Raw genomic sequence first — 57671 nt, forward strand, 5'->3', positions numbered from 1 at the left:
GCGCCGCCCCCGCGCGCCGCCTCGCAGCGCAAGATCGCGCAACATCCTGGATGTAGTGGCATCCCGGCTCGTCGTGGCCACTACATCCTGGATCGAGCGTGACCTTGACGGTCGAGAGCGTCCCAAAAGCCGCTCCCGGTCAATCGGCACAGTGTTCGTCGTCAAGATCCGCGCAATATCAGGGATGTTGCTGTCTCTCCTCAGCCGGAGGCAGCAACATTCGGGAAGTTGCGCAGATCTTGGCCTGTGGCCTGTGGCCTGTGCCGTGGGGCGTGGGGCCTGTGCCGGGGGGCGTGGAGGTCGGGCGTGGGCGTGGGGCGTGGAGGTCGCAGAACGTGCGGCCGCAGGCGCGAGGTCGCGGCTGCAGGGCGTGAGGCATGGGCGTGAGGCCGCACGGCGCGAGGGTCGGGGCGCGAGGGGTGGGTGCGGGGACCGGGGGATGGGCCTGGGGTGTGGGGCCTGGGCCACGGCGAGGGGCGAGGGGCGGGGTGCGGGGTGCGGAGGGCGTGTCCCGTGGGGCTGGTGGGAAGGGCGCCGGTTAGGGTGTCGAACACACGTACTGCTGACGGCTGGGGAGGGGGCGGCGTGCGCGTGCTCGGTGTGGACCCGGGGTTGACCCGGTGTGGGGTGGGCGTGGTCGAGGGTGTGCCCGGCCGGCCCTGCACCCTGGTCGCCTACTACGTGGTCTACACCGACCCGGCCGACGACCTGGCGCTGCGCCTGTTGCACCTGGACCGGTCGCTGAACAAGCTGGTCGCCGAGCATCAACCGGAGAGCGTTGCTGTCGAGCGGGTGTTCAGCCAGCACAACGTTCGTACCGTGATGGGCACCGCGCAGGCCAGCGGCATCGCCGTGCTGGCCGGGGCGCGGGCCGGGCTGCCGGTGCAGACGTACACCCCGAGCGAGGTGAAGGCCGCCGTGACCGGGTCCGGTCAGGCCGACAAGGCGCAGATGACCGCCATGGTGACCCGGCTGTTGCGGCTGGCCGAGCCGCCGAAGCCGGCGGACGCCGCCGACGCGCTGGCCCTGGCCATCTGCCACGTGTGGCGCGGCGGGACCCGCTCCAAGCTGGCCGCCGCGGCTGACCGGGCACGACGAGGAGGAGCACGATGATCGCCAGCGTGCGCGGCACGGTGACCGCGACGGGTCCGGACCAGGCCGTGATCGAGGTCGGCGGGGTCGGGCTCGCCGTGCACTGCGCCCCGGGGACCCTCGCGGAGCTGCGGGTCGGCCAGGTCGCCCGGCTCGCCACCAGCTTGATCGTGCGGGAAGACTCGCTGACCCTCTACGGCTTCGCCGACGACGACGCCAAGTCGCTGTTCGAGCTGCTCCAGACCGCCAGTGGGGTCGGCCCGCGGCTGGCCCAGGCGGTGCTGGCGGTGCACACCCCGGACGCGGTTCGCAAGGCGATCGCCAACGCCGACACGGCCGCCCTGACCCGCGTACCCGGGATCGGCAAGAAGGGCGCGGAACGTCTGGTGCTGGAGCTACGTGACCGGATCGGCCCGGTGCCGATCGGCGCCGACGGGGTGGCCGGGGTGACCCGCGGCAGCTGGCCCGACCAGGTCCGCCAGGCGCTGGTGGGGCTGGGCTGGACGGCCGGGCAGGCCGATCAGGCGGTGGCCGCGGTGGCGGAGTCGATCGAGGGTGAGACCCCGCCGGTGCCGGTCCTGCTCAAGCAGGCAATCCGACTGCTCGGTCGTACCCGATGACCGCCCGGCCGCAACGGGCGGCGGCACGATGAGCGCGAATAGTGAGCCGGGTTTGCGAGCCCCGCAGTCGCGAATGAAGAGGGCACGATGAGCGAGACCGAGGGGCTCGTCTCGGCGTACGTCAGTGACGCCGATCGGGACGCGGAGGCCACGGTACGGCCGAGGCGGCTGGCCGAGTTCATCGCCCAGGACCGGGTACGCGACCAGCTCGACCTGTTGTTGCAGGGCGCCATGCGGCGGGGGTCGCCGCCGGATCACATCCTGCTCTCCGGCCCACCCGGGTTGGGTAAGACGAGTCTGGCCAACATCGTCGCCGCCGAGCTGGGCGCGGGCATCCGGGTGACCAGCGGCCCGGCGATCGAGCGTTCCGGTGATCTGGCGGCGATCCTGACCAGCCTCGCCGAGGGCGACGTGCTCTTCATCGACGAGATCCATCGGATCGCGCGGCCGGCCGAGGAGCTGCTCTACAGCGCGATGGAGGACTTCCGGGTCGACGTGGTGGTGGGCAAGGGGCCGGGGGCGACGGCGATCCCGCTGGACGTCGAGCCGTTCACCCTGGTTGGCGCGACGACCCGCTCGGGCCTGTTGACCGGGCCGATGCGGGACCGGTTCGGCTTCGTCGCGCACCTCGACTTCTACGCCCCTGCGGATCTGGAGACGTTGCTGCACCGTTCGGCGCGGATCCTGGGGGTGCCGATCACGCCGGAGGGCGCGACCGAGATCGCCGGTCGGTCCCGGGGCACGCCGCGGATCGCCAACCGGCTGCTGCGCCGGGTCCGCGACTACGCCGAGGTCCGGGCGGACGGGGTGGTCGATCTCGACACCGCCCGTGCGGCCCTGATCGTGTACGACGTGGACGCGCTCGGCCTGGACCGGCTGGACCGGGCGGTGTTGACCGCGTTGGTCGACTCGTTCCGGGGCGGCCCGGTCGGGTTGTCCACCCTCGCCGTGGCGGTGGGGGAGCAGCCGGACACGGTCGAGGAGGTCTGCGAGCCGTTCCTGGTGCGGGCTGGACTCTTGGCCCGTACGCCCAGGGGGCGGGTGGCGACCGAGGCCGCCTGGCGGCATCTGGGGCGCACACCGCCGAATGGTACATTTGGTATGGATAGTCCACCTGTGCCCGACTTGTTCTCCTTGGATGTCGATCAGCCGTGATGTGAACGTGATCTGTGCCGCATTCGGCGTTCTCAGGTGCAGGGTTTAGACTTCGCCGCGGTCTGTACAGGACGTGAGAATCCGCCTCCGCTCCGGCACCCACGGTGCCGGGGAGGTGGCCAATGGGAAGGTCAGTAACCGTGCATTTGGCAGCACCGGGTGGCGGGGCCGGCAGTTTCACGCCGATCCTGATGATCGCCCTGCTCTTTGGCGTCATGTACTTCATGATGATCCGGCCCCAGCAGAAGCGCCGCAAAGAGGCGGAGGCGATGCAGTCCAACCTCGGCCCCGGCGACGAGGTCGTGACCATCGGTGGGCTCTACGGCACGGTCACCGGCATCGAGGACGACACCGTCCTGATCGAGGTCGCCCCCGGCGTGCAGACCCGCTACGCCCGCCCGGCCATCGCGCGGGTGGTCACTCGCGCGGAGCTGCCGAGCGAGCCGGTCACCGAGGACGCGGACACCGTCAAGGAGTGACCCCCCGGGGAGCGGCGAGTCCGGCGTACGGCCGGTCGGCCGGCTTCCGGGTCGTCGCGCCCGAACGGGGCAGCGGGCGAGACGTGAAAACTGGATAGTTGGGTCGACGCCGGGCGTCGGCACGTTCCCGTGACCGTCGGCGTTTCGCGCCGGGGTGCCCGGTCCTCGTGTCGGCACTCCGTCGGCTCAAGGCAGACCCGTCGGGCGGGACCCCCGGCCCGACACCGCCGCCGCTGTGACAGCGGCGCGACCGTACAGGGAGACAGGACAGCCGTGGCACCACCTCAGGGACAGATGCGCCCCGGGCGGCAGCTCGCCGTGCTCGGGTTCATCTTCGTGGTCCTCTATCTTTTGGTGTTCTTCGCCGGCGCCAGCGGCAGCTGGAAGGACCGGCTCGAGCCCAAGCTCGGCCTGGACCTCATCGGCGGCACGCGGGTGACGCTGGAGGCGACCAACAGCGTCGACGGCAAGCCCCCGACGGCGGAGAACCTCGAGGAGGCCCGCGAGATCATCGAGAGCCGGGTCAACGCGTTCGGCGTGGCCGAGGCCGAGGTGGTCACCGAGGGCAACCGCAACATCGTCATCTCCCTGCCCGGTGAGAACCGGAACCTCGACGACGTGGGCGAAGCGGCTGAGCTGCGCTTCCGCAAGGTGCTCAAGGCCGCCTCCGGCAGCGGGGTGGCCGAGGCGCCGCCCGCCGCCACGCCGGCCCCGTCCGGTAGCGCCGCCCCGACCGGCAGCGCGACCCCGACCGGCGCCGCGACCCCGACCGGCAGCGCCTCGCCGAAGGTGACCTCGTCGCCCAGCGGCGGTCAGGGCGGAATGGCCCCGGCGTCGCCCAGCGCCACGCCGACTCCCTCCGCGTCCGCCACGGCCTCGCCGAGCGCCGCCGCGCCCAGCGCCAGCGCCGAGCCGGTGCCGGCCAATGTCGAGCAGCAGCGCAAGGTCGTCGAGCAGAAGGTCGGTGCCGCCGCGTGGCAGGCCGCCAACGGGTTGCAGGCCCCGGCCGATCTGACCGCCGACCCGTCGCTGGCCGAGAAGCTCAAGCCGTTCGGCACGCTGTCTCCGCAGGAGGTAGCGGTGCTGCCGGCGCAGATGCAGTTCAACGTGCCGACGATCAGCTGCGCGCAGCTCGACCAGCGCCCCCCGGCGTCGATCTCCGACCCGAAGCAGCAGGTGGTCTCCTGCGAGGACGGCGCGTCGAAGTACCTGCTCGACCAGGCCAAGGTCGAGGGCACCGACGTGTCCGACGCCGACGCGGTGCTCGACCAGACCAACGCCTGGGTGGTCAGCCTGGACTTCACCGGCGACGGCCAGGGCAAGTGGACCTCGCTGACCCGTGAGGCGTTCAACAACGAGGGCCAGGCCTGCGACGCGACTGCGCTGGGCCAGGACGGCAAGTGCCGGGTGGCCGTCGTGCTGGACAACAAGATCGTCTCCTCCCCGGAGATCCAGGGCGTGCTGACCGGCAACTCCCAGATCACCGGCACCTTCACCCAGAAGGACGCCAGCACCCTCGCCGGTCAGCTCCGCTACGGTGCGCTGCCGGTTACCTTCGAGCAGCAGGAGGCGCAGAACGTCACCGCCACGCTGGGCGCCAGCCACCTGCGCGCCGGTCTGCTCGCGGCGGGCATCGGCATGCTGCTGGTCATCATCTACGCGTTCTTCTACTACCGGCTGCTCGGCTCGGTGATCTTCCTGAGCCTCATCCTCTCCGCGCTGCTGGTCTTCGGCGCGCTGGTGGTGCTCGGCCGGCAGATCGGCTTCACGCTCACCCTCGCCGGCATCGCCGGAATGATCGTCTCGCTCGGTGTGGCGGCGGACTCGTTCGTCATTTATTTCGAACGACTGAAGGACGAGATCCGGGAGGGGCGCAGCCCGCGTAGCGCGGTGCCCCGCGCCTGGATCCGGGCCCGTCGGACGATCATCTCGGCCAACGCGATCACCCTGCTCTCCGCAGTGGTGCTCTACGTGGTCTCGGTCGGCACGGTCAAGGGCTTCGCGTTCGCGCTCGGCCTGGCCACGGTGCTGGACCTGGTCGTGGTGTTCCTCTTCCGGCACCCGATCATGACGATGTTCGCCCGGACCCGGGCGTTCCTGTCCCCGCGGGTCAGCGGTCTGGGCCGGGCACTCCCGGCCCGCAACCAGCCGACTCAGCCCCGCAACCCGCGCGCCAAGGAGGCCTGAGATGGCTGAAAACGGTCTGGCGAGCCGCCTCTACAACGGCGAGGCCGGTCTCAACATCGTCGGCCGGCGCAGGCTCTGGTTCGGCGTCGCCGGGGTCCTGGTCCTGATCGCGATCCTCAGCTTCTCGATCCGTGGGTTCAGCCTGGGCATCGAGTTCGCCGGCGGTAACTCGTTCCAGGTGCCGGCCAGCGTCGGCACCCTGGAAGACGCCGAGCGGGAGGTCAACTCGGCCCTCGCCGCCGAGAACACCGGCGTCACGGTGGCCACCACGCAGAAGGTCGGCGGTCCGGGGGGCGACTCCTACGAGCTGCGCACGCCGCAGCTCACCGCCGAGCAGGCGACCGCGGTCAAGGCCCAGATCGCCGAGGACCTCGGCATCAACGTCGACCAGATCAGCGACAACCAGGTCAGTGAGGCCTGGGGCAGCCAGGTGACCGAGCGGGCCCTGCTCGGTCTGGTCATCTTCATCGCGCTGGTGATGGTCTACCTGATCCTGCGCTTCGAGTGGCGGATGGCCGTCGCCGCGGTCGCCTCGCTGATCACGAACCTGATCCTCACCGCCGGCATCTACTCGCTGGTCGGCTTCGAGGTCACCCCGTCGACGATCATCGGCTTCCTCACCATTCTGGGCTTCGCGCTCTACGACGTGGTGGTGGTCTTCGACAAGGTCCAGGAGAACACCCGGGGCATCACGGCCAACAACAACCAGACGTACGCCGAGGCGTCCAACCTGGCCATCAACCAGAGCCTGATGCGGTCGTTGAACACCTCGGTGGTCGCCCTGCTGCCGGTCGGCGGTCTGCTCTTCATCGGTGCCGGCCTGCTCGGCGCCGGCACGCTGAAGGACCTCGGTCTGGTGCTGTTCGTCGGTATGGCGGTGGCGTTCCTGACCTCCATCCTGGTGGCCACCCCGCTGCTGGCGCTGTTGAAGAACTACGACCCGCGGATCCAGGCGCACAACAAGCGCGTCCTGACCCGGCGGGGCGCGGTCGGCCGCGGCGAGGTCACCGGTAAGGGTGCTGCCGCGAGCCCGGTGACCCAGGCCGACGCGACCGACGAGCCGGTCGACCCGGACGCCGCCGCGCTGGCCGGTGCCGCCCCCAAGGTGGGCGCTCGGCCGGCGGGCAAGCGGCCCACCGGTGCCCGGGGCGGTCGCCCGGGTGGCGGCGGCAACCGGCCGGGTGGCGCCAAGCGGCGCTGACCCGACAGGAAACACCCGAACGGCGTCCGGCATGCTGTTGCCGGACGCCGTTCGTCGTTGAAGGAGAGCGAAACAGCCGTGACGGAGACCCACAGCACCGCAGCGCGCGGGGACAGTGGCCCGGAGGTCGCCCGACTGGTCGCCAGTCGGGTGCTGGACGTGCCCGACTTTCCCAAGCCCGGCGTCATGTTCAAGGACCTGATGCCACTGTTCGCCGACGGCAAGGTCTTCCGTGAGGTGATCGACGGGATCGTCGAGTACCACGGGCGGGACGCCTTCGACGTGGTGGTCGGCATCGAGGCGCGCGGGTTCGTCGTCGCGGCGGCCATCGCGTACGCGACCGGCGTGGGTGTGGTGCCGGTGCGCAAGGCCGGCAAGCTGCCCCGCCCGGCGCACTCGGTGTCCTACGAGTTGGAGTACGGCGAGGCCACCCTCGAAGTGCACGAGGACGCCTTCACCGCCGGGCACCGGGTGCTGGTGGTCGACGACGTGCTGGCCACCGGTGGCACCGCCGAGGCGACGCTGGACCTGGTCGAGCGGGCCGGCGGCACCGTCACCGGCTTCACCGTGCTGCTGGAGCTCGGCTTCCTGGGTGGGCGTGAGCGACTGACGCCGCGTCCCGTCCACGCCCTGTTGACTGTTTGAACCGGTCCATACTCCGCTGACCGTTTGATCCCAGACCTGTCGGATGGACCCGGCGCCGACCGTCCGGCGGAGCGGCAGGGGACCGTCCGTGCGGGTAGCATTGCCCTTTGCTGACGCCGGCGGTACCCCGTCCGGCGAGCGAGACCAGGTCGGCCGATCTTCGGCCGGCGTGTTTCCGGCGAGCGGTGAGGAGGCCGGTGTCCCACGATGTCGTCCCTCCGGCGGAGGGCACGGTGCACCCGACAGGCGACGCTGACGGCTCGGTGACCGACCGGACAGGCGACGCGCCGGCCCGGGTGACGGGCACCGGCAACGGCTCCGGCAGGGCTCCCGGCGAGAGCGCGGTGCGTCCGACCAGCGGCCCGCCGAGCGCCGAGGCGCCTCCCGGCGCCGATGGTGTCGTGGTGCCGTTCCCGACCGACGCCGGCAACGACCCGTCGCCCAGTGGTGGCTTCGGGTTGTCCAACGCGCCCACCGGCCGGCGGGTCCGGGCCCGGCTGGCCCGGTTCAACGCGCCCTGGCAGACCTCTCAGGTCAGCGAGGTGCTGGAGCCGCTCATCGCCAGCCACCGGGACAACCACCCCAAGGCGGACGCCCGGCTGCTCCAGCGCGCCTTCGACACGGCCGCGCGGTGGCACTCCGGGCAGTACCGCAAGTCCGGTGACCCCTACATCACCCACCCGCTCGCGGTGGCGACGATCCTCGGCAACCTGGGGATGGACACCACCACGCTGGTCGCCGCGCTGCTGCACGACACCATCGAGGACACCGAGTACACCCTCGACCAGATGCGCGCCGACTTCGGTGGCGAGGTCGCCCTGCTGGTCGACGGCGTCACCAAGCTCGACAAGGTCAAGCTGGGCGACGCGGCCAAGGCCGAGACGATCCGCAAGATGGTCGTGGCCATGGCCAAGGACCCGCGGGTGCTGGTGATCAAGCTGGCCGACCGGCTGCACAACATGCGGACCCTGACCTTCCTGCCCCGCCCCAAGCAGGAGCAGAAGGCCAAGGAGACGCTGGAGATCCTGGCGCCGCTGGCGCACCGGCTCGGTATGAACACGATCAAGTGGGAGCTGGAGGATCTGTCCTTCGGCACTCTCTTCCCGAAGCGCTACGAGGAGATCAACCGGCTGATCGGGGAGCACCAGCCGCAGCGCGAGGCGCTGCTGCGGCAGGTGACGCAGAAGGTGCAGACCGACCTGAAGGCCGCCAAGATCAAGGCGGAGACCACCGGGCGGCCGAAGCACCTCTACTCGATCTACCAGAAGATGATCGTGCGGGGTCGTGACTTCAACGACATCTACGACCTGGTGGGTGTGCGGATCCTGGTCGACACGGTTCGGGACTGCTACGCGGCGCTGGGGGTCATCCACGCCAACTGGCAGCCGGTGCCGGGCCGGTTCAAGGACTACATCGCAATGCCCAAGTTCAACATGTACCAGTCGTTGCACACGACGGTCATCGGGCCCACCGGCAAGCCGGTGGAGATGCAGATCCGCACGTACGCGATGCACCGCACCGCGGAGTTCGGCATCGCCGCGCACTGGAAGTACAAGGAGCACAAGGGCACTCAGATCGTCGGCCCGCCGGCGCACATCGACGAGATGACCTGGCTGCGGCAGTTGCTCGACTGGCAGCGTGAGGCGGCCGACCCGAGCGAGTTCCTGGACGCGCTGCGCTTCGACCTGTCCAGCCAGGAGGTGTACGTCTTCACCCCGAAGGGTGACGTCATCCCGCTGCCGACCGGGTCGACACCTGTGGACTTCGCGTACGCGGTGCACACCGAGGTGGGGCACAAGTGCATCGGGGCGCGGGTCAACGGCAAGCTGGTGCCGCTGGAGTCGACGCTGTCCAACGGCGACGTGATCGAGATCTTCACGTCGAAGTCCGAGACGGCCGGCCCGACGCAGGACTGGCTGGGCTTCGTCAAGAGCCCGCGCGCCCGCACGAAGATCCGGCAGTACTTCAACAAGGAGCGGCGCGAGGAGGCGATCGAGGCCGGCAAGGACGCGATCGTCAAGGCGATGCGCAAGCAGGGCATGCCCCTGCAGCGGATGCTCACCTCCGACGCGCTCATGTCGATCGCCCGGGACCTGCACCTGGCCGACGTGGCCTCGCTCTACGCGGCGGTCGGCGACAGCCAGGTCTCCGCGCAGTCGGTGGTGCAGAAACTGATGGCCGCGTACGGCGGCGAGGAGGGCGCGGCGGAGGACATCGCCGAGACCGCCGTCGCCACCCGGCCTCCGCGCAGCCGGCAGAGCAGTAGCGACCCGGGCGTGGTGGTCCGGGGCGTCAGCGACGTCTGGATCAAGCTGGCCCGCTGCTGCACACCGGTCCCACCGGACTCGGTGTTCGGCTTCGTCACCCGCTCCGGCGGGGTGAGCGTGCACCGCGACGACTGCGCCAACGCCGAGGACCTGCGCGCGCAGAGCGAGCGGGTCGTCGAGGTGAGCTGGAAGCTCACCTCCGCGTCGACGTTCCTGGTCGCCATACAGGTCGAGGCTCTGGACCGGCACAAGCTGCTGGCCGACGTCACCCGGGTGCTCTCCGACGAGCGGGTCAACATCCTCTCCGCCACCGTCACCACCACCCGCGACCGGGTGGCGGTGAGCCGGTTCAGCTTCGAGATGGCCGACCCGAAGCACCTGGGCCACCTGCTGGCAACGGTCCGCAAGGTCGACGGCGTCTTCGACGCCTACCGGGTCACCTCCGGGGCCTGACGCCCACCGGCTCGGTTCCGCGGCTCGACGCGTACCCCGAGAACACGACAGCGCCCGCCGGCTCAGCCGGCGGGCGCTTCGTCGTGCGCGCGGGGGTCAGCCCTGCGGGTTGCTCATCGTGAGGTCCTTGATGATGAGCTCCTTCTTCGGGTGCCCACCACCGGGCTGCGGGGCGAAGGCACCGTCGTCGCCGGCCTTGGCCACGTCCTTGACGATGTCCAGACCGCCGGTGACGGTGCCGAGCACCGTGTACGTCGCGTCCAGCGGCGAGTCGCCGTAGACGATGAAGAACTGGCTGCCGGTGCTGCCCGGCTGGCCGGAGTTGGCCATCGCGATGACACCCTCCGGGTACGGCGGGCGCTTGTCGGTGGGCAGGTTCTCCTCGGGCAGGCGGTAGCTCGGGCCGCCCTGGCCGTCGGTGGGGCGCCAGCCGTTGCCGGTGGCGCTGGGGTCACCGCACTGCAACACCTTGATGCCCTCGGTCACCATCCGGTGGCACTTGGTGTTGTCGAAGAAGTTCTTCTCCGCGAGGTGGGTGAAGCTGCCCGCCGTGCACGGCACCAGCGACCGGTCAACCTTCGCGGTGATCGGGCCGAGGTTGGTGTCGAGCGTCATGGTCTGGACGCCCTTGGCGGACTGCTGGTTGCTCGGCACCCCCACGTCCTTGATCTGCGGGGGCCGCTGCTCGGTGGGCAGCGCGGTGTACGCGCACTCGGCCGCGCCCGCCGCCGGCGCGGCGGTGTCGCTCTTGTTGTCGTCGTCGCCGCCGAGGCTCACCGCCAGCCAGACGGTGCCGGCGACCACGAGCACCAGCGCGGCAGCCGCGCTGACGATCGCCGTCGTCTGCCGGCGCTTGCGGGCCTTGGCCGCGCGCTCGGCCATCTCCTTCTCGAGCCGGGCGCGTGCCGCCGCGCGCTGCCGCTCTCTGGTGGACGTCACGCCTGGATCCTCCTGGCTGTCTGCTGCTGGGTGCCGCTTGGGTGGGTGGTGGCGCCCGGTCAGCCGGCGCTCGGGCTGCTGGCCGGGGTGCCGGAGGCCGAGGGAGCCGGTGCCGCACCGGTGACCGGCTCACCGACCGTGAGGCTCTGGATCGTCACATCGGTGCTGGGCTTGACCTTCGCCCCGGTCCCATTGTCCACGGTCGGGAGGGCGCCGATCTTCTCCACCACGTCCAGCCCGCCGGTCACCCGGCCGATGACCGGGTACTTCGGGTCGGCGGTGGTGAAGTCCTTGAAGAAGATCAGGAACTGGCTGCCGTTGCTGCCCGGCGGGTTGGAGACCATGGTCACCGTGCCCTTCGGGTACGTCGGCGGCTGGCCGGGGGCCGGACTGGCCGACGGCGACGCCGACGGCACGGTCGGCAACTCCTCGTCGTAGAACGAGTAGGTCGGCCCACCAAGACCCGTGCCGCTGGGGTCGCCGCAGCGCAGCGCGCCCTCGGCGGTGATCTCGTGGCACTTGGTGTTGTCGTAGAACGACCGGCTCGCCAGGTGGGCGATGCTCGCGGCCGCGCACGGGGAGTTGGTCAGGTTCAGTTCCGCGGTGATCGGCGCGCCCTGGTTGGTGGTCACGGTCATCGCCCGGGTGCCGTCGGTGGGCAGATCCTTGGTGGCCGGCGTGCCGACGTCCTTGAGGTTGGTGTTGGCCGTCGCGTCCTGCGGCGTCCAGAGGCAGGTCTCCTCCGCGGCCGTGTTCTGCTTCGGGTCGGAGTCGAACGCCCCGAGCGCCCAGGCTGAGCCGGCCACGACCAACACGAGGATCAGAGCGGCGCCAACTCCGGCCTGGATCTGCCGTCGGCGCCGCGTCGAGGCGGCCCGGCGAGCCAACTGCCGGTCGAGCTTGGCCCGCGCCAGTTTGCGCTGCCGGTCCCTGCTGGAAGCCACCCGTGCTCCCCTTTCCTCTACCTGGTCGTCGCCGGCGGCCGGTCGCCCCGGCCCGTCCGGGCGTCACGTGTGCCGCGCCACACGCCCGCCAGAGTGTACGGCTAGTGACTGGGAATGTGGTGTACGAGGTCCACCCCGTGCCGAGCAGCGCTTATCGGAGGTTGTCACTGTGCCCTACGGGGCGCGTGGGACGGACGCGGCAAACTCGCTCGGCCCGCCCGATAGGCTGCTGTGCAGGACGACAGCTGCTCGACGGAAAGGACAGTGCCCGTGCTCGTGGCCGGCTTTCCCGCGGACGCCTTCGGCACCAACTGCTACGTGGTTGCCACCGCGCCGGGGGAGCAGTGCGTGGTGGTCGACCCCGGCATCGGGGTGCTCGACCAGCTCGACGCGCTGCTCGCCGAGCACCGCCTGCATCCGGCCGCCGTGCTGCTCACCCACGGACACCTCGACCACACCTTCTCGGTCGCGCCGGTCTGCGGCGCGCGCGGCATCACCGCGTACGTGCACCCCGGTGACCGGGAGATGCTGGCCGACCCGTCCAAGGGCCTCTCGACCGACCTGACGTCGCTCTTCGGCGGCCGGCTGAGCTACACCGAGCCGGACGACGTGGCGGAGTTGACCGACGGCGCCACCCTCACGCTCGCCGGCCTGGAGATCGCCGTCGACCATGCCCCGGGCCATACCGGCGGGTCGGTGCTGTTCCGGCTGCCGGGCGCCGGGTCGAGTTGGGAGGCTGACGAGCTGTGCCTCTCCGGTGACGTCCTCTTCGCCGGGTCGATCGGCCGCACCGACCTGCCGGGCGGGAGCATGCCAGCCATGCTCACCAGCCTGCGCGACAAGATTCTTCCGCTGGCCGACGACACCGTCGTGCTGCCCGGTCACGGCCCCAGCACCACCATCGGCCGCGAGCGCGCCAGCAACCCGTACCTCATCGAGGTGGCTGGCACGTCGCCGGCCGCCCCCACCCGGGGCCTCTAGATCTTCTGTCCGCGCCGCGCGCGGACCCACGACACCACCGCGCCACCGGTGCGGAACCGCAAGGAGTACGCCGATGAGCAAGCCCACGCCCATCTCCGGCTTCCCGGAGTGGACCCCCGGCCAGCGGATGATCGAGCAGTTCGTGCTCGACAAGATCCGGGCCACCTTCGAGCTGTACGGCTTCGCGCCGCTGGAGACCCGCGCCGTGGAGCCGCTGGACCAGCTGCTGCGCAAGGGCGAGACCTCGAAGGAGGTCTACGTGATCCGGCGGCTGCACGCCGACGCCGAGGGTGCCGGTGGTGACGACCAGCTCGGCCTGCACTTCGACCTGACCGTGCCGTTCGCCCGGTACGTGCTGGAGAACGCCGGCAAGCTGAGCTTCCCGTTCCGCCGCTACCAGATCCAGAAGGTGTGGCGGGGCGAGCGGCCGCAGGAGGGCCGCTACCGGGAGTTCGTCCAGGCCGACATCGACATCGTCGACCGGGACACCCTCGCCGCGCACCACGAGGCGGAGATGCCGCTGGTCATCGGGGACGCGCTGCGCTCGTTGCCGATCCCACCGGTGACGATCCAGGTCAACAACCGCAAGATCTGCGAGGGTTTCTACCGGGGCATCGGGCTGACCGACCCGGAGGCGGCGCTGCGCGCCGTGGACAAGCTCGACAAGATCGGCCCGGCGAAGGTGGCCGAGCTGCTGGCCCAGACCGCCGGGGCGAGCGAGGCGCAGGCCAAGGCGTGCCTGGCGTTGGCCGAGATCTCCGCCCCGGACGCCTCGTTCGCCGACGCCGTCCGGGCGCTCGGGGTGAGTGACCCGCTGCTCGACGAGGGCATCGAGGAGCTGGTCCGGGTGGTGGACACCGCCGCCGAGCACTCGCCCGGCCTCTGCGTGGCGGACCTGCGCATCGCCCGTGGACTGGATTACTACACGGGCACCGTCTACGAGACCCAGCTGCGCGGCTACGAGCGCTTCGGTTCGATCTGCTCCGGCGGCCGGTACGACAACCTGGCCAGCGCCGGCACCGTCTCGTACCCGGGGGTGGGGATCTCGATCGGGGTGACCCGGCTGCTCGGTCTGCTCTTCGGCGCGGGGGAGCTGTCGGTCTCGCGGGAGGTGCCGACAGCTGTGCTCGTCGCGGTGACCAGCGAGGAGCAACGTACGGCCAGCAACCGGGTGGCCGAGGCGCTGCGGCGGCGCGGGGTGCCGACCGAGGTGTCGCCGAGCGCGGCGAAGTTCGGCAAGCAGATCCGCTACGCCGAGCGGCGGGGCATCCCGTACGTCTGGTTCCCCGGTGCCGAGGGAGCGCCGGACGAGGTGAAGGACATCCGCTCGGGTGAGCAGGTCACGGCCGGTGCGGGGGAGTGGATGCCACCCCTGGCGGACGTCAAGCCCACTGTCGGTTGAGTGTCCCCACTGGCGCTGACGGCCGCGGGGACCTACGGTAGCGTAAGTTACGCCACCGTAGGGAGTTTCTCGTGACCGTCAGCACCACAGTGAGCCAGACCGCGCTGCTCGTCGAGTTGGAGCCGGTTGTCGCACGCAACCTGGACCGCCACCTCTCGCTCGCCAAGGAGTGGTTCCCGCACGAGTACGTGCCGTGGAGCGAAGGGCGGACCTTCGACGGGCCGCTCGGCGGCGAGGCGTGGTCACCGACCGACTCCACCATCCCGGACGTGGCCCGCACGGCGCTGATCGTGAACCTGTTGACCGAGGACAACCTGCCCTCGTACCACCACGAGATCGCCACCCTGTTCGGTCGCGACGGCGCGTGGGGCACCTGGGTGCACCGGTGGACCGCCGAGGAGGGGCGGCACGGCGTCGCGATCCGCGACTACCTGACCGTCAGCCGGGCGGTCGACCCGGTGGCGTTGGAGCGGGCCCGGATGACGCACATGTCGGAGGGCTACACCAACGCCCACGGCGACGAGGTGCTGCACTCGCTGGCGTACGTCTCGTTCCAGGAGCTGGCCACCCGGATCTCGCACCGCAACACCGGCAAGGCCACCGGCGACCCCACCTGCGAGGCGCTGCTGGCCCGGGTGGCCGCCGACGAGAACCTGCACATGGTCTTCTACCGCAACCTGCTCGCGGCCGCGTTCGAGCTGGCTCCGAGTCAGGCCATGCGGGCCGTCGCCGACGTGGTGGCCGACTTCCAGATGCCGGGCAGCGGCATCGACGGATTCGCCCGCAAGTCGGTGGCGATCGCCCTGGCCGGCATCTACGACCTGCGCCAGCACCGCGACGAGGTGCTGCAGCCGGTCCTGCGTCAGTGGGACGTTTTCAACGTGACCGGCCTCAACGCCGACGGCGAGGCCGCCCGCGAGCAGCTCGCCGCCCAGCTGGAGAACCTGGACCGCGCCGCGAGCCGCTTCGAGGAGAAGCGCGACGCCCGAGCCGCCCGCCTAGCCCTCCGCTAGAACCCCCCCACCCCCCACCCCACCCCCCTTGCTCGCGTTGATCAAGAGGTTTCGGTCACCGGAGGCCGGTTTCCTGACGCAAACCCCTTGATCACCGCAGCGAGGGCGGGGGTGGGGGAGGAAGTGGAGTCGGGGTTAGGGGAGGGGGAGGATCAGGCAGGTGCTGGTGGCGTGGGCTATCAGGCGGTCGGTGGCGTCGGTGATGCGGGCCTCGGCCAGGGCCGTACGGCGGCCGCGTTGCAGCACCGTCCCCTCGCACCGCAGGGTGCCGCTGTCGACGGTGACCGGGCGGAGGAACTTCACGTTGAGATCCAGCGAGGTGTAGCCAACGCCGGCGGGCAGCGTGGTGTGCACGGCGCACCCGGCGGCCGTGTCCAGCAGGGTCGAGAGCACGCCACCGTGGACGCTGCCGAGCGGGTTGTAGTGGAACTCCTGTGGAGTCAGTTCGACGACGACCCGGCCCTCGTCGGCTTCCATCCGGGTCATGTCGAGAAGGTGCATCACCGGCGGCGCGGCCAACTCGCCGGCGATCATCGCCCGGAGCATGTCCAGGCCGCTGCGTCGACCGACCTGGGCGGCGTTGACCGACGGGTCCGCCCAGGTGAAGGTACGGCTGCGCACTGGTTCCTGCGTCTGCGTCATGGACGCAGCCTGGCAGCAGGTTGCTGAGTCTGTCAACGAGATCTAGCCTAACCGGATGCGACCCGCGGCTCTAAACTGGTCAGTGGAGAACTGCACCATCGCCCGCGCGATGGAGGTCCTCGGTGAGCGGTGGACCCTGGTGGTGCTCCGCGAGGTGTTCACCGGCGTACGCCGCTTCGACGACATGCGGGTACGCACCGGCATTCCGCGTCAGGTGCTGACCAACCGGCTCGCCAGCCTGGTGGAACAGGGCGTGCTGAGTCGCGAGCCGTACCGGGAGCCCGGCAGTCGGCTGCGCCACGAGTACCGGCTCACGGAGAAGGGCCTGGATCTGTGGCCGGTGCTGGTCGCCGTCCTCGGTTGGGGCGACCGGTACCTCGCCGACGCGGAGGGCCCACCGCTCAGTGTCACGCACCGCGACTGTGGCGCCGAGGTGCGCGCCGAACTGCGCTGCGCCGACGGACACGACGTGGGTCGGCCCCGCGACGTGGTGCCCAGCCCGGGCCCCGGCGCCCGTCGCCGTACCCCCTGACCCGAGCCCGCCGCACCCCCGGACGTCCGTTGCCCGCCGCACCCTGACGCCCCGTCGCCCGCCCGACGCCCGGCGCGGGAAGGCATCGATGATCGTGCACGCCGAATGTGGATTGGATGTCGGTTGGGTGTGACGCTGGCTGTTCACCAGCGTGTCAGGGGTGTTGCGGCCATGTGGCCAACCGAGATCGGTGAATCCGGGCGAATTCAAGCCTTGTTAATGATCTTAAGTATGTGAATACTTCAGTCTCAGCCGGCCGGTTTCCCCAGATCGGCCGCGTTGCCCTCGGGTCAGCCGCCCCCGGCAGACCCGCTCCCCCGCCCAGGAGGTTTGTTACATGCGACCCACGAGGTCCTCATTCCGCGTTGCGGCCACAGTCGCCGTTTCCGGAACCCTGGTCGTCGGCTCGCTCATCGGCGCGCCCGCCCAGGCCGCTCCTGCCGCGTCGCCCGACGCCGCCGCCGCGATCTCCGCGGAACTCGGCGACCGCTCCGCCGGCTCGTACATCGACGCCAGCGGCAAATCCGTCGTCACGGTGACCGACGCGGCCGCCGCCAGCAAGGCGAGCAAGGCCGGCGCCGTCGTCCGCTACGTCACCCGCGGCGCCGCCGAGCTCAACCGGGCCACGGCCGAGCTGGAGCGCTCCGCCAAGATCCCGGGCACCGCCTGGTGGAGTGACCCGGTCACCAACCAGGTCGTCGTCTCCGTCGACAGCACCGTCACCGGGGCCAAGCTGGAGCGGGTCAAGGCCGCCGCCGCGCGGGCCAACGGCGCGGTCCGGGTCGAGGCCGAGGCGGGCGTGCTGAGCACCCGGATCTCCGGCGGCCAGGCCATCTACGCCGGCGGGGGCGGGCGCTGCTCGCTCGGCTTCAACGTGCGCAGTGGCAGCACCTACTACTTCCTGACGGCCGGGCACTGCACGAACATCTCGGCCAGCTGGTACTCGAACTCCGCCCAGACCTCGCTGCTCGGTTCCCGTACCGGCACCAGCTTCCCGGGCAACGACTACGGCATCGTGCGGCACAACAACTCGGCCAACGCCGCCGGCAACGTCTCCCTCTACAACGGCAGCTTCCGGGACATCACCGGTGCCGGCAACGCCTCCGTCGGCCAGTCGGTGCAGCGCTCCGGCAGCACCACCGGCCTGCGCAGCGGCTCGGTGAACGCGACCAACGCCACTGTGAACTACGCCGAGGGCTCGGTCTCCGGTCTGATCCGCACCAACGTCTGCGCCGAGCCGGGCGACAGCGGCGGCTCGCTGTTCGCCGGCGGCACCGCCCTGGGTCTGACCTCCGGTGGTAGCGGCAACTGCCGCACCGGTGGCACGACCTTCTTCCAGCCGGTCACCGAGGCGCTCAGCCGCTACGGCGTCAGCGTCTTCTGATCCACGCACCGCTCGCGGGCCGCCGGAACCTTCCGGCGGCCCGCGTCGCGTTGACGGCCACCGGACCCGCCGTCACCGGGCGACGACTCACGGCAGTCGGTCGGGGCGCCCGGGAGTGGGCCCGCTCGGTGGTCCGAGGGGATCCGGGGGTACGACTCCGATCGTCGGCAGGTCAGGGCCGACGCGTACGGTGCCGCCGGTCGACCAGGCGAGGTGCGCCCGCCGGGCGGAGAGGACCGCCAGCAGCGGCCAGAGGGAGACCGCCACCGCCGTCACCCGCTCGGCCAGCCCGGTGCGGGACCCACTGGTCACCTCGAACGCGCACCAGCCGAAGAGCGCGAGCAGCACGAGCGTGGTGCTCAGCCCCACCGCCCGGCGGAACGCCCAGGGCGGCTCCGGTCGAGTGGGGTGCTCGGTGTCGTGACCGCGCGGCAGCCGCAGTGCCGAGCCGGCCGGCCAGAGCACCAGGGCGAGGACGGCCACCGTCGCCGCGACCCCGTGGCTGAGCGAACCGCCGACCGGCGGCCGGGGAAAGGCGACCAGCGCGATGGTGGCCACACCACCGATCGCGAGCAGGAAGCGGCTGGGCAGCCCGGCCGCGTGCAGGACGGCGGCGACCGACAGGTAACAGCAGCCGAGCAGCACCAGGGCCACCACCATGATCCAGGCGTCGGTGGCGTCCTGTCCGGCCAGCTCGCTGATGGTGTCCCGGACCGGGTCGTACCCGACGGGCTGTCGGGCCTGCGCCACCGTCCAACCGGCCACCAGCAGCACGGGCGCCGCCGCCGCCGTGGCGACGGCCCAGTTCGGTACGGGCCGCATTTCGCCACGTTAACCGGTGCGGCTGCCGGGGGAGTCGGGTTCGCCGGTCCACCCCACCAGCGAATCGTGCCGGCCTGCCGGGTGCCCGGAGGCGGGGCTGCCACCCCTGACAGAATGCGGGTGAGGACTGTTCCACGATGAGGAGTTGCCAGCCGTGATCCGTACCCACAATGCCGGAAGCCTGCGCGCCGCGGACGCCGGCTCGACGGTGACGCTCGCCGGCTGGGTGGCCCGCCGCCGCGACCACGGCGGGGTCATCTTCGTCGACCTGCGCGATGGTTCCGGTGTTGTCCAGGTGGTGTTCCGCGAGGAAGATGCGCACGCGCTGCGCAACGAGTTCTGCGTGAAGGTCGTCGGCGAGGTGACCCGCCGCCCAGCCGGCAACGAGAACCCGGAGCTGCCCACCGGCGAGGTCGAGGTGACCGTCGTCGAGCTGGAGGTGCTCTCCGAGGCGGCGCCGCTGCCGCTGCCGGTGGACGACCAGATCGAGGCCGGCGACGACATTCGACTCCGGTACCGCTACCTGGACCTGCGCCGCAGCGGCCCGGCGAACGCGCTGCGGCTGCGCTCGCGCGCCAGCCAGCTCGCCCGGGGTGTGCTGCACGAGCGGGACTTCCTGGAGATCGAGACGCCGACGCTGACCCGCTCGACGCCGGAGGGCGCCCGCGACTTCCTGGTGCCGGTGCGGCTCCAGCCCGGCAGCTGGTACGCGCTGCCGCAGTCGCCGCAGCTGTTCAAGCAGCTGCTGATGGTCGGTGGCATGGAGCGGTACTACCAGATCGCCCGCTGCTACCGCGATGAGGACTTCCGCGCCGACCGGCAGCCGGAGTTCACCCAGCTCGACATCGAGATGTCGTTCGTCACCGAGGACGACGTGATCGACCTCGGCGAGGCGATCGTCTCGACGCTGTGGAAGAACCTGGCCGGGCATGAGATCACCGGACCGATCCCGCGGATCACCTGGCACGACGCGATGGCCCGGTACGGCTCGGACAAGCCGGACCTGCGCTACGGCGTCGAGCTGACCGAGCTGACCGAGTACCTGCGCGGCACCGAGTTCCGGGTCTTCGCCGGGGCGATCGACGCGGGCGGCTACGTCGGCGCGGTCGTGATGCCGGGAGGCGCGGCGCAGAGCCGCAAGGAGCTGGACGGCTGGCAGGACTGGGCGAAGGCGCGTGGCGCGCGCGGCCTGGCGTACGTGGTGCTGGACGCCGAGACCGGCGACGCGCGCGGCCCGGTGGCGAAGAACCTCTCCGCCGAGCACCTGGGCGGGCTCGCCGACGCGGTCGGCGCCAAGCCGGGTGACGCGGTCTTCTTCGCCGCGAGCGCCACCACCCGGGAGGCGCAGGAGCTGCTCGGGGCGGCCCGGGTCGAGATCGCCAAGCGGTCCGGCCTGATCGACGAGAGCGCCTGGGCGTTCTGCTGGGTGGTCGACGCGCCGATGTTCGAGCGCACGGACGAGGGTGGTTGGACGGCAGTGCACCACCCGTTCACCTCGCCGAACGCGGAGTGGGTCGACCGGTTCGAGGAGGCTCCGGACCGGGCCCTGGCGTACGCGTACGACATCGTCTGCAACGGCAACGAGATCGGCGGCGGGTCGATCCGTATCCACCGGGGTGACGTGCAGAAGCGGGTTTTCGACCTGCTCGGCATCACTCCCGAGGAGGCGCAGGACAAGTTCGGCTTCCTGCTGGAGGCGTTCAAGTACGGCGCGCCGCCGCACGGCGGTATCGCCTTCGGCTGGGACCGGGTCTGCATGCTGCTCGCCGGCGCGGACTCCATCCGTGAGGTCATCGCCTTCCCGAAGACCCGGGGTGGTTTCGACCCGCTGACCAGTGCACCCACCCCGATCACCGCCCAGCAGCGCACCGAGGCCGGCATCGACGCCAAGCCCAAGCCCGCCGCAACGGCCCACACCGGAACGGCCGGCCCCGCAGCCCCGGTAGCAGACCCGGTCTGACCCCCCCGCTCCTGCTTGGTTGATCAAGAGGTTTGCGTCATCATCGCCCCGCGAGATGACGCAAACCTCTTGATCGTCAGTGGGGGAGTGGGCTGGGATGCGGGTGCTTGTTGTCGGGGGTAGTGGGTTACTCGGGCGGTCGGTCTGTCGGCGGGGCGTCAGCGCCGGGTGGTCGATGGTCGGGACGTTTCACTCCGGTGAGATCGATGTGCCGGGAGTCGCGGCACGGCGGCTGGACGTGACCGACCGGTCCGCCGTGCGTGCGCTGGTCGCCGAGGTGCGGCCGGACGCCGTGGTCGGGACCCCCTATCGGTACGGGGACTGGGCGGTCACCGCCGACGGGGCAGCGCACGTGGCGCTCGCCGCCGCCGAGGTGGGTGCCCGGCTGGTGCACGTGTCCAGCGACGCGCTGCACGCCGGACGACCCGTGCCGTACACCGACGACGAACCACCCACGCCGGTGCACGCGTACGGTGCCGCGAAGGCGGCGGCCGAGACCGCCGTACGGGCGATCGACCCGGGCGCTGCACTGGTGCGGACCTCCCTGATCGTGGGGGAGGGGAGTAAGCAGATCCAGCTCTGCCGGGACGCGCTCGCCGGCCGGGCCACCCTGTTCAGCGACGAACTGCGCTGCCCGATCGACGTGACTGACCTGGCCGACGCCGTGCTGGAGTTGGCCGCCTCGACGTACTCCGGTCTGCTCAACGTGGCGGGCCCGGACGCGGTCAGCCGGGCCGAGCTGGGCCTGCTGGTCGCCGAGCGGTACGGCCTGGCCGCGGCGGGGTTGAGGACCACCACCAGCGCAACCAGCGGCCTGGTCCGTCCCCTGGACGTACGCCTCGACTCCGCGCGCGCCGCCGCCCTGCTACGCACCCGGCTGCGCGGGGTACGCGAACTCCTCGCCAGCTGAGCGGCACATGCACACTTCCCATGCATAACTCTTGTGCATAGGAAGTGTGCAGAGATAGTGTGCAGTCATGGAGACCCCCCCGCCCGACGGCCGCACCGAGCCACGGCGCGTCGATCTGGACGGCCGGCAGGTTCGCGTGCTGGCCCACCCACTGCGGATGCGGCTGCTCGGCTCGCTGCGCATCGACGGTCCGGCGACCGCGACGGCCCTCGCCGAGAAGTTGGGCACCAACACCGGCGCGACCAGCTACCACCTGCGGCAACTCGCCGAGGTGGGGCTCGTGGCCGAGGACCCCGACCGGGGCACCAGTCGGCAGCGCTGGTGGCAGGCAGCGCACGACATGAGTCACTTCGACCCCACCGACTTCGACGAAGACCCGGATACCCGCGCCGCCGTGCAGTGGATCCAAGCCGACCAGGTGCGGCTGATGGGTGAGCTGGCCGAGCGCTGGATGGCCGTCGAGCACCACCAGTCTCCGGCCTGGCGCGACGCCGCCGGGATGAGTGACCTGGTGCTGCCGCTCGACCCGGACCGGCTACGTGCTCTCAGCGACGACCTCTGGGCGGTGTTGATGCGTTACCGCGACGAAGCCGTGACCGACGCCCCGGACGTCAAACCCGTGCACGTGTTCCTGGCCGGTTTCCCGCGTCTGGACGAGCGCTGGTGAGCGCGAGGAGTGAGCCGGGTTTGCGAGCCCCGCAGTCGCGAACGGAGGTGTCGTCGTGAGCGCGCTGACCGTACGCCAGGTTCGGCGTCGTTACCTCACGCTCTACGGTCTGCGCTGGCTGCCCACGGGTCTGATGATCCCGGTGATGATCCTGCTGATGCAGGAGCGCGGCCTGTCGCTGCCGCAGATCGGCCTGGTCTCCACGGCGCAGGGGCTGCTGGTGCTGGCGCTGGAGTTGCCCACCGGCGGGTTCGCCGACGCCCTCGGCCGTCGACCGGTGCTGCTCGCCGCCGGGGTGCTGAACCTCGCCTCGCTGGCGCTGTTCGCGGTGGCCGACTCGTTCGTGCTGTTCTTCGTGGTCTGGGCTCTGCAGGGCATCTACCGGGCGTTGGACAGCGGCCCGTTGGAGTCCTGGTACGTCGACGCCACCCTGGCCGCCGACCCGGAGGCCGAGTACGAGCGCGGTCTCGGCTACGCCGGCACCGTCATCGGTGGGGCCATCGCCGGTGGCGCGCTGCTCAGCGGTGGTCTCATCGCGCTCGGTCCGATCGGGCCGGTCAGCGCGCTGACGGTGCCCGTGTTGGCCGCCATCGTCGCGCAGGCGTCGGCGCTCGTCGCGCTGGTCGTGCTGCTGGTCGAGGAGCGTCCGGCCACGGGGTTCGCGGCGCTCCGGGCCTCGGTGGTCCAGGCGCCCCGGATGATCGGCCAGGCCGTCGGCCTGCTGCGTCGTTCCCGGGTGCTGCTGGCGTTGGTGGCCGTCGAGCTGTTCTGGGGCTTCGGCATGGTCACCTTCGAGTCGCTGCTGCCGGTACGGCTCGCCGAGGTGATCGGCGACCCGGAACGCGCCGCGGCGCTGCTCGGGCCGGCGAACTCGGCCGCCTGGCTCGCCTCGGCCGCCGGCGCGGCACTGACCCCACTGCTGCTGCGCTGGTTCGGCGCCGCGCCGGGTGCGGCCCTGCTGCGCATCCTCCAGGGCGTGACGGTGGTCGGGATGGGGTTGTTCGCCGGGCCGGTCGGCGTGCTGGTGGCCTACCTGGCCTGCTACGCCGTGCACGGCGCGTCCAACCCGTTGCACAGTGGGCTGCTGCACCGGCAGGTCGACGGCCCGTACCGGACCAGCGTGCTTTCGCTGAACTCGATGATGGCGCAGCCGGCCGGCGCGCTCGGCGGGGTGGTGCTCACCGCGCTCGCCGCCGCCACCAGCGTCAGCACCGCGATGGTGGTCGGTGCTGTGGTGTTGGCCGTCGCCGCCCCGCTCTACCTGCCCGCCTGGCTGGCCGGGCGTCGGGCCGCCCCGGCCGTCGGGCCGACAGCGGTTCCGGTTTCCGCCGCGGACCGTTGAGGAGGGGGCCCCTTGTCCGCGAGGGGCCCCTTACTGCCGGTCAGGCGAGGCGGATCGAGCTGAGCGGGAGGGTGTTGGTGTAGCCGAGCCGACGGTAGAGCCGCCCCGCGGCGACATTGTGCGTGTAGACGCCGAGCCCAACCATGTCGTGGCGCGCCAGTAGCGCCCGGGTCATCCCCGCGGTCAGGGACGCGCCCAGCCCTCGACCTCGTTGGTCGGGGGCGACGGTCAGGCCGGCGAGGAAGCCGATGTCACCCTGGCTGCGGTCCGCGCCGCACGCCACCAACCGGTCGCCGGCCCGGATGCCGTACCAGTCGACCACCCGTGGGTCGCCCGGTCGGGAGGTACTGCTGGGGAACGACTCTTCGACCAGCGCCGCCAGCGCCGGCTGGTCGGCGTCGGTGAGGCGTACCACCGGCTGCTCGTCCGACTGCGCCGGCGGCACCGTGTCGGTCCAGTGGAAGTCCCAGTCGCTGTGCTCGGCCACCGCCAGCCGGTCGACCAGCCGACCGCGATCGTGTCGAGGCAGGTGCAGCCGCTGTCCGGGCTGGAGCATTCCGTCGGCGGCGAGCGCGACACAGATCTCCAGCGCCGGTTCGGCCGGGCCGATCGCGCAGCCAGCCGGTCCGTACTCCGGCGGCACCAACCACAGCACGGCGCCATCACGCTGGTACGCGCGCGCCGGCACGGCCCGCCCGAGCGCGTGCCGGGCGAACGGGTGATGGCCGACGGCGGCCAGGACGGCGCTCCGGTCCTGGAGCACCCGGTCGTGGATGATCATGCGGTCCAGCCTAGGAGCCGGCTGTTGATTGCCTCCGCCGGGCCCTGGCGGCGTGGCCGTCTCCACCGTGGAGATTGACGAGTCGACCGATTGGGTACATCACGCGCCGACCTACTGGGAACCCCCACCGGAGGACCGACATGCTCGCCATCCTGGCCGCGATTGTCTTCGGCTTCGCCCTGCTCATCGATTTGCTCGACACCAACTTCGGCGCACCCGACCTGTTCAACTGGAACACCCTCGTGCTCATCGGACTGCTCCTGCTCTCGCTCTACCTGGCCGGCGTGGGCAGTGGCCCGCGCGGCGGCGGCGGCGGTGGCGGTGGCCGTTGGTACCGGGGCCGTCGCCCCGGGCGTGGCTGACCGGAACCGATCACCGGTGGCGGGCCTGCGGCGCGATTCCGGCGTCGTGGGCCCGGCCCGGTACTGTCTTCGTGATGGAGTCCGACGCCCTCTTCTCCCTCGGTGAACCCGCCGGGTCGCGTAGCGCGCCCGACGGTCCCGCCGGTGTCGACGGCTTCACCGCGGTGGCCGACGATTCGCCCCTGCCCGTCCGGATGCGCCCGGTGACCCTCGACGAGCTGGTCGGGCAGGAGCACCTGCTCGCTCCCGGCGCACCCCTGCGGCAACTGGTCTCCGGCGGGGCGCCGATGTCGGTGATCCTCTGGGGCCCGCCGGGCAGCGGCAAGACCACCATCGCGCACCTGGTGGCCGGGGCCACCGATCGCCGCTTCGTGGCCATGTCGGCGCTCTCCGCCGGCGTGAAGGACGTCCGGGCGGTGATCGAGGCGGCTCGCCGTCAGCGCCGTTCCGGCGGCCCGCAGACCGTGCTGTTCATCGACGAGGTGCACCGGTTCAGCAAGACCCAACAGGATTCGCTGCTCGCCGCCGTCGAGGACCGCACTGTCACCCTGCTGGCGGCCACCACCGAAAACCCGTACTTCTCGGTCATCTCACCGCTGCTGTCGCGGTGCGTGCTGCTCACCCTGCAACCGTTGGACGACGAGGCGGTGCGGGGCCTGCTGCGCCGCGCGGTCGCCGACAAGCGTGGCCTGGACGGCGCCCTGGCCCTGACCACCGAGGCCGAGGATCACCTGGTCCGGCTGGCCGCCGGTGACGTCCGTAAGGCACTCACCGCCCTGGAGGCCGCGGCGGCCTCCGCCACGGCCCTCGGCGGCGGGCGGATCGACCTCGCCACCGCCGAGCAGGCCGTCGACGTCGCGGCGGTGCGCTACGACCGCGACGGCGACGCCCACTACGACGTGGTCAGCGCCTTCATCAAGAGCATGCGCGGCTCGGACGTGGACGCGGCGGTGCACTGGCTGGCCCGCATGCTGGTCGCCGGTGAGGACGCCCGGTTCATCGCCCGTCGCCTGGTCATCTTCGCCAGCGAGGACGTGGGCATGGCCGATCCCAGTGCGCTGAGCGTGGCGACCGCCGCCGCGCACGCGGTCGAGTACGTCGGGCTGCCCGAAGCGCAGCTCAACCTCGCCCAGGCGGTGATCCACCTGGCCACCGCGCCCAAGTCGAACTCGGCCACCACCGCCATCGGCGCCGCGATCGCCGACGTCCGGGCCGGTCGCGGTGGCCCGGTGCCGCGAGGGCTGCGCGACGCGCACTACGCCGGCGCCCGAGGGTTGGGCCACGGGACCGGTTACCGCTACCCGCACGACGACCAGCGCGGCGTGGTCACCCAGCAGTACGTCCCGGACGACCTGGTGGGCACCGACTACTACCAGCCCAGCCCGCACGGCGCGGAGCGATCGGTGGCCAGCCGGTTGCCGCTGCTGCGCCGGATCGTGCGTGGCCTGCCGGCTCCGGCCGCGCGCCCGCAGACGCCGACAGCCGAGCCGTCCGTAACGGCGCAGACCGCGCCAGCGCTATCCCCGGGGGTCGCCCGTCCGACGACGGGCACGGGTGCCCCCGGCACGATGCAGGACAGCGGCACCGACGCCGCAGGAGAGGGTCAACAGTGAGATCGCGTGGTGGGGACCGCCCGGACGAGGGCCCGGACGAGCGGCGCGATCCCCGCGCCAAGACCCGCCGTTGGGGTCGCGGCCGGCCGGCTGAGCCCGAGCCGGAGGCGCCGGTCGCCGGCGAGGAGTTCGGCTGGATCGACGACCTGCGTTCGGCCAAGCAGCAACGCACCGAGCTGGGCCCGGACGGCGCACCGGCGGAGCCGAACCGGCCCCGCGGGGGCATGCCGCCGGCAGACCCGGCCGGACCGCCGGCACAGCCCATCCCGCGTACGCCGGGAGAGCCGGCCGGTGCGCGCGGCGGTGCGCCGGAGTCCTCGGCGCCGCCGGCCCCGCCCCAGAGTGAACCGGGCGGTGCCGCCGCCCGTCGACCGGTCGACGGGCCCTGGCCCGGGGAGACGCCGCCAGCGGGTCGTCGCCCGGACAACCGGCCACCCGCCGCCGGCCCCGCGCCCGGGCAGCCGTCGCGCCGCGGCGTGCAGCCGGTGCCCGGCGCCCGCGCTGCCGTACCACAGTCGCCACCCGCTGCTCGCCCGGGCGGTAGTGGCCCGGCCGGCCCGCAGGGGCCTCGTCCGGCACCCGACGCGCCCGGCGGCCCGGCCCGTTCGCGCGGTGCGGCCGCCCCTCCCGGCCCACCCGTGGGCCCACCGACCTCAGGCCCCCCGGCTGGTCGTCGCCCGGACGCCCCCGCTTCGCCGGCGCGTCGTCCGGATGCCGCTGTTCCGCCGGGCCGTCATCAGGACCCCGCCGCACCCGGCGGTCATCCCGACGCCATGCCACCGCTGCGCCGTCCGGATGCCGGTCCGCCGGTCCGCCGACCCGGCCCGGAGCAACCGGTCGAACCCGGCCGTGCCCGGCCGCCCGCCGACGGCACGCCCGCCGGTCGCCGCGCCGCCGGCTCGGCACCCGACCCGACGCGGGCCGCCGGAGCACCCGCCACCGCCGGCCCGGCCCGCTTCGACAGCGCGCCGGCTGGCGTCGTGCCGCCGACCGCGGACGGCCTGCGGCCCGACCCCGCCATCGACAGTGACCCGCGTACCGCCCGGCGTCGTCCGGGCCCGACCGACCCCGGTGCACCCGAGCCCGCCGGGCGCGCTTCGGAGGGTCCCCGTCCGACAGCCGGCGGGCGTCGTCGCGCCGCCGAACCCGACGAGCCGGTGGTGCCCCGCTCGGGGAACGCGCCACCCGTGCCCCGCTCGGGGAACGCATCGTCGGTGCCCGAGGCGACCGGCGCGCACAGTGGCGCCCTGCCCACCACCGGCCCCGCCGACGGCACCGTTCGCCGCCGGGTCGTCTCCGGTGAAACGGAACGCCGAACGCCGCCCGGCGGCGAACCCCGCCTGGACCGGCCGGACCGCCCGGAGCGGCCCGCGGACTGGCTCCGCCAGGCCGGCCGCCTGCCACACACCGACCCCGGCCTGCCGGTGGTCAACCGCCGAGACGGCAGTCCGCCGGCCGGGGGTCACCGTCCGGCGTCGCCCGTCGGGCCGGGAGACCTCACCGACCAGGCGTCCGGTCGACTCGCCGTGCCCGACCCGGCCGCGGAACGCACCGCCGCCCGCCGGCCCGCCGGCCCGCCGGTCGACCCGGGCGCGGACGCACCGACCGGTCGCCGCGCCGCCCGCCCCGACGCGTCGGGATCCACCGGAGAGCAGGCCCTGACCTACCCCCCGCCGCCCGGTGACCGGCCCGCCCGTGGGCGGGGCGCCGCGGCGGTGCCCACTCCGGACCCCAGCGGCCAGCGCGGCCGTGCCGTGGCGGGCCCCGGGCCGGACGCACCGCCCGTCCCGGATCCGACCGGCCGACGACGTCGTCCACCGGCCGAGCCCGGCCCCGACGGTACGGCTGGCCCCGGTCGACCGGGGCCCGCGAGCGACCACGGCGATGACCCGTACGCCGGTGGTCGACCCGGCGCCGGTCCCGCTGCTCGGGGCGCCGCCCGCTCCGTCCCACCCGGGCGGGCCCGTCCCATCCCGGGCGACGCGCAGGCACCCGGCACCGGGCACCGTGGCGCTGACGGCCCACTGCGTCCCGGCCCGGGTGGCGAGCCCGCACCCCGGGACGCGACCCGTCCGGACGGGTCGGCTCGCGCGGCGGTGCCGCCGGGTGTGGATGGTCCGCCGCGTTCGCGTCCGGACGGTCCGGCTCGTGCCGCCGTCCGCCCCGGCGGGCAGCCGCCAACCGACGACCGGACGACCGGTGAGCCCGGGCCGGCCCGTGGCGCTGCGCCGGCCGCCGGGCGACCCTCGCCGGCCGACCGTGCCGCCGGACGTGCCCTGCCTCCGAATCGCGAGCCCGGCCGTGCAGAGCCGAGCGGTGTCGCGCCCGTGCCACCGCCCGGACGCGCCGGCGAGCCCGTCGGCGTGGCCCGCGCCGCCGCCGTGGTGCCCTCCGTGTCCGGCCCGGTGGACCGACCGCAACCGGAGCCCTCCGACGGGCCGGCGCTGCGCTCGGCCGGTCAGGACGCGCCGGACGACGACGCCGCACCGGGTGCCCGTTCCGAGGAACGCCGGCAGACCCGTGAACGACGTCGCCTGCGCGCGGCGGTGTTGGTGCTGGTCAGCGTCGTGCTGCTCGGCGCGGTGCCGCTCTTCTTCGGCATCCGGACGCTGAGCCGTGACCCGGTCTTCGACAACCTGGACCAGCTCGGTGTGCCCGCCTGGGCGGCCGCCAAGACGGTCGACGACGTCAGCGGCAGCCGCTGGTGCCTGCTTGACTGCCGGCTGCGTGAGCGCACCGTGACTTCGGAGAAGGCGCCCAAGGAGACGGCGCAGGTCTACGAGGACGCGCTGCGCCGGGACGGGTGGCAGCCGTGGAAGGTGAGCCGCTGCCCGGAGCAGCAGACGAAGGGCAGCTACACCTGCTGGCGTCGCGACGAGTTGACCCTCGACCTGTGGGTACGCGAGCCGACCTGTGTGCCGCCGCCGGTGGACGGCGAGCCGGCGGTGGTGCCGTCCGGCGACCCGTCGGCCGCTGCGACCGAGTGCACCGGCTCGTTGGTGTCGGTGAAGGTGCGCAATGCGATCGACGACGAGCGGACCAGGCCGCAGCCGACCACCGACCCGTCACTGACCGGTGAGGATCCGTTCCCGACGGTCAGTGCGGATCCGCTGGGCGAGCCGACACCCTCACCGTCCTGAGCCGGTCTCCATCACGGACGGTAGGGTCTGGGGCTGGCGGGCACGCCCGCTGCCGGTACCGCCGACGGCTCGGCGGCCGGTACGGGCGGCATGGTTGTGCGTTCCGGGGACGTCGGGTCCTGCGGAACTCTGCTTGAGGAGGACAGGCGTGGGCGACATTGGAGCGATCGCGGCGCTGATCGCGGCATCCGCGTTCGCGGTGCTGGTGCTCATCCTGACGCTGCCCATCCTGCGGCTGCGGCACACGGTTGACGCCACCACCCGCATGATCAACGACCTGAACGATCGGACCGCACCGCTGCTCGGTGACGTGAACACCACTGTGAAGAACGTCAACACCGCGCTGGAGCAGGTGCAGACCTCGCTCGACGGTGTGAATCTCCAGCTGGCGAAGGTCGACACCATGACCAGCCACGCGCAGAACGTCACCGCCAACGTCGCCAACCTGGCCACCGTCGTCTCCGCCGCCGCCGCCAACCCCCTGGTCAAGGTGGCCGCGTTCGGCTACGGCGTGCGTAAGGCCGCCGCCGGCCGCCGGCACGCCGAGACCGAGCGCGAAGTGCGCGACACCATCAAGCAGCAGCGACGGGCCGCGCGACGCGGCAACAGCTGACCGACCCGGCGCACCAGGAGGTAGCGGGACATGAGGCGCTTGTTCTGGCTCGGCATCGGGGTGGCCGTCGGTGTGATCGTGGTCCGCAAGGCGACCCGGACCGCGCAGGCGTACACGCCGGCGGGCATCGCCAGCTCGCTGACGGAATCCGCTGGCGGGCTCGTCGAGTCGCTGCGTAGTTTCGTGGAGGACGTCCGGGTCGGGATGGCCGAGCGCGAGCAGGAGATCCACCACGCGTTCGCCCAGGGCGAGGCGTTCGACGACAAGTTCGCCGACCTGCGGGAAGACCCGCGAATCGGCGATCGAGAAATCTTTCCGGAGGAACACCAGCGATGAAGACGGCGGAGATCAAGCGGCGGTACCTCGCGCACTTCGAGGCGAATGGCCACGCCGTGGTGCCGTCCGCTCCGCTGCCCGCCATCAGCGACCCGAACCTGCTGTTCGTCAACGCCGGCATGGTGCAGTTCGTCCCGTACTTCCTGGGTCAGCAGACGCCCGCGTACCAGCGGGCGGTCAGCGTGCAGAAGTGCATCCGTACCCCGGACATCGACGAGGTCGGTAAGACCAGCCGGCACGGCACGTTCTTCCAGATGAACGGCAACTTCTCCTTCGGTGACTACTTCAAGGCCGGCGCGATTCCGCTGGCCTGGGAGTTGTCCACGAAGCCGATCGCCGAGGGTGGTTACGGGCTGGATCCGGAGCGGATCTGGCCGACGGTCTACCTCGACGACGACGAGGCGTACGAGATCTGGCGGTCGGTGGGCGTGCCGGCTGAGCGGATCGTCCGCCGAGGCAAGGCGGACAACTTCTGGTCGATGGGCATTCCCGGGCCGTGCGGTCCGTCGTCGGAGCTGTTCTACGACCGGGGCCCGGAGTACGGCCGGGAGGGCGGCCCGGCGGTCGACGAGGACCGGTACATGGAGTACTGGAACCTCGTCTTCATGCAGTTCGAGCGGGGTCCGGGCACGACCAAGGAGGACTACCCGATCCTGGGTGACCTGCCGGCGAAGAACATCGACACCGGCATGGGCCTGGAGCGGATGGCCTCGATCCTGCAGGGTGTCGACAACCTGTACGAGATCGACGAGGTCCGGCCGATCCTGGCGCGGGCGGCCGAGCTGACGGGTAAGCGCTACGGCGCGCACTCCGGGCATGTGGCCAGCGAGTCGCACCCGGACGACGTCCGGCTGCGGGTGATCGCGGATCACGTGCGGACCGCGTTGATGCTGATCGGCGACGGGGTGACCCCGTCCAACGAGGGTCGCGGGTACGTGCTGCGGCGGATCATGCGCCGGGCGATCCGGTCGATCCGGCTGCTGGGTTGGCAGGACCGGGCGCTGCCCGAGCTGCTGCCGGTGGCCCGGGACTGTATGGCGCCGTCGTACCCGGAGTTGGCTACCGACTTCGACCGGATCGCGGATTACGCGTACGCGGAGGAGGAGGCGTTCCTGTCCACCCTGCGGGCCGGCACCACGATCCTGGACACCGCGATCGCGGAAACCCGCACGGCGGGCGGCTCGGCTCTGTCCGGGGCGAAGGCGTTCCAGCTGCACGACACCTACGGCTTCCCGATCGATCTGACCCTGGAGATCGCCGCGGAGCAGGGCCTCACTGTCGACGACGAGGGGTTCCGGCGGCTGATGGCCGACCAGCGGACCCGGGCGAAGGCGGACGCGCAGGCCCGCAAGACGGGGCACGTCGACCTGTCGGCGTACCGGTCGGTGCTCGACGCGGGTGGTCCGGTGACGTTCACCGGGTACAGCGAGGTGTCCCGCGAGTCGACGGTGCGGGCGCTGCTCGGCGCCGACGGCCCGCGTCAGGCGGCGACCGAGGGCGACACCATCGAGCTGGTGCTGGACACCACCCCGTTCTACGCGGAGGGCGGTGGGCAGCAGCCCGACCAGGGCATGATCACGGTTGGTGGCGGGCAGGTCGAGGTGCTCGACGTGCAGCAGCCGGTGCCCGGTCTGATCGTGCACCGCGCCCGGGTGATCCGCGGCGAGGTGCGCGCCGGTGAGGCCGGCTTCGCCGAGATCGACACGACCCGGCGTCGGGCGATCTCCCGGTCGCACACCGCCACGCACCTGGTGCACCAGACCATGCGGAACTTCCTCGGGGAGTCGGCCACGCAGGCCGGGTCGCTGAACGCCCCCGGTCGGCTCCGGTTCGACTTCAACACCCCGACCGGGGTGTCGCCGAGCGTCCTGCGCGACGTGGAGCAGCAGGTCAACGAGGTGCTCCTGGCCGACCTGGAGGTGCACGCCTTCATCACCTCGTTGGAGGAGGCGCGGCGCATCGGCGCGATGGCGCTCTTCGGCGAGAAGTACGGCGAGGAGGTGCGGGTCGTCGAGGTGGGTGACTACGCCCGGGAGCTGTGCGGCGGCACGCATGTGGCCCGCTCGGCCCAGCTCGGCCTCGTGAAGATCCTCTCCGAGTCGTCCATCGGTTCCGGTGTCCGCCGGGTCGAGGCGCTGGTCGGCATGGACGCCTTCGGCTTCCTGGCCAAGGAGCACCTGCTGGTCTCCCGGCTGGCCGAGCTGTACCGGGTGCCCAACGATCAGGTCGCCGACCGGGTGGAGCAGACCGTCACCCAGCTTCGCGACGCCGAGAAGGAGCTGGAGAAGCTGCGGGCCCAGCTGGTGCTGGGCGGCGCGGCGGCGCTCGCGGCGCAGGCCAAGGACGTGCGCGGGGTGGCGTACGTGGGCACCGAGGCGCCGGAGGGCGCGGCCGGCAACGACGTGCGCACCCTGGCCCAGGAGATCCGCGGCAAGATCGACCCGGCGCGGCCGGCGGTCGTCGCGGTGACGGCTCGGTCGAACGGCAAGGCTTCCCTGGTGGTGGCGGTCAACGCGGCGGCGCGCAGCCGGGGCCTGGCCGCGTCGGATCTGGTGAAGGCGGCGTTCTCCGGGCGCGGAGGTGGCAGCCCCGATCTGGCCCAGGGCGGCGGCCTGCCCGCCGCCGAGGCGCCGAATCTGCTGCTCACCGTCGAGAAGGCGATCACTGAGGCGTGATGGATCATCACTGTGAGTCAGGGCGGGCCGATTGGTCCGCCCTGGTTCGTTCCCGGCCGGTGGTGACGTTCGGTGGCTGAGCTGACGCGTGGTGTGCGGATCGGTGTGGATGTGGGCCAGGTGCGGGTGGGCGTCTCCCGCTCGGATCCGGATGGGATCTTGGCAACGCCGCTGGTCACCCTGGCCCGCGATCTCACGGCGGCGCCGGACGCGGTGCCTAGCGACCTCGCCGAGCTGGCCGCGTTGGTGGTCGAGCACGAGGCCGTCGGGGTTGTCGTCGGCCTTCCGGTCAATCTCGCCGGCAAGCACGGTCCTGCGGCCGTCCATGTGAAGGCGTACGCTGACCGACTGGTCGATGTGATAGCGCCTGTCCCGGTAACGCTCACTGACGAGAGGATGTCGACCGTGGTCGCTTCTCGTAGGCTTGCCGAGCGTGGCGTCCGAGGTAAACGTCAACGTGCGGTTGTCGATCAGGCGGCCGCGGTGGAGATCCTGCAGAGCTGGCTGGACGCGCAGCGGAGGCGGACGTAATGATCGACGATCTGGATCTTGGGTTTGACGAGCCGGAGCGGGGGGAGAAGGGTCGGCACCGGCGCGGCTTCCGCAAGGGCAAGGGCAAGTCCGGCGGTGGACGGGGCAAGACATTCCTGGCCCTGCTGATGGCCCTGCTCCTGTTGGGCACGATCGGCGGCGGCGCGTTCTACGGCTTCGACCGCATCCAGAACTACTTCGTCACCCCCGACTACGACGGCAGCGGGGCCGGCGAGATCACCGTCGAGATCAAGAACGGCGCGCTGCTCGCCGACATGGCCGACGCCCTCGTCGCGGCCGACGTGGTGAAGAGCCAGAAGGCCTTCATCGAGGCGGCCGAGGCCAACTCGCGCAGCAAGAACATCCAGCCGGGCACGTACAAGCTGCGCAAGCAGATGAGCGGCGCGAACGCCGTGACCGCGATGCTCGACCTGAAGAACAAGATCGTCAACGGGCTGACGATCCCCGAGGGCCGCACGAGCTTCAACATCTACAAGCTGCTCTCCGAAAAGACCAAGATCCCGGTGAAGAACTTCCAGGCCGCCGCGAAGGACCCGGAGGCGCTCGGCGTGCCGGAGTGGTGGTTCAAGCGCGACGACGGCAAGAAGGTCGTCAAGTCCATCGAGGGCTTCCTGTTTCCGGACACCTACGAGATCCCGCCGAAGTCCACGGCCGAGAGCATCCTCAAGCTGATGGTGAACCGCTTCCTCTCGGTGAGCGGCGAGATGAAGTTCGCCGACCGGGTGCAGGAGGAGCGCAAGGTCAGCCCGTACGAGGCGCTGATCGTTGCGTCGCTTGCCCAGGCCGAGGCCGGCAACAAGGACGACCTCGGCAAGGTCGCCAGGGTGGCGTACAACCGGGTGTATGGCGAGTTTCCCTGCAACTGCCTGGAGATGGACGTCACGGTCAACTACTGGTTGGAGGCGACCGGAAAACCGACCAAGACCTCTGCCGAGATGAACCAGTCGGAGCTGCTCGACACCACGAGCCCCTACAGCCGCAAGCTGCGCGGCATGATCCCCACCCCGATCAACAACCCGGGCAAGCAGGCCCTGGAGGGGGCGATGGACCCGCCGTCCGGCAAGTGGCTCTACTTCGTGGCGATCGACAAGCAGGGCCACTCTGCCTTCGCCGAGACGTACGAGGAGCAGAAGCGCAACGAGGCCAAGGCCAAGGAGGCTGGGGTCATCTGACCGTGTCGGTGGAGTTGGCCTGCCGAACGTCGTGACCAACTGTCACGCTGGGTTGGTTGACGATAACGCATTGATCAACGTCGTCCTTCCCCCCTAGACTGCTGCTGTCCTAATCGACAGCCATGAGAACGGGGAGTGGTCGTGACTACGAAGAGATGGACGGCGCGAGTCGGAGCAGTTGCCTCGACGGCTATGGTCGTACTTGCGTTCGCGGCGGTGCCGGCCCAGGCAGCGGTGATCAGCAAGAGCACGACCGGCGCCGCTGGGCGGGCCGTGTACATCAAGAATGGTGACTGGGACCTCTTCGCGCGGGACCCGCTGACCGACGGCCACTGCGCTCGCTGGCAGGAGCGCGCACCGGGCGGCAGCTCGTGGTCGTGGAAGGGCAACTCGATCTGTACCTCATCAGAGGGCTGGGCAGCCTTCGCGCGGTCGGGTTACTCCTACCGGATCTGCCGCACCGGCATCGGCAACTGCTCCTCCGTGGCCACTCTTCCCTGATATCGGCGAAGGGCTGGCCGGACCCGGTCGATGAGCAGGGCTCGACAGCTGGCGGAGTAAATCTGCCTTGACAACTTAAAGGCTCCCTTCCCGATTGCGATCGTTAATGTGATCGCAATCGGGAAGGGAGCCTTTATGCGTCGACCCTGACGCGCAATTACCGCGTCGTTGTCAGTGACTCGTGCCGGTCCACGTGTCGGTGCGCGGTCCTGCCAGGTAGGGGTCTTGGCGGCGGTGTTGGAGCCGAACTCCCCGTCGATGAAGCTGGTGCCTACGGTTTCATCAACGTCGATGTAGGTCAAGCGATGACCCGGTCGCGCAGGGTGGCGGCGGAACCGGTTCCCTGGTGTCCGGGCCAGGGCGCTGGGTACTGTCGATCCCGACGTGCGGGGGAGAGCGGGGACGTGATGTCGACAGTGACCGGGGCACCGGCTGCGACCGGCGGTGATCGTGTCGATTCGTAGGGCCGCGGTGCTGGGCAAGCCGATCGCGCACTCCCTCTCCCCGGTGATCCACACCGCGGGTTACGTCGCCGCCGGGCTGACCGGGTGGTCGTACACCCGGATCGAGTGCGCGGCGGCGGAGCTGCCGGATCTGGTCGCCGGCCTGGGCCCGGAGTGGGCCGGGTTGTCGGTGACCATGCCGGGCAAGGAGGCGGCGCTCGCCGTGGCCGACGCCGCGTCGCCGGTCGCTGCCGCCGTCGGTGCGGCCAACACGTTGGTACGCCGTCCGGACGGCTCCTGGTACGCGGACAACACCGACGTCGCCGGCATGGTGGGGGTGCTCACCGACGCCGGCGTGAGCGCCGGTGCCGCCGTGACGGTGCTCGGCGCCGGGGGGACGGCTCGCGCCGCGCTCGCCGCCGCCGCGCAGCTCGCGTGCTCGTCGGTGACGGTGGTGGCCCGCCGACCCGAGGCGGTCGACGAGTTGCGCCCGGTGGCCGGTGCGCTGGGTGTCGCGCTGACGCCCGCCCCGTGGGCCGATGCGACCCGGCAGCTCTCCACCGCCGACGTGGTCGTCTCCACGGTGCCGAAGGGGGTCGCCGACCCGTTGGCCGGCGCGGTGGCCTGGCGGCCGCGCGCGGTGTACTTCGACGCGCTCTACGACCCGTGGCCGACCCCGTTGGCGACAGCCGCGAACATGGCCGGTTGCCGGATCGTCTCCGGTCTGGATCTGCTGCTGGCCCAGGCGGTCGGGCAGTTCGAGCAGTTCACCGGAGTGACCGCGCCGAGGGGGGCGATGGCCGCCGCGCTGACTGCCGCTCGCGCCGCCTGACGGACCGAACAGACGGTCCGCACGCGGTCGCCGATAGTCGTGACACGTTGTGGAAGCGCTTCCACCGCGTCCCGTTGACTCCGCGCGTGCTCCCCGGGCAAGGTGTGTGGCGGACTTCGGTCGCACCTGCGGCCAGAGCCCCTGATTTCCCTGGGGCGGTTTCTTAGCTGACGGTTAAGACGCGCTTACGGGAAACTGTCCTACCTGCCACATGTCCTGGTCATCGATACGCTGCTCACCGTTACGGACGCAGACACAGGGAGTTTCCTTGACCAGGCACGGACTGCACCGCATAACCCGGTTCCGCTCCGGACCCCGGCGTAAGGCGATTGCCATCGGCGTGGTCGGCGGTTCGGTGGTGGCCGGCATCGTGGCGACCATGATGCCGCTGCTGGCCAGCGACGACCTGTCGATCCGGGCGGCGGCCGACACCACCGCGACCGCCGTGTCGCAGGACGGTGACAACGCGGCCAAGTCGACGCTGGCCACCTGCGCGACGCGCTGCGACGGCAACCCGCGCGGTGGCCGCGAGGCGGTCATCGAGTTCGCGGTGACCACGGTGCCGGCCAACGCGGTCAACATCCGGGCGACGCTGCGGGTGCACGCCTGGCAGCAGTTCGCCGCCACGGTGACGGCGCACGCCTCACCGCTGAGCGCCCGCGAGTCGCGGCCGCCGCTGACGCCGGCCGGTGCCGCACTGGACAGCGTGACCAGCGTGTCCAAGGGCTTCAACGAGTGGGACGTCTCCAAACTGGTCACCGGCAACGGCACCTGGACGGTCTCGTTGGCACAGAGCGGCCTGGAGAGCCGGATCTACTGGGCGTCGGTCGAGAACCGCAACACGGACCTGCGACCCGGCCTGCTGATCAGCTACGACCTCGGGGCCCGGCCGTCGCCGGTGACGACCACCCGGTCTGCACCGCCGCCGTCGCCGAGCGCGACGCCGACCACCGCCGCGCCGAAGCCGTCGCCGACCATCGCTCCGACCCGGACGCCGACCCCGAGCGCCAGCGGCACCCTCCCGTCCGGCAAGTGTGGTTCCGTCTCGGACAAGCTCGTCCCGTCCTGTGGCGCCTGGTGGGGCATGTACTCGCCCGCCGGCGCGTCCGGCGGCTGGGACCACGGCAAGGCTGTCGCCGACGTGGAGACTCAGGTCGGGCGCAAGTTCGACATCGTGCACCGCTACCACGACTTCTCCAACGCCGGCAGCAACGGCGCCTTCCCGGACATGTACGAACAGCAGCAGATGCGCGAAGGCCGGTTGATGTTCTTCGCCTGGGAGTCCCGTGACTTCTCCGCCGGCACCACCCTCAAGTGGTCGGACGTCTACGGCGGCAAGCAGGACGAGACCATCGACGCGGTCGCGGGCCGGATCCGCGCCGCCGGTGTGCCGGTCTTCATCGGCTTTGACCACGAGCCGGAGGACGAACCGAACAAGGGCAGCGACGCCGACTTCGTCCGGGCCTGGCGCTACGTCCACGAGCGGTTCGCCAACGCCGGCGCGACCAACGCGGTCTGGGTCTGGACGATGATGGGCTGGTCGGGGCACTACTCCCGGTACGCCGGCCTGTACCCCGGTGACCGGTACGTCGACTGGGTGGCCTACGACCCGTACAACTTCCACGTCTGCAACGGCAGCACGGTGTGGAAGAGCCCGAGCACCACGGTCGGTGGCTTCTACCGGTGGTTGGACGACAACGGCATCGGCGCGGGCAAGCCCCGGATGCTCGCCGAGTTCGGCACCAACTTCAACTCCGCCGATCTGGGCGCCAAGCAGCGCTGGTTCCAGGAGTTCCCGGCGGCGCTGAAGGCGCACCCGAAGATCAAGGCGGCGATCTACTTCAACTCGGCCGGCATGACCAGCCGCACGTCGACCTGCGACATGACGATGAACCACGACGCCTCGGCGGTGGCCGGCTTCGCGAAGGCCGGACAGGACCCCTACCTGCGGCAACCCACCGGAGGTAGCCGCTGACGTTCGAAACGGGCTGACCGGACGGCGTTCGCTGGGGGGTCGGACACCCGACCCTCCGGCGTTCTGTCGGCTTGCGGATTCATGCACCGCCCAATCGGCGGATTTTGTTAACCAGGCTGGACGAGGCACGCTACCTCGGGTTCTCATCCAATCTGGAGGCGCAGCGTGCCCAAACTCTCGCACTTGTGGCGTTTTGCAGGACGACGTCGTACTCGGGCGGGGATGGTCGCGTTGGCGATCATCGCCGCAGCTCTGGGCGTGCCCACGACCGCGTCGGCCGCGGTGGTACCGGTCCCGGCCACGGCGACCCTGGTGTCGGCGAACCCCGCCGACGCGACCCCGCACGCCCGAGACGGTGAGACCCGTGCCTTCGCGCAGGTGGGCAACACGGTCTTCGTCGGCGGCAGCTTCACCCAGCTCCGGCAGACCGCCAGTTCCGCGTGGATCACGCAGCGCTACCTCTTCGCGTACGACCGGACCACCGGCACCATGTCGACCACCTTCCTGCCGGTGCTCGACGGCGCGGTCAACACGCTCCTCGCCGGCCCCGGCGGCACGCTGATCGTCGGAGGCACCTTCAAGAACGTCAACGGCGTCTCCCGGAAGAACCTGGTGGCGCTCAACCCGTCGACCGGCGCGATCATCGACAGCTGGGTCGGGCGTTCCGACGGTGGCACGGTTCGCGACCTGGCGCTGGACGGCAACTGGCTGTACGTGGCCGGGGCGTTCAACTGGCTCAACGGCACCGCGCACGCGGGTCTCGGTCGGCTCAACGCGACCACCGGCGCGATCGACCCGAGTTTCAGCATCGACGCCACAGTGGGACGGCACGGCACCACGTCGTACGTCTGGACCATCGACGTCGCGCCGGACGGCGACACCCTGGTCGTCGGCGGCAACTTCACGCTCGTCAACGACCTGCCGCGCAACCAGATGGCGTTGGTGGACGTCTCCGGGACTCCCACGTTGCTCGACTGGAGCACCGACAAGTTCGTTCCGCCGTGCGCCTCGCCGACGACGTTCGTGCACTACGTGCAGGACGTGAAGTTCGGTGGCGACGGCAGCTGGTTCGTGGTCGGCACCAACGGCGGCGCCGGCTGGCCGGCCGCGTACTGCGACGCCCTGGTCCGCTTCGAGACCGCCGCGCGGGGCTCTGGCCTGCTCGCCACCTGGGTCGACTACACCGGTAACGACACCATCACCTCGGTCGAGGTGGCGGACAACGTCATCTACCTGGGCGGGCACTTCCGCTGGGTCAACAACCCGAACGCCAGCGACAACGCCGGCCCGGGCGCTGTCGACCGGCTCGGCATCGCCGCCGTCACTCCGGCGACCGGCATGCCGGTGAACTGGAACCCGCGCCGTAGCGGCAGCGCCTCGATGCCGTCGGGCACCAGCAACTGGGGTTCGTCGGTGCCGGTGCTCTGGCGCGGCTCGGACGGCCTCTACTTCGGGCACAACTCCGATGGCATGGGCGAGGAGTACCACGGCCGGCTCGGCATGTTCCCGCTCGCCGGCGGACGTACCTTCACCGCGAAGAACCCGCCGTCGGCCACCACCGGCAACCTCTACCTCGGCACCGCCTCGGGCACCGTGGCGAAGGTGCCGTTCGACGGCTCCGCGCTGGGCACCGCGACCAGCGTCAGCCAGCCCGCGTACACGGCGGCCGGCGCGACCTGGCGGGTGGACGACCGGATCTACTGGTCGCACACGGTGGCCGGCACGCCCACCGGCAGTCGGATCGACATCTCGCTCTTCAACGGAGGCGCGATCGGCTCGCCGTGGGAGGCGTCCGGTTACAACGACTGGTACAACCCGGCGTTGCTGACCGGCGCCTTCTTCCTCGACGGCCGGCTCTACTACACCCGTACCGGGGCGAACAACCTCTACTACCGCTACTTCGAGATCGACGGCAACTACCTGGGCGCCACCGAGTTCGCCCTGCCGACCACGGGCGTGACCTGGTCCGCGGTGCGGGGCATGGCCTGGGTGGGCGGCCGGATCGTCTACGGCTCCACCGACGGCGCGCTGCGGAGCGTGCCGTTCGACCCGACGGCCGCGCCGAGCGCGGTGGTCAACGGCGCCACGGCGACTGTCATCAGCAGCGCGACGCCCGAGTTGTCCTGGTCTACCCCATCGACATTCTTCTCCGTACAGTAAGGGTCAACCGTTCGTAACGGAGCATCGGTAGATTGTTCACGTTGGGCCGGTGGCGGTACCCACCGCCGCCGGCCCGCGACGGTGGGGGAGGGTCGTTGCTCGGCGCCGCTGGCATCCGAACGAGACGCGTGGTGCGTCTGGTCTTCGCGGTCAAACGCGGCTGGTATCAGCTCCGTTACCGACGGTTGACGCTCGGTCGGGACGTGGAGATCCGTGGCCGGATCCGGCTGCGGCGTGGTGTGCGGGTGACCATTGGCGACCGCACCCGGTTGAACAAACTCGTCCGCTTCGCCGGCCCCGGCGAGGTACGCGTCGGCGCGGACTGTCTGCTCAACGCCACCTGGATCGGCACCTGGACGTCGGTCACCGTGGGGGACCGGTGCCTCCTGTCGGACTGCGAGTTGCTCGACAACGACTTCCACAACCTGCCCCCCGAGCAGCGGCACGCGCCGCCCGGCCCGCTCACCCGTGCCCCGATCGTTCTCGAGGACAACGTCTGGGTCGGTGCGCACGCCCTGGTCCTGAAGGGCGTGCGGGTCGGTCGGGACAGCGTCGTCGGCGCGGCGACTGTGGTCCGCACGGACGTACCACCCGGCGTCGTGGTCGTCGGTAATCCTCAACAGACGGTGAAGAAGTTCCATGACTGATGCAGCGCCCGGCCCCTGGCCCACGGACGGCCCGTCCTCCGGCACCTCGCGTGCCGTGACACTGACCGACCTGCTGCGGGTGCCGATGCACCGGTTGCGGTTGGTGGCGGCGGTCGCCATGGTCGGTCTGCTCGCCGCGCTCGGCTACGTGCTGCTGGTGCCGGCGGCGCTGTCCGCGAGCGCCGTGGTCGCGGTCCGGCCGGTGGTGACCGACGCCTTCACCCCCAGCGGCGCGGGCGCCGACCGCGCGGTCAACATGAACGTGGAGAGCGGCATCGCCACCGGCACCGAGGTGGTGCAGCGGCTCGCCGACTCGGCCGGCGGCGACCCGCGGGACATCCGTGACGCGCTCGAGGTCGAGGTGCCCACCGGTGGGCAGATCCTGCGCTTCACCTACCAGGCACGTGAGGCGCACCAGGCCGTGCAGAGCGCCAACATGGCCGCCGAGGCCTACCTGAGCGTGCGCCGGGCCATGTACGAGCAGCAGCGCGCCGAGATGCTGCGCTCCTACGACGCCAGCATCACCAAGGTCGCCGCCCAGCAGACCGCGTTGCAGAAGCGGGCGAACACCGCCAAGGACACCGCCGCCGGCGACGCGCTGGTGGCCGAGCTGGCCGGGATCAACAACCAGCTCACCCAGCTCAACGCCGCCCGTACCGAGATCGCGGCGGTCGACGTCAACCCCGGCTGGGTCACCCAGACCGCCGAGAAGGCGCTGGTCACCTCCGCCGGGCACCGTCCGCTCTACCTGGTCGCCGGCCTGCTCGGTGGCGCGCTGATCGGCATCGTGCTGGCGTACCTGTGGGAGTCGACCGACCGGCGGGTCCGCTCGGTCGCCGACGGCCGGGAGGCCTCCGGCCTTCCACTGCTCGGCACCGTACGCCGGCCGGCGTTCCGGGGCAGCCCTCGGGCGGTCGACGCCGACGTCCGGTACGTGGCGATGGCGGTCGCCGAGCGGGTCCGACAGCCGGCCCGGGTGGCGCTGGTCACCGCCCGGGAGGACGCCACAGTGCTCACCGCCGGGCTCGCCGTGGCGCTCGCAGTGGACGGCCGGGAGGTCTTCGTCGCCGACGACAGCGGGCGGATCGAGCGGCTCCGGGCCACCGTTCTCGCCGACCGGGGGCGGCTGCCCATCGACCCGTCCCGGCCGCTGGTGCCCAAGCCCCGGCCGGCCGGCAGCACACCGGCCGCCGGTGCCGCCACGGAGAGCACGCCCGCCCGTCGGCCCTCCCCGCACCCGCCCGGTGCCCGCCCGTCCACCGACCCCGATGCCACCCTGACGCTGCCGAGGGTGTCGTCGGCCCGCCCGGAGAACAGTCGTGTCGTCACCCCCGACGAGGTTGTCGTGGGTGTGGGCACTGTCCGGTTCGGCACCTGGCGGCAGGGCGCGGACCACGGCCTGGTCCTGTTCAACGCCCCGCCGGCCGAGTCCGACGAGCGTGGCGTGGCAGTGGCCCGGCAGGGCAGCGCGGTGGTGGTCGTGGAGCGGGACCGCACCCGGCAGAGTGACCTGCGACGCCTGGTGGAGCGACTGCGCGCCGCCGGCGTCACCCCGCTGGGCTTCGTGCTCACCCGAAACGGCCGGGCCTGAGCGTGTCGGTGACCCGCGCCCCGGCGACCGAACCACCACCCGGAGGCGCTCCGCAGGAGGCCGCGCCGGTGCCGCCGTCCGCGCTGCCGCAACTGCCGCTCTGGCCACTGTCGGTGATGTTCGGCCTGGTGCCGCTCTGGTGGCTGTTCGGCGCCTTCTACCTCGGCTGGCCGCTGCTGGGTGCGCTGCTGTTCGCGTTGCTGCTGACCCGGGGGCGCGTGCCGCTGCCGCCGGCGGCCGGCATCTGGCTGCTCTTCCTCGCCATCGTGGTGGTCAGCGCCACCCAGTTGTCGTCGCCCGCCTCGCTGCTCACGTTCGCCCTGCGGCTGGCCTTCTACCTGACCGCGCTGGTGGTCGGCGTCTACGTCTACGCGGCCGCCCGGGAACGCGCCAGCCTGGTGGCGGTGCTCACCCCGCTCTGCGCGTTCTGGTTCGGGCTGGTGGCGCTGGGCTGGCTCGGGGTGCTGGTGCCGCGGCTGGCCATGACGACCCCGATGGAGGTGCTGCTGCCCGGCGGGGTGGCCGGCACCCCGTTCATCCAGGACATGGTGCACCTCACCACCGCTGAGTACAGCGCCCGTTCGCTCAACCCGATCTATCGGCCGGCCGCGCCGTTCGCGTACACCAACAACTACGGCAGCGCGTACGCGATGACCCTGCCCTGCGTGGTGGCCTTCACGATGCTGCGCAGGCAGGGGCTGCTGCGCTGGGCGCTGCTCGCGTCGCTGCCACTGTCGCTGGCGCCGGCGTTCCTCACCCTCAACCGGGCGATGTTCCTCAGCCTCGGCGCCGGGCTGGCGGTGCTCGGGGTGCGGGCCAGCCTGCGCGGCAACGTCCGGGTGGCCGCGTCCATCGTCGGGGTCGTGGTGATCGGCGGGTTGGCCACGCTGTTCATCCCGATCACCGAGCTGATCAGCAGGCGGGTCGACTCCAGCGACACCAACACCGACCGGCTCTCGCTCTACACCGAGGTGATCCGCCGGGTGCAGGAGTCGCCCTGGTTGGGCTACGGCGCTCCGGTGAACGTGGACACCGTGTCGGCGGCCGCGCCGATCGGCACCCAGGGGCAGCTGTGGATGGTGCTGTTCAGTCACGGCGTACCCGCGCTCATCTGTTTTCTGGCGTGGTTCGTCGCCGCAGCGGTGATCTGCGCGCGGGCGACCTCGGCGGCCGGGCAGTGGCTCGCGGCGGTGCCGGTGGTCTGCCTCGTGCAGATCCCGTTCTACGGCATGGCGAACCAGAACCTGGCGGTCGCGTTCTTCGCGGTGGCCTTCGCGATGGCGCTCACCGAACGCGAACGGCGAACCCGGCTGGCCGGGTCGTCGCCGACGCCCGCGCGGACCGCGCCGGTGCCCGCGTGACCGCCGCGACCCGACCGTCGGCCGGTGCCGACGAGGGCCGGCCCACGCCCACCCCCGTCGAGGACCAGGCCGCGCCGTCGCCGGCCGGGGACACCGGCTCGGCCGAGACCCGCCGCAGCGCGCGTAGCGGCGTGGCCGGACTGCTCGGCGCGGCCACCAGTGGTTTGTTCGGGTTCGTTCTGGCGGTCGTGATCACCCGGGGCTACGGCCCGGCCGGCGCGGGCGCGTTCTTCGCCGCGATCGGGGTCGTCACCGTGGCCACCGCGATCTGCACGCTCGGCGCGGAGACCGGTCTGATGTGGGCCCTGCCCCGCCGCAGCGCCGGCGTGCGCGGTGACGCCGCCCGGGTCCTCCCGGTGGCGCTGATCCCGCCGCTGCTGACCGGGCTGCTGGTCGCCGGCGCGGGCGTGCTGGCCGCCGACGCCCTCGCGCCCCGGCTGCTGCGCGGCTCCGGCGCGAGCGGCGACGCTCTGCTCACCGTCACGTTCGCCGCGGTGCCGGTGGTGGTCGCGATGACCCTGCTGCTGGCCACACTGCGTTGCGTGCGGCCCATCCGGGCGTACGTCGGGGTGCAGTTCCTGCTTCTGCCGGTCGCCCGCCCGGTGCTGGTCGGCGCGGCCGCGTTGGCGGGTGGTGGTCTGCTCGCCGGCATGACCGGCTGGTTGGTGCCGGCGGCGTTGGCCCTGCTGGTCTGTCTCACCCTCGTCGCCGGGCCGCTCGGGCTGGGGCGGGGCGCGACGCTGCGTCCGCACCGCGCCGACTGGTCCACGTTCTGGCGCTTCGCGCTGCCCCGGGCCGCCTCGGCGGCCATCGACGCCGGCAGCATGTGGGTGGGTGTGCTGCTCACCTCGGTGCTGGCCGGGCCGGCGGACGCCGGTGTGTTCGGTGCCGTCGGCCGGTACGTGCTGGCCGGTCAACTGGCCATGCAGGGGCTGCGGGTGGCGGTGTCGCCGCAGCTGTCCCGGCTGCTCGGGCGGGGCGAGCGGGCCGCGGCGGCGGCCGTGCACCGGCAGTTGACCACCTGGGGGCTGGTGCTGTCCTGGCCGGTGTACCTGCTGCTGGCGGTCTTCGCGCTGGCCTTCCTCCAGCTGTTCGGGCCGGAGTTCACCGCCGGTGTGCCGGCGATGACGGTGCTCGCGCTGGCGATGCTTGTCAACACCGGAGTGGGCAACGTGCAGAGCCTGCTCCTGATGGGCGGGCGCAGCGGGCTGCACCTGGTCGCCACCGTGGCCGGGTTGACGGTGACCGTCTCGCTGGGTCTCTGGCTGATCCCCCACCACGGCGCGACAGGCGCGGCGGTGGCCTGGGCGGCCGGCATCGCCACCGAGAACCTCACCGCCGCCGGGTTCGCCCGGTCGGTGGTTCGGGAGCCGCTGTTCGACGCCGCGATGGTGCGTGCCGCGGCGGCCACGATCGCCGGTGTGGGCCTGGCCGCCGGGGCCGGCGTGCTGGTGGGCGGTCGCGGCCTGCCCGGCCTCGCGGTGGCGCTGGCGGTGCTGCTGACCGGCTGCGTCGGCATGTTGACGTTGCCCCGGGTGCGCGCCGGCATCCGGGGGACCATGAGGCAGATCCGTGGAGGGGACAACGCGGCCACGGCCGCCGAGCCCACCTCGGCATCGACGAGAGGCAGGTGAGGTTCGTCGTGGTGTCCATCCGTGACCGGGTCAAGCAGTTGGTTCCGACCCAGGTGACCACCCGGGTGAAGGAGTCGCTTGTCGACTACGGCGTTCGCACCAGCGACCGCCGGCCGCTGCCAGACTTCCTGATCATCGGGACCAAACGGGGTGGCACCACCTCCCTGTGGAACTACCTCATCCAGCACCCGTTGGTGCCCCGGCTCTTTCCCGCGTGGAACACCAAGTCGGCGCACTACTTCGAGGAGCACTGGGGTCGCGGCGAAGCCTGGTACCGCTCGCATTTCCCGACCGAGCGGCAGCGCGAGGCCCTGGCCAAGCGGCACGGTGGGCCGGTCCGGGTCGGTGAGGCCGCCCCGCTGTACATGTTCCACCCGCTCGCCGCGCAGCGGGTCGCCGCGCTGATGCCGACGGTGAAGCTCATCGTGCTGCTGCGGGACCCGGTGGAGCGGGCGTACTCGCACTGGAAGGAACGCCGCACCCACGGCATCGAACCACTGGACTTCGCCGCCGCGCTGGCGGCCGAGCCGGAACGCACGGCGGGGGAGCGGGAGCGGTTGATCGCCGAGCCGGAGTCGTTCAGCGAGCCGTACGACTGGTACACGTACCGGGCCCGGGGGCGTTACCTGGAGCACCTGGAGCCGTGGCTGGAGCGCTTCGCCCGGGAGCAGATCCTCTTCCTGCCCAGCGAGGACCTGTACCGCGACTCGCGGGCGACCTACCGACGCACCCTGGACTTCCTCGGTCTGCCGGCGTACGACCTGCCCAACTTCAAGGTCTACAACGATCGGCGCTCGGCACCGCTGGAGCCGACCGTGCGGGCTGAGCTGACCGACTACTACCGGCCGTACAACGACGCGTTGCGTCAACGGCTCGGGTTGGACCTCGACTGGGCGGACCGGGCGGCGTGACGACCCGGGTGGGCCCGGCCACCGACCCGCGTTCGCGGGTGGACGGCCTGGGTTGGGTGAGCCGCGCGGTCTTCCCGGACGACCGGGTCGGCCTGACCGTCGCCGGCGCCCCGCCGGCCGGTCACCAGGCGGTGGCCCGGTACGCGGTGGTGCCGTCGATCGCCCGGGCCCGGTTCCTGGTGCCGTTGGGCGCGCCCCGGGCCGGGGCGGCGTCCCTGTTGGCGTACAACGCCCTGCGGCCACCGAAGGTGCGCGCGCTGCGGGCGGTGCTCGGTGGGCTGGCCCGGTTCGGTCGGGTGGGGCTCGCGCCCTTTCCGACGTTGACCGTCTCGGTGCCGGCCGGGGTGCCGGCCGCGGAGCTGCTGCTGAGCGAGCGGCTCTCCGCCGACCTGGGTGACACGCCGCTGCTGGCCGCGTTCGGGGTCCGCCCACCGGACCCGAACGGCAAGCCCACACTGCAACTCTTCAGCGCCGACGGGCGGCCGCGTGGCTACGCGAAGATCGGCTGGAACGACGCGACCCGCGCGCTGGTCAGCGCGGAGGCGGCGGCGCTACGGGCGTTGCGCGAGGTGGTGGGCGTCGCCGACCATCCGACGCCGCCGCGGCTGCTCACCGAGACGTCGTGGGCGGGCCAGGTGGTCGCGGTGATCGAGCCGTTGCCCCCGGCGGTACGCGGTGTGCCGGTGGACGACCCGCCCCGGATCGCGGCGCTGCTCGCGGTCGCCCGGCGGGGCGGCCCGGCGGGCACACCTCGACCGCTGGTCGACTCGACCTTCCTGCGCCGGCTGGCCGATCAGGCCGGCCGGGCCGCCGCGACCGAGCCGGCCGGTGCGCGGGCGGTCGCCGCGGTCTCGGCGTTGGCCCGCCGGCATGGCGACACCAGCGTCGAGTTCGGTCACTGGCATGGTGACTGGGTGCCGTGGAACCTGGGCTGGCACGCCGGCCGGTTGGTCGCCTGGGACTGGGAGCACAGCGGGCCGGACGTGCCGGTCGGCTTCGACCTGGCGCACGACGCGTTCCAGCGGGCCCTCGTGCTGCGCGGGGAGCCGGCCGACGCCGCCGCGGCGGCCGTGGACGGATATCTGAGTCGGCACGGCGAGCGGCTCGGCCTCGACGCCGCGCAGTGTCGGCTCGTCGCCGACGCGTACCTGGTGGAGATGTGGTTGCGGACGTGGCGGCTGGCCGACGCGGGCGCGGGCTGGAACGCCGCCCTGCATCCCGCACTTCTGGACGTCATCGAGAAAAGACATAGCGGCTGATCTGGAGGAATCGCGGCGACGACGGTGCGCCGCAGAGTGACGACATAATCGCAGGTGGTGATGACGATCGATGGACCTCGGACGTTCGGTGCACCGCGCCGGCCACCGTGGAGATCGTCATCTCGGCCGGTCGCGCTATTCAACGACCGGGGATCGTGTGATCTGCTTCTGCCTGGCGTGAACTGAAATTCCAAGCGAACTTGTGGGGAGTCGCGTGGACACGAACAACGACGACAGTGGGGCGCCGGTGCTGCTGCTGGTCGGCTCCAGCGGCGGCCATCTGGCCCAACTACTGGCCCTGCGGCCCTGGTACGAACAGTGGCGGCGCTGCTGGGTCACCTTCGACACCCCGGAGGCGGTCTCGCTGCTGGCCGGCGAGGACCTGGTGCCGGCACACCACCCGACCACCCGCAACGTGCCGAACCTGCTGCGCAACGCGCTGCTGGCCTGGCAGGTGCTACGGGCCCGGCGGGTCGCCGCCGTGGTCACCACCGGCGCCGGGGTGGCGGTGCCGTTCGTGGTGCTGGCCCGGCTGCGGCGCATCCCGACCGTCTACATCGAGGTGTACGACCGGATCGACACCCCGACGTTGACCGCTCGGCTCTGCCGGCCGTTCCTGTCCGCGATGCTCGTGCAGTGGGACGAGCAGCGCCGGCAGTACCCCGAGGCGACAGTCGTCGGGACGCTGCTGTGACCGGGGAGACGGGCACCGCCCGGCGTCCGCAACCCTGGCCGGCCACCGAGGCGGCCCGCCTGCCGCGCCAGCGCGACAGCTCGGCGGTCGCCCAGCTCCGACTGCTGGTCGCGGTGGGCACCGACAAGCACCCCTTCGACCGGCTCGTCGACTGGTTGGCGCAGTGGCACGCGCAGGCCGCCGGCCCGATCGGGCTGACCATGCAGCACGGGCACACCGCCGCGCCCCAGCTGAGCGGCGCGGTGCCGTTCCTCGGCCACGACGCGTTGCAACAGGCGATGATCGATGCGGACCTGGTGGTCTGCCACGGCGGCCCGGCGACCATCCTGGAGGCCCGCCGGCACGGCCACCTGCCCATCGTGGTGCCCCGCGATCCGGCCCGCGGTGAGCACGTCGACAACCACCAGCTCCTCTTCGCCCGCCGGCTCGGCGCCGCCGGGCTGGTGGCGCTCTGCGAGACCCGGGAGGCCCTGCACGGCGCGTTGGCCGCCGGGGTGGCCGACCCGTCCCGGTACGCGGTGGCCGCCGACCCGGAGGCACACGAGGCACGACGGGCGGCGGTGGCCCGGGTCGGGCAGATCGTCGACGACCTGGTGGCCCGTTCGACCCCGCGCCCACCCCGGTGGCGGGCCTGGTCCCGGCCGCGCCCGGGTACGAAGGAGATTCGATGACCCAGCAGCCGACCGTCAGCGTCGTGGTGCCCACCCGGGACCGCCCCGAGCTGCTGCGGGCCGCGGTGCGCGCGATCCTGGCACAGGACTACCCGGGCCTGATCGAGGTCGTCGTGGTGTTCGACCAGTCCGCGCCGGACGAGTCGCTGACCGAGCTGGGGAGCGGCCCGACCCGCGTGGTGCGGGTGATCCGCAACGCCCGTACCCCCGGGTTGGCCGGTGCGCGCAACAGCGGCACCCTCGCTGCCGAGGGCGAGCTGGTCGCGTTCTGCGACGACGACGACGAGTGGCTGCCGGGCAAGCTGGCCGCCCAGGTCGACGCGCTGGCCGGCGATCCGGCCGCCGAGTTCGTCTGCTGCGGCATCCGGGTCAACTACGACGGGCACACAGTCGACCGGGTGCTCGACAAGGACCGGATCACCCTGGACGACCTGCTACGGGACCGGATGACGGAGCTGCACCCGTCGACCTTCCTGATCCGCGCCACCGCGTTGCGCGACGGGTTCGGGCTGGTCGACGAGGAGATCCCGGGCAGCTACGCGGAGGACTACGAGTTCCTGCTGCGGGCCGCGCGCAGCGCGCCGCTGATCAACTTGCGGACGCCGTCGGTGCTGGTGCGCTGGCACAAGCGCTCGTACTTCGCGCAGCGCTGGGACACCATCTCGGAGGCGTTGCAGTGGTTGCTGCAACGCTACCCGGAGTTCGCCAGTCAACCGGCGGGCGAGGCCCGGGTGGCCGGGCAGATCGCGTTCGCCCAGGCCGCCTCCGGCGACCGCCGGGGCGCGCTGCGCTGGGCCCGGCGCACCCTGCGGAGCAACCCCCGCGAGCCGCGCGCCTACCTGGCCCTCGCCGTCGCCGGTCGGGTGGTCCGGGCCGACGCGGTGCTGCGCACCCTGCACAAGCGCGGTCGGGGGATCTGAGCCGCCGCCCGCGTGAGCGGGCGGCGGCGTCCGCTGGGCGGGACGCGACGGGGAGCGCGCCGCGTCGGTGGCCCGCCGTGACAGACTGACCGCTGTGTTGCGCTGGTTGACTGCAGGTGAATCGCACGGTCCCGCCCTCGTCGCGATGTTGGAGGGGGTGCCGGCCGGCATTGAGGTGACCACCACCGAGATCGCCGACGAGCTGGCCCGTCGACGGCTGGGCTACGGGCGGGGTGCCCGGATGTCGTTCGAGCGGGACGAGGTCGAGCTGCTCGGCGGCCTGCGGCACGGCGTGACCCTGGGCAGCCCGGTGGCGATCCGGGTCGGCAACTCCGAGTGGCCGAAGTGGCAGACCGTGATGGCCGCCGACCCGGTCGACCCCGACGAGCTCGCCCGGCAGGCCCGCAATGCCCCGCTGACCCGCCCCCGGCCGGGCCACGCCGACCTGGCCGGCATGCAGAAGTACGGCCACACCGACGCCCGGCCGATCCTGGAGCGCGCCAGCGCACGGGAGACCGCCGCCCGGGTGGCCGTCGGCACTGTCGCCAAGGCGTTGATCCGTCAGGCGCTCGGCATCGAGATCGTCTCGCACGTCGTCGAGCTGGGCCCGGTGGCCGCGAAGCCCGGGCTGCGTCCCACGCCGTCCGACACGGCCCGGATCGACGCCGACCCGTTGCGCTGCCTCGACCCGGAGGCCAGCGCCCTGATGGTCGCCGAGGTCGATGCCGCGAAGAAGGCCGCAGACACCCTCGGCGGCGTGGTCGAGGTGCTGGCGTACGGGGTGCCACCGGGGCTGGGCAGCCACGTGCAGTGGGACCGCAAGCTCGACGCCCGGCTGGCCACCGCGCTGATGTCCATCCAGGCGATCAAGGGCGTGGAGATCGGCGACGGCTGGCAGCAGGCCCGGTCCCGCGGCTCGGAGGCGCACGACGAGATCATCCCGTCGGCCACCGGCGTCCGCCGGGTCACCGACCGGGCCGGCGGGCTGGAGGGTGGCATCACCACCGGTGAGCCGCTGCGGGTCCGCGCCGCGATGAAGCCGATCTCCTCGCTGAACCGGGCCCTGTCCACGGTGGACGTCACCACCGGCGAGCCGGCCACCGCGATCAACCAGCGCTCTGACGTCTGCGCGGTGCCCGCCGCGGCGGTGGTCGCCGAGGCGATGGTGGCGCTGGTGCTGGCCGAGGCGGCCACCGAGAAGTTCGGCGGAGACTCGATCGCCGAGATCCGCCGCAACCTGGCCGGGTACCTCGACGCGCTGGTCATCCGCTGATGGCACCGGTCGTCGTGCTGGTCGGCGCGCCCGGCTGCGGCAAGACCACCGTAGGGCGGGCGCTCGCCGCCACCCTCGGCGTGGAGTTCCGCGACACCGACACCGACATCGAGCAGATGGCCGGCAAGCCGATCCCGGAGATCTTCATCGACGAGGGTGAGGCGCACTTCCGTACCCTGGAACGGGCCGCCGTGGCCGCGGCGCTGGCCGGCGGCACGGGCGTGCTCGCCCTCGGCGGCGGCGCGGTGCTGGCCGAGGAGACCCGAGCGGCCCTGATCGGGCACCGGGTGGTGCACCTCTCGGTCGAGCTGCCCGACGCGGTGCGGCGGGTCGGGCTCGGCGCCGGCCGGCCGCTGCTGGCGATCAACCCACGGGCCACCCTCAAGCACCTGCTGGACCAGCGCCGGCCGCTCTACGCGGAGGTCGCCACCGAGACGGTGGTGACCGACGGCCGGGCCCCGGCGGAGGTCGTCGCCGAGGTCGCCGCCCTGTTGCCCCGCTGACGTCGCCCTGCCTCGCCGATCTTGCAGTAGCTGCCCCGACGTAGGGGACATTCCCCGCATCTGGGCAACCGGAACTGCAAGATCGGCGCAGTGGGCTGGTTCTCAGCTGCGGGCGATCAGGTCGAGGACGTCGGCCAGAGCCTTCGGCTCGCTGAGCATCGGCCAGTGCCCGGTGGGCAACTCGTGCAGCTGGCCGTCGGCCAGGCCGGTGAAGAACGGATGCTCCTGTTGGATCATCTGCTGCACGACGCTGAGCGGGAACGTGCTGGCGACCAGCGCGGTCGGGACCGGGCGTCCGCCAGTGCGTCGGACCGGGTCGGTGGCGGCCCGCAGCGGCTGCGGGGTGGCCCGGGTACGCAGCAGCGCGAGCGTCGGCTCGTCCAGGCCGGCCAGGTTGGTCGGGTCGGCGGCCGGATCCCAGGCCGGCGGCGGCAGCAGGTGCCCGGCGCCGATCGCGGCCCGCAGTCGCTGCTGCTCCTCCGGCGGCAGCGTGTCGAACTGCGCCGTGCCGTCCGGCAACGGCCCACTCTCCACGTAGACGATCCGGGCGATCCGGTCCGGGATGCGGTCCACCGCCTGGGCGGCCGGCATCCCCCCGCCGGAGTGCCCGACCAGCAGTACGTCGCGCAGGTCCTCGACCTCGATCAGTCGGACGATGTCGGTGGTGTGTGTGTCCAGGCTGACCTCCGGTCCGGCGAGGTGGTCGCGTTCGGCCACCCCGGTCAGCGTCATCGGATAGACCTCGTGCCCCTGCGACCGCAGCGCGACTGTCACGTCCCGCCATGCCCAGGCACCCAACCAGAATCCCGGCACCAGCACGAATGTCGCCATCTGTGGCTCCTTCTCTCGGTTACCGACAGACCGTACGATCTAAACCGGGCAGGATCCGCCCGGATTGAAGGAGTGGCCCGTGTCACATCCCGCCGGGCGCGTGCTGGCCCTGCTCGAACTGCTGCAGACCCGGCACCGGTCGACGGCCGCCGACCTCGCCGGTCACCTCGGTGTGGACGAGCGGACCGTGCGCCGGTACGCGACGACGCTTGTCGAGCTGGGCATTCCCGTCACCGCCGACCGGGGCCGCTACGGCGGCTACCGGCTGCACTCCGGTTACAAGCTGCCGCCGCTGATGCTCACCGACGACGAGGCGGTGGCCGTGCTGCTCGGCCTCGTCGTCGCCGAACGGGTCGGGCTCGCCACCGAGCAGCCCGCCACCGCCACCGCGCTGGCGAAGATCCGCCGGGTGCTGCCGGCGGCGCTCGCCGACCGGCTCGCCGCCGTCCAGGAGCACCTGGGCTTCACACTGCGTCGTCCGGAGCTGGAGCGCGGACCGGCGTCCGGCACCCTGCTCGCGCTGGCCTCGGCCACCCGGCACCGGCAGCGGGTGGCGCTGGACTACCGCTCCTGGCGGGGCGAGCAGTCGCACCGCGAGCTCGACCCGTACGGGCTGGTCTTCCACGCCGGCCGTTGGTATGTCACCGGCCACGACCACCGACGCGGGGAGATCCGCACCTTCCGACTGGACCGGATCGGTGCGGTGACGCCCGGCGCGGCGACGTTCACAGTGCCGGACGGCTTCGAGGCGGTGGCCTGGGTGACCCGGTCGCTGGCCGGCGTGCCGTATACGCACGAGGTGGAGGTGGTGCTGGAGACCGATCTGGTCGCCGCCCGCCGCCGCATCCCGCCCAGCGTGGCCGAGTTGACCGCCACCACCGACGGGGTGCTGCTGCGGGCCCGAGCGGAGAGTTTGCCCGGGATGGCGGCGCTGCTCGCCGGGCTGGGCTGCCCGTTCACAGTGCGGCATCCGGACGCGCTGCGCGCCGCGGTGGCCGAGCACGCCCGCCGGTTGGCGGACTGGGCCGCTCGGCCAGCAGGTGGACAGCCGCCCTCCCCGCGCCGCCCGCTGGACTAGGCTGCCGGCGATGGACGAGGTGACCCGAATTCCGGTCGGCGGCGAGCGGCCGTACGACGTCTTGGTGGGACGCGACCTGCTGGGTGCGCTGCCTGGCCTGCTGCCCGGCGCGACCCGGGTGGCGGTGCTGCACGCGCCTCCGCTCAAGGCCCTCGCGGACGCGCTCGGCGAACGCCTGCGCGCGGCCGGCATCGAGCCACTGCCGATCGAGGTGCCCGACGCCGAGTCGGGCAAGCACATCGAGGTGGCCGCCTCCTGCTGGGACCGGCTCGGAGCGGCCGGCTTCACCCGTACCGACGCGGTGGTCGGGGTGGGCGGCGGCGCGGTGACCGACCTGGCCGGCTTCGTCGCGGCCTGCTGGTTGCGGGGGGTGCGCTGGGTGCCGGTGGCGACCTCGCTGCTGGGCATGGTGGATGCCGCGGTGGGCGGCAAGACGGGCATCAACACGGCCGCCGGCAAGAACCTGGTGGGCGCGTTCCACCCGCCGGTCGGGGTGTTGGCCGACCTGGCCACTCTGGACAGCCTGCCCCCGGTCGACCTGGCGGCCGGGTTGGCCGAGGTCGTCAAGTGCGGGTTCATCGCCGACCCGACGATCCTGGATCTCATCGAGAACGACCCGGAGGCCGCCACCGACCCCCGTGGGCAGGTGAGCCGGGAGCTGATCGAGCGGGCCATCCGGGTCAAGGCCGACGTGGTCGCCGGCGACCTGCGCGAGTCGGGCCTGCGGGAGGTGCTCAACTACGGTCACACCCTGGCCCACGCCATCGAGCAGAACGAGGGCTACCGCTGGCGGCACGGCCACGCCGTCGCCGTCGGTCTGGTGTACGCGGCCACGCTGGCCCGGCTCGCCGGGCGGCTGGACGCGCCGACCGCCGACCGACACCGGGTCACGCTGAGCGCGCTGGGTCTGCCGGTGAGCTACCCGGCCGACGCCTGGCCGCAGCTGTTGGCCGCGATGCGGGTGGACAAGAAGACCCGGGGCAGTCTGCTGCGCTTCGTGGTGCTTGACGGGCTGGCCCACCCGGCGATGTTGGAGGGCCCCGACGACGCGTTGCTGGAGGCCGCCTACCGGGAGGTGGCAACCCCGTGAAGGTCTACGTCCTGAACGGGCCGAACCTGGGCCGGCTGGGCACCCGCGAGCCCGACGTGTACGGCGCGACCAGCTACGCGGACCTGGTGGCGCTCTGCGAGAGCACCGGTCGGGAGCTGGGGCTGGCGGTGACGGTCCGGCAGACCGACGCGGAGCACGAGCTGCTCGGCTGGCTGCACACGGCGGCCGACGAGGGCGCCGCGGTCGTGCTCAACCCCGCCGCCTGGTCGCACTACTCGTACGCGGTGCGGGACGCCTGCGCCATGCTGCGGGGGCCCTTGGTGGAGGTGCACATCTCCAACATCCACACCCGCGAGGAGTTCCGGCACCACTCGGTGGTCTCGGCGGTGGCGACCGGGGTGATCTGCGGTCTTGGCATCGACGGCTATCGTCTCGCCCTGCACCATCTGGCCACCCGCTGACGGCCCACCGACTGGGCGCTCCGAACGGGGGGCCGTCCGATTCGACGCAGCTTGTAGACTTGCCAGGTCTGTCCGCCAATTGATGATCAAGGCAGGAAATGGCCTCCACCAACGACCTCAAAAACGGCCTGGTACTCAACCTGGACGGCGAGCTCTGGGCCGTCGTCGAGTTCCAGCACGTCAAGCCCGGTAAGGGTGGTGCCTTCGTGCGCACCACGCTGAAGAACGTGCTGTCCGGGAAGGTGGTCGACAAGACCTTCAACGCGGGCACCAAGGTCGAAACCGCGACCGTTGACAAGCGCACGATGCAGTACCTGTACGCCGACGGTGAGGACTTCGTCTTCATGGATCTGGAGACCTTCGACCAGATCACCGTGCCCGGTGGCACCGTCGGTGAGGCAGCCAACTACCTGCTGCCCGAGGCGGAGGCGACCGTCGCCCAGCACGAGGGTGTGCCGCTCTACATCGAGCTGCCCACCAGCGTCGTGCTGGAGGTCACCTACACCGAGCCGGGCCTGCAGGGCGATCGTTCGACCGGCGGCACCAAGCCGGCGACCGTGGAGACCGGCGCCACCGTGCCGGTTCCGCTGTTCATCACCACCGGCGAGAAGATCAAGGTCGACACCCGCGACGGCCGTTACCTCGGCCGCGCCTGATGGCTGAGGGTTCCAAGCAGCAGATGCCGGCGCGCCGCAAGGCGCGCAAGCGGGCGCTGGATGTCCTTTACGAGGCCGACCTGCGGGACAAGCCTCCGGTGGAGGTACTCGCCGGCTACGTGCAGCGGATCGAGCAGCCCCGACCGGAGCATCTCGGCTACGCGGTGGGCCTGGTCGAGGGGGTTGCCGAGTACCTCGACCGGATCGACGAGCTGATCGCCAGCTACGCCGAGGGTTGGACGCTGGAGCGGATGCCGGTCGTCGACCGTAACCTGGCCCGGATCGCCGTCTACGAGTTGCTCTACGTCGACGAGATCGACGACGCGGTGGCGATCAGCGAGGCCGTGGAGCTGGCTCGGCAGATGTCCACCGACGATTCGCCGCGCTTCCTCAACGGGGTGCTCGGCCGGATCGCCGAGTACGCCACCCGCTGAGCGTCCGCACCAACACCGCAGATCCGAAAGGGCCCGTGCCGACTGGCACGGGCCCTTTCGGTGAAGCGGCAGATCAGGTGAAGCGGCAGATCAGGAGGCGAAGAACGCCCGGGGGTCGGCCACCAGCACGCCGTGCTCGGTGAGCCGCTCGATCAGGCCCGACGGTGAGGCGTCGTAGACGATCGCGAGCGCCCGCAGGTCGTCGGCGCGGATGGAGAGCACCCGGCCGTTGTAGTCGCCGCGCTGCTGCTGGATGGCGCGGGCGTAGCGGGCGACGTAGGCCAGGTCCTCGGAGGCCTCGTCGTAGAGCCGCTCCAGGTCCAGGACAATCTTGCTGGTGGGCTCGTGACGGACGCCACTGCCGTCAGGCAGCAGCTCCGAGACGGGTACGCGGTAGAACTCGGCCAACTCGGCCAGACGGGACACCGTCACGGCCCGGTCGCCACGCTCGTACGAGCCGACCACCACGGCCTTCCACCGCCCGTTCGACTTCTCCTCCACACCCTGCAGGGACAGACCCTGCTGCTGGCGGATGGAGCGCAGGCGGGCGCCCAGAGACTTGGCGTATTCAGAGGGCATTCGGACACTCCCAGTGCTGCTCGGGGTTCTCCCGTCGATCGCTACGGAGCGTGACGGTACGGGGAATGCGACACGTGGTCAAGTGGTCGTGCCCCTACCGTTGCGGAGCGTCCGGGGAGTTTTCTCCTTTTCCGGTCCCTGACCCGGTGGTCAGCGGCCGCCGTCCATCACCCCGGTGACCACTGGTAACGTGGCGGAAGCCCCGGCCCAGGTCCGCTGAGCGGTCCGGCCGGAGGTGCCCGACATCCTTTAACGACCCGTCCCGTGAGGCGGGGAAGGAGGTCCGCCGTGGCATACCCACCGGCTGCCCGCTCGTCGCCACCGC

General features: G+C 71.8%; 53 protein-coding genes (1 of these 53 running past the window's edge). 46 read left to right on the plus strand and 7 right to left on the minus strand.

The annotated features are described in order from the left end of the window. Positions 1–585 precede the first annotated feature (585 nt). The 8 genes from ruvC to MED15_RS14215 all read left to right on the plus strand — a co-directional run bounded on the left by ruvC (position 586) and on the right by MED15_RS14215 (position 10099). Positions 586–1113 (plus strand): crossover junction endodeoxyribonuclease RuvC, encoded by a 528-nt coding sequence (gene ruvC / locus MED15_RS14180; protein ID WP_112584546.1) that lies wholly within the window; start codon positions 586–588, stop codon positions 1111–1113. Then, the gene (gene ruvA, locus MED15_RS14185) at positions 1110–1712 is read left to right on the plus strand and encodes a Holliday junction branch migration protein RuvA (protein ID WP_091401818.1); all 603 of its coding nucleotides are present in this window, start codon (positions 1110–1112) and stop codon (positions 1710–1712) included. Before ruvC ends, ruvA begins: the two co-directional genes overlap by 4 nt. An 87-nt stretch (positions 1713–1799) precedes the next feature. Continuing rightward, the gene (gene ruvB, locus MED15_RS14190; RefSeq protein ID WP_112584547.1) at positions 1800–2867 is read left to right on the plus strand and encodes a Holliday junction branch migration DNA helicase RuvB; all 1068 of its coding nucleotides are present in this window, start codon (positions 1800–1802) and stop codon (positions 2865–2867) included. A gap of 122 nt (positions 2868–2989) precedes the next feature. Beyond that, entirely contained in the window at positions 2990–3346 is a 357-nt protein-coding gene (gene yajC / locus MED15_RS14195; RefSeq protein ID WP_112584548.1) for a preprotein translocase subunit YajC, read from the plus strand. Between the two features lie 273 nt (positions 3347–3619). Continuing rightward, positions 3620–5533 carry a protein translocase subunit SecD gene (gene secD, locus MED15_RS14200; protein ID WP_181518593.1) on the plus strand — a complete coding sequence of 638 codons (1914 nt, stop codon included), beginning with the start codon at positions 3620–3622 and terminating at the stop codon, positions 5531–5533. A gap of 1 nt (position 5534) precedes the next feature. Beyond that, positions 5535–6734, plus strand: a complete 1200-nt coding sequence (gene secF, locus MED15_RS14205) for a protein translocase subunit SecF (protein ID WP_112735891.1) — start codon at positions 5535–5537, stop codon at positions 6732–6734. Between the two features lie 78 nt (positions 6735–6812). Further along, a complete protein-coding gene (locus MED15_RS14210; protein ID WP_112584551.1) occupies positions 6813–7379 on the plus strand; it encodes an adenine phosphoribosyltransferase in 567 nt (188 codons plus the stop codon). A 197-nt stretch (positions 7380–7576) separates the two neighbouring features. After that, positions 7577–10099, plus strand: coding sequence for a RelA/SpoT family protein (locus MED15_RS14215; RefSeq protein ID WP_112735893.1), 2523 nt, complete (start codon positions 7577–7579; stop codon positions 10097–10099). Positions 10100–10195: 96 nt separating this feature from the next. On the opposite strand, the gene MED15_RS14220 is transcribed toward MED15_RS14215, so the two are convergent. Together MED15_RS14220 and MED15_RS14225 are read right to left on the minus strand one after the other, a co-directional pair. Further along, the gene (locus MED15_RS14220; protein WP_112584553.1) at positions 10196–11038 is read right to left on the minus strand and encodes a peptidylprolyl isomerase; all 843 of its coding nucleotides are present in this window, start codon (positions 11036–11038) and stop codon (positions 10196–10198) included. 59 nt (positions 11039–11097) lie between these two features. Beyond that, positions 11098–11982 carry a peptidylprolyl isomerase gene (locus MED15_RS14225; protein WP_091401832.1) on the minus strand — a complete coding sequence of 295 codons (885 nt, stop codon included), beginning with the start codon at positions 11980–11982 and terminating at the stop codon, positions 11098–11100. Between the two features lie 270 nt (positions 11983–12252). Here MED15_RS14225 and MED15_RS14230 point away from each other — a divergent pair, with 270 nt between their 5' ends. From MED15_RS14230 to MED15_RS14240, 3 genes are all read left to right on the plus strand, one after another. Continuing rightward, complete coding sequence (locus MED15_RS14230; RefSeq protein ID WP_091401834.1) at positions 12253–12963, plus strand: MBL fold metallo-hydrolase; 711 nt, start codon at positions 12253–12255, stop codon at positions 12961–12963. A 73-nt stretch (positions 12964–13036) separates the two neighbouring features. Continuing rightward, a complete protein-coding gene (hisS, locus tag MED15_RS14235; protein WP_112584554.1) occupies positions 13037–14365 on the plus strand; it encodes a histidine--tRNA ligase in 1329 nt (442 codons plus the stop codon). Positions 14366–14436: 71 nt separating this feature from the next. Continuing rightward, the gene (locus MED15_RS14240; RefSeq protein ID WP_181518646.1) at positions 14437–15378 is read left to right on the plus strand and encodes an acyl-ACP desaturase; all 942 of its coding nucleotides are present in this window, start codon (positions 14437–14439) and stop codon (positions 15376–15378) included. A 135-nt stretch (positions 15379–15513) separates the two neighbouring features. Here the strand turns inward: MED15_RS14240 and MED15_RS14245 are convergent, their stop codons facing one another. Continuing rightward, complete coding sequence (locus MED15_RS14245; protein ID WP_112584555.1) at positions 15514–16020, minus strand: PaaI family thioesterase; 507 nt, start codon at positions 16018–16020, stop codon at positions 15514–15516. A gap of 55 nt (positions 16021–16075) precedes the next feature. On the opposite strand from MED15_RS14245, the gene MED15_RS14250 reads away from it, so the two are divergent. Both MED15_RS14250 and MED15_RS14255 read left to right on the plus strand, forming a co-directional pair. After that, a complete protein-coding gene (locus MED15_RS14250; protein WP_112735895.1) occupies positions 16076–16552 on the plus strand; it encodes a winged helix-turn-helix transcriptional regulator in 477 nt (158 codons plus the stop codon). A gap of 337 nt (positions 16553–16889) precedes the next feature. After that, positions 16890–17936: a S1 family peptidase gene (locus MED15_RS14255; RefSeq protein WP_112584557.1), complete on the plus strand. Its 1047-nt coding sequence runs from the start codon at positions 16890–16892 to the stop codon at positions 17934–17936. Positions 17937–18023: 87 nt separating this feature from the next. Here the strand turns inward: MED15_RS14255 and MED15_RS14260 are convergent, their stop codons facing one another. After that, on the minus strand, positions 18024–18758 hold the full coding sequence (locus MED15_RS14260; protein ID WP_091401843.1) for a DUF998 domain-containing protein: 735 nt from the start codon (positions 18756–18758) through the stop codon (positions 18024–18026). Between the two features lie 154 nt (positions 18759–18912). Here MED15_RS14260 and aspS point away from each other — a divergent pair, with 154 nt between their 5' ends. The 4 genes from aspS (at position 18913) to MED15_RS14280 (ending at position 23637) form a co-directional block, all read left to right on the plus strand. After that, positions 18913–20718, plus strand: coding sequence for an aspartate--tRNA ligase (gene aspS, locus MED15_RS14265; RefSeq protein WP_112584558.1), 1806 nt, complete (start codon positions 18913–18915; stop codon positions 20716–20718). Between the two features lie 97 nt (positions 20719–20815). Beyond that, on the plus strand, positions 20816–21628 hold the full coding sequence (locus MED15_RS14270; RefSeq protein WP_112735897.1) for an SDR family oxidoreductase: 813 nt from the start codon (positions 20816–20818) through the stop codon (positions 21626–21628). A gap of 67 nt (positions 21629–21695) precedes the next feature. Next, positions 21696–22295 carry a winged helix-turn-helix domain-containing protein gene (locus MED15_RS14275; protein ID WP_112584560.1) on the plus strand — a complete coding sequence of 200 codons (600 nt, stop codon included), beginning with the start codon at positions 21696–21698 and terminating at the stop codon, positions 22293–22295. Positions 22296–22350: 55 nt separating this feature from the next. Further along, positions 22351–23637 (plus strand): MFS transporter, encoded by a 1287-nt coding sequence (locus tag MED15_RS14280; RefSeq protein ID WP_112735899.1) that lies wholly within the window; start codon positions 22351–22353, stop codon positions 23635–23637. 40 nt (positions 23638–23677) lie between these two features. On the opposite strand, the gene MED15_RS14285 is transcribed toward MED15_RS14280, so the two are convergent. Next, positions 23678–24418: a GNAT family N-acetyltransferase gene (locus tag MED15_RS14285; protein WP_112584562.1), complete on the minus strand. Its 741-nt coding sequence runs from the start codon at positions 24416–24418 to the stop codon at positions 23678–23680. Positions 24419–24558: 140 nt separating this feature from the next. On the opposite strand from MED15_RS14285, the gene MED15_RS14290 reads away from it, so the two are divergent. The 23 genes from MED15_RS14290 to MED15_RS14400 all read left to right on the plus strand — a co-directional run bounded on the left by MED15_RS14290 (position 24559) and on the right by MED15_RS14400 (position 52256). Then, entirely contained in the window at positions 24559–24780 is a 222-nt protein-coding gene (locus tag MED15_RS14290) for a hypothetical protein (protein WP_112584563.1), read from the plus strand. A 74-nt stretch (positions 24781–24854) separates the two neighbouring features. Beyond that, positions 24855–26393 (plus strand): replication-associated recombination protein A, encoded by a 1539-nt coding sequence (locus tag MED15_RS14295; RefSeq protein ID WP_112604459.1) that lies wholly within the window; start codon positions 24855–24857, stop codon positions 26391–26393. Positions 26394–28837: 2444 nt separating this feature from the next. Next, entirely contained in the window at positions 28838–29533 is a 696-nt protein-coding gene (locus MED15_RS14300; RefSeq protein WP_112584628.1) for a hypothetical protein, read from the plus strand. A 148-nt stretch (positions 29534–29681) separates the two neighbouring features. Further along, entirely contained in the window at positions 29682–30146 is a 465-nt protein-coding gene (locus tag MED15_RS14305; protein WP_112677951.1) for a DUF948 domain-containing protein, read from the plus strand. 30 nt (positions 30147–30176) lie between these two features. Beyond that, positions 30177–30482: a hypothetical protein gene (locus MED15_RS14310; protein WP_091401860.1), complete on the plus strand. Its 306-nt coding sequence runs from the start codon at positions 30177–30179 to the stop codon at positions 30480–30482. Next, positions 30479–33157, plus strand: a complete 2679-nt coding sequence (gene alaS, locus MED15_RS14315; protein WP_112735901.1) for an alanine--tRNA ligase — start codon at positions 30479–30481, stop codon at positions 33155–33157. Before MED15_RS14310 ends, alaS begins: the two co-directional genes overlap by 4 nt. 72 nt (positions 33158–33229) lie before the next feature. Then, entirely contained in the window at positions 33230–33688 is a 459-nt protein-coding gene (gene ruvX / locus MED15_RS14320) for a Holliday junction resolvase RuvX (RefSeq protein ID WP_112584566.1), read from the plus strand. Then, positions 33688–34881, plus strand: coding sequence for an endolytic transglycosylase MltG (gene mltG, locus MED15_RS14325; RefSeq protein ID WP_112732780.1), 1194 nt, complete (start codon positions 33688–33690; stop codon positions 34879–34881). Before ruvX ends, mltG begins: the two co-directional genes overlap by 1 nt. Positions 34882–35073: 192 nt before the next feature. Further along, a complete protein-coding gene (locus MED15_RS14330; RefSeq protein WP_225855424.1) occupies positions 35074–35382 on the plus strand; it encodes a hypothetical protein in 309 nt (102 codons plus the stop codon). A gap of 447 nt (positions 35383–35829) precedes the next feature. Then, positions 35830–36657, plus strand: coding sequence for a shikimate dehydrogenase (locus MED15_RS14335; RefSeq protein ID WP_112735923.1), 828 nt, complete (start codon positions 35830–35832; stop codon positions 36655–36657). Positions 36658–36925: 268 nt separating this feature from the next. Further along, positions 36926–38632: a glycoside hydrolase gene (locus tag MED15_RS14340; protein WP_112732850.1), complete on the plus strand. Its 1707-nt coding sequence runs from the start codon at positions 36926–36928 to the stop codon at positions 38630–38632. Positions 38633–38854: 222 nt separating this feature from the next. Next, on the plus strand, positions 38855–40792 hold the full coding sequence (locus MED15_RS14345) for a hypothetical protein (RefSeq protein ID WP_112732848.1): 1938 nt from the start codon (positions 38855–38857) through the stop codon (positions 40790–40792). A gap of 128 nt (positions 40793–40920) precedes the next feature. Then, the gene (locus MED15_RS14350; protein ID WP_181518689.1) at positions 40921–41439 is read left to right on the plus strand and encodes an acyltransferase; all 519 of its coding nucleotides are present in this window, start codon (positions 40921–40923) and stop codon (positions 41437–41439) included. Beyond that, the gene (locus MED15_RS14355; protein WP_112584570.1) at positions 41432–43030 is read left to right on the plus strand and encodes a GumC domain-containing protein; all 1599 of its coding nucleotides are present in this window, start codon (positions 41432–41434) and stop codon (positions 43028–43030) included. The genes MED15_RS14350 and MED15_RS14355 overlap by 8 nt, the downstream gene beginning before the upstream one ends. Positions 43031–43038: 8 nt before the next feature. After that, positions 43039–44391: an O-antigen ligase family protein gene (locus MED15_RS14360; protein ID WP_373861066.1), complete on the plus strand. Its 1353-nt coding sequence runs from the start codon at positions 43039–43041 to the stop codon at positions 44389–44391. Beyond that, the gene (locus tag MED15_RS14365) at positions 44388–46025 is read left to right on the plus strand and encodes a lipopolysaccharide biosynthesis protein (protein WP_112735903.1); all 1638 of its coding nucleotides are present in this window, start codon (positions 44388–44390) and stop codon (positions 46023–46025) included. The genes MED15_RS14360 and MED15_RS14365 overlap by 4 nt, the downstream gene beginning before the upstream one ends. A gap of 8 nt (positions 46026–46033) precedes the next feature. Continuing rightward, positions 46034–46936 carry a sulfotransferase domain-containing protein gene (locus MED15_RS14370; RefSeq protein WP_112700043.1) on the plus strand — a complete coding sequence of 301 codons (903 nt, stop codon included), beginning with the start codon at positions 46034–46036 and terminating at the stop codon, positions 46934–46936. Beyond that, complete coding sequence (locus tag MED15_RS14375) at positions 46933–48195, plus strand: hypothetical protein (protein ID WP_112584572.1); 1263 nt, start codon at positions 46933–46935, stop codon at positions 48193–48195. Before MED15_RS14370 ends, MED15_RS14375 begins: the two co-directional genes overlap by 4 nt. Positions 48196–48409: 214 nt before the next feature. Further along, positions 48410–48889, plus strand: coding sequence for a glycosyltransferase family 28 protein (locus MED15_RS14380; RefSeq protein ID WP_091401878.1), 480 nt, complete (start codon positions 48410–48412; stop codon positions 48887–48889). Then, positions 48886–49560, plus strand: coding sequence for a glycosyltransferase (locus tag MED15_RS14385; RefSeq protein WP_112735905.1), 675 nt, complete (start codon positions 48886–48888; stop codon positions 49558–49560). The genes MED15_RS14380 and MED15_RS14385 overlap by 4 nt, the downstream gene beginning before the upstream one ends. Beyond that, positions 49557–50480: a glycosyltransferase family 2 protein gene (locus tag MED15_RS14390; protein ID WP_112700040.1), complete on the plus strand. Its 924-nt coding sequence runs from the start codon at positions 49557–49559 to the stop codon at positions 50478–50480. The genes MED15_RS14385 and MED15_RS14390 overlap by 4 nt, the downstream gene beginning before the upstream one ends. Positions 50481–50574: 94 nt before the next feature. Next, positions 50575–51753 (plus strand): chorismate synthase, encoded by a 1179-nt coding sequence (aroC, locus tag MED15_RS14395; RefSeq protein ID WP_112584574.1) that lies wholly within the window; start codon positions 50575–50577, stop codon positions 51751–51753. Beyond that, positions 51753–52256 (plus strand): shikimate kinase, encoded by a 504-nt coding sequence (locus MED15_RS14400; protein WP_112584575.1) that lies wholly within the window; start codon positions 51753–51755, stop codon positions 52254–52256. Before aroC ends, MED15_RS14400 begins: the two co-directional genes overlap by 1 nt. Before the next feature lie 102 nt (positions 52257–52358). On the opposite strand, the gene MED15_RS14405 is transcribed toward MED15_RS14400, so the two are convergent. Beyond that, a complete protein-coding gene (locus MED15_RS14405; protein ID WP_112734199.1) occupies positions 52359–53087 on the minus strand; it encodes an alpha/beta fold hydrolase in 729 nt (242 codons plus the stop codon). A gap of 79 nt (positions 53088–53166) precedes the next feature. Between MED15_RS14405 and MED15_RS14410 the strand changes: the two genes are divergently transcribed. The 5 genes from MED15_RS14410 (at position 53167) to nusB (ending at position 56767) form a co-directional block, all read left to right on the plus strand. Continuing rightward, positions 53167–54165 (plus strand): helix-turn-helix transcriptional regulator, encoded by a 999-nt coding sequence (locus MED15_RS14410; protein WP_112584577.1) that lies wholly within the window; start codon positions 53167–53169, stop codon positions 54163–54165. Positions 54166–54175: 10 nt separating this feature from the next. Further along, the gene (aroB, locus tag MED15_RS14415; RefSeq protein WP_112584578.1) at positions 54176–55255 is read left to right on the plus strand and encodes a 3-dehydroquinate synthase; all 1080 of its coding nucleotides are present in this window, start codon (positions 54176–54178) and stop codon (positions 55253–55255) included. After that, positions 55252–55677 carry a type II 3-dehydroquinate dehydratase gene (aroQ, locus tag MED15_RS14420; protein ID WP_091401894.1) on the plus strand — a complete coding sequence of 142 codons (426 nt, stop codon included), beginning with the start codon at positions 55252–55254 and terminating at the stop codon, positions 55675–55677. The genes aroB and aroQ overlap by 4 nt, the downstream gene beginning before the upstream one ends. Before the next feature lie 98 nt (positions 55678–55775). Beyond that, positions 55776–56333, plus strand: coding sequence for an elongation factor P (gene efp / locus MED15_RS14425; RefSeq protein WP_007458344.1), 558 nt, complete (start codon positions 55776–55778; stop codon positions 56331–56333). Between the two features lie 23 nt (positions 56334–56356). After that, complete coding sequence (gene nusB / locus MED15_RS14430; RefSeq protein WP_181518518.1) at positions 56357–56767, plus strand: transcription antitermination factor NusB; 411 nt, start codon at positions 56357–56359, stop codon at positions 56765–56767. A 90-nt stretch (positions 56768–56857) separates the two neighbouring features. Here nusB and bldD read toward each other — a convergent pair whose 3' ends face one another. Next, positions 56858–57346, minus strand: a complete 489-nt coding sequence (gene bldD, locus MED15_RS14435; protein ID WP_007458348.1) for a transcriptional regulator BldD — start codon at positions 57344–57346, stop codon at positions 56858–56860. A 288-nt stretch (positions 57347–57634) separates the two neighbouring features. Between bldD and pyrR the strand changes: the two genes are divergently transcribed. After that, a protein-coding gene (gene pyrR, locus MED15_RS14440; protein ID WP_091401898.1) for a bifunctional pyr operon transcriptional regulator/uracil phosphoribosyltransferase PyrR crosses the window boundary here: on the plus strand, positions 57635–57671 show its 5' end (the start). It continues 548 nt past the right edge of the window; 37 of the gene's 585 nt are visible here — the first part of the coding sequence; its start codon is at positions 57635–57637; its stop codon lies off the right edge, out of view.

Source organism: Micromonospora noduli, from assembly GCF_003264475.1.
In the GTDB taxonomy this organism is placed as follows: Bacteria; Actinomycetota; Actinomycetes; order Mycobacteriales; family Micromonosporaceae; genus Micromonospora; species Micromonospora noduli.

Bases quoted from the DNA above. Each gene is read 5' to 3' on its own strand.
- ruvA (WP_091401818.1), top strand. From the start codon at position 1,110: ATGATCGCCAGCGTGCGCGGCACGGTGACCGCGACGGGTCCGGACCAG.
- ruvB (WP_112584547.1), top strand. From the start codon at position 1,800: ATGAGCGAGACCGAGGGGCTCGTCTCGGCGTACGTCAGTGACGCCGAT.
- yajC (WP_112584548.1), top strand. From the start codon at position 2,990: ATGGGAAGGTCAGTAACCGTGCATTTGGCAGCACCGGGTGGCGGGGCC.
- secF (WP_112735891.1), top strand. From the start codon at position 5,535: ATGGCTGAAAACGGTCTGGCGAGCCGCCTCTACAACGGCGAGGCCGGT.
- hisS (WP_112584554.1), top strand. From the start codon at position 13,037: ATGAGCAAGCCCACGCCCATCTCCGGCTTCCCGGAGTGGACCCCCGGC.
- MED15_RS14245 (WP_112584555.1), bottom strand. From the start codon at position 16,020: ATGACGCAGACGCAGGAACCAGTGCGCAGCCGTACCTTCACCTGGGCG.
- MED15_RS14250 (WP_112735895.1), top strand. From the start codon at position 16,076: ATGCGACCCGCGGCTCTAAACTGGTCAGTGGAGAACTGCACCATCGCC.
- MED15_RS14255 (WP_112584557.1), top strand. From the start codon at position 16,890: ATGCGACCCACGAGGTCCTCATTCCGCGTTGCGGCCACAGTCGCCGTT.
- MED15_RS14260 (WP_091401843.1), bottom strand. From the start codon at position 18,758: ATGCGGCCCGTACCGAACTGGGCCGTCGCCACGGCGGCGGCGGCGCCC.
- MED15_RS14270 (WP_112735897.1), top strand. From the start codon at position 20,816: ATGCGGGTGCTTGTTGTCGGGGGTAGTGGGTTACTCGGGCGGTCGGTC.
- MED15_RS14275 (WP_112584560.1), top strand. From the start codon at position 21,696: ATGGAGACCCCCCCGCCCGACGGCCGCACCGAGCCACGGCGCGTCGAT.
- MED15_RS14285 (WP_112584562.1), bottom strand. From the start codon at position 24,418: ATGATCATCCACGACCGGGTGCTCCAGGACCGGAGCGCCGTCCTGGCC.
- MED15_RS14290 (WP_112584563.1), top strand. From the start codon at position 24,559: ATGCTCGCCATCCTGGCCGCGATTGTCTTCGGCTTCGCCCTGCTCATC.
- MED15_RS14295 (WP_112604459.1), top strand. From the start codon at position 24,855: ATGGAGTCCGACGCCCTCTTCTCCCTCGGTGAACCCGCCGGGTCGCGT.
- MED15_RS14310 (WP_091401860.1), top strand. From the start codon at position 30,177: ATGAGGCGCTTGTTCTGGCTCGGCATCGGGGTGGCCGTCGGTGTGATC.
- alaS (WP_112735901.1), top strand. From the start codon at position 30,479: ATGAAGACGGCGGAGATCAAGCGGCGGTACCTCGCGCACTTCGAGGCG.
- mltG (WP_112732780.1), top strand. From the start codon at position 33,688: ATGATCGACGATCTGGATCTTGGGTTTGACGAGCCGGAGCGGGGGGAG.
- MED15_RS14330 (WP_225855424.1), top strand. From the start codon at position 35,074: ATGGTCGTACTTGCGTTCGCGGCGGTGCCGGCCCAGGCAGCGGTGATC.
- MED15_RS14345 (WP_112732848.1), top strand. From the start codon at position 38,855: ATGGTCGCGTTGGCGATCATCGCCGCAGCTCTGGGCGTGCCCACGACC.
- MED15_RS14355 (WP_112584570.1), top strand. From the start codon at position 41,432: ATGACTGATGCAGCGCCCGGCCCCTGGCCCACGGACGGCCCGTCCTCC.
- MED15_RS14390 (WP_112700040.1), top strand. From the start codon at position 49,557: ATGACCCAGCAGCCGACCGTCAGCGTCGTGGTGCCCACCCGGGACCGC.
- MED15_RS14400 (WP_112584575.1), top strand. From the start codon at position 51,753: ATGGCACCGGTCGTCGTGCTGGTCGGCGCGCCCGGCTGCGGCAAGACC.
- MED15_RS14405 (WP_112734199.1), bottom strand. From the start codon at position 53,087: ATGGCGACATTCGTGCTGGTGCCGGGATTCTGGTTGGGTGCCTGGGCA.
- aroB (WP_112584578.1), top strand. From the start codon at position 54,176: ATGGACGAGGTGACCCGAATTCCGGTCGGCGGCGAGCGGCCGTACGAC.
- efp (WP_007458344.1), top strand. From the start codon at position 55,776: ATGGCCTCCACCAACGACCTCAAAAACGGCCTGGTACTCAACCTGGAC.
- nusB (WP_181518518.1), top strand. From the start codon at position 56,357: ATGCCGGCGCGCCGCAAGGCGCGCAAGCGGGCGCTGGATGTCCTTTAC.
- bldD (WP_007458348.1), bottom strand. From the start codon at position 57,346: ATGCCCTCTGAATACGCCAAGTCTCTGGGCGCCCGCCTGCGCTCCATC.